The organism is Vibrio sp. Vb0667 (assembly GCF_033391095.1).
Genome location: NZ_JAWPOL010000004.1, coordinates 1 through 57,671 on the forward strand (window position 1 = coordinate 1; position 57,671 = coordinate 57,671).

50 protein-coding genes and 2 pseudogenes (2 of these 52 only partly in view) are annotated in these 57,671 nt (G+C 45.8%); 20 read left to right on the top strand and 32 right to left on the bottom strand.

Features of this window, described 5'->3' with window-relative positions; all coding sequences use genetic code 11:
* Window positions 1-64: 64 nt before the first annotated feature.
* The 7 genes from R8269_RS06750 to R8269_RS06780 form a co-directional block, all read right to left on the bottom strand.
* Window positions 65-670, bottom strand: a complete 606-nt coding sequence (locus R8269_RS06750) for a mechanosensitive ion channel family protein (RefSeq protein WP_318222489.1) — start codon at window positions 668-670, stop codon at window positions 65-67.
* A gap of 493 nt (window positions 671-1,163) precedes the next feature.
* The gene (locus R8269_RS06755) at window positions 1,164-3,278 is read right to left on the bottom strand and encodes a type I secretion system permease/ATPase (protein WP_005374556.1); all 2,115 of its coding nucleotides are present in this window, start codon (window positions 3,276-3,278) and stop codon (window positions 1,164-1,166) included.
* Window positions 3,279-3,293: 15 nt separating this feature from the next.
* Window positions 3,294-5,207, bottom strand: coding sequence for an EAL domain-containing protein (locus tag R8269_RS06760; protein WP_005383568.1), 1,914 nt, complete (start codon window positions 5,205-5,207; stop codon window positions 3,294-3,296).
* 5 nt (window positions 5,208-5,212) lie between these two features.
* Complete coding sequence (locus tag R8269_RS06765) at window positions 5,213-5,896, bottom strand: transglutaminase-like cysteine peptidase (RefSeq protein WP_005374561.1); 684 nt, start codon at window positions 5,894-5,896, stop codon at window positions 5,213-5,215.
* 114 nt (window positions 5,897-6,010) lie between these two features.
* Window positions 6,011-7,402, bottom strand: a complete 1,392-nt coding sequence (locus R8269_RS06770) for an HlyD family type I secretion periplasmic adaptor subunit (protein WP_005374562.1) — start codon at window positions 7,400-7,402, stop codon at window positions 6,011-6,013.
* A gap of 173 nt (window positions 7,403-7,575) precedes the next feature.
* Window positions 7,576-8,799, bottom strand: a complete 1,224-nt coding sequence (locus tag R8269_RS06775; protein ID WP_053308003.1) for a sigma-54-dependent transcriptional regulator — start codon at window positions 8,797-8,799, stop codon at window positions 7,576-7,578.
* The gene (locus R8269_RS06780) at window positions 8,792-10,666 is read right to left on the bottom strand and encodes a sensor histidine kinase (RefSeq protein ID WP_053308002.1); all 1,875 of its coding nucleotides are present in this window, start codon (window positions 10,664-10,666) and stop codon (window positions 8,792-8,794) included. The genes R8269_RS06775 and R8269_RS06780 overlap by 8 nt, the downstream gene beginning before the upstream one ends.
* A 115-nt stretch (window positions 10,667-10,781) precedes the next feature.
* Between R8269_RS06780 and pdxH the strand changes: the two genes are divergently transcribed.
* Window positions 10,782-11,417: a pyridoxamine 5'-phosphate oxidase gene (gene pdxH / locus R8269_RS06785; RefSeq protein WP_005374570.1), complete on the top strand. Its 636-nt coding sequence runs from the start codon at window positions 10,782-10,784 to the stop codon at window positions 11,415-11,417.
* A 73-nt stretch (window positions 11,418-11,490) separates the two neighbouring features.
* On the opposite strand, the gene R8269_RS06790 is transcribed toward pdxH, so the two are convergent.
* Window positions 11,491-12,210, bottom strand: coding sequence for a PAS domain-containing protein (locus R8269_RS06790; RefSeq protein WP_017820063.1), 720 nt, complete (start codon window positions 12,208-12,210; stop codon window positions 11,491-11,493).
* Between the two features lie 972 nt (window positions 12,211-13,182).
* On the opposite strand from R8269_RS06790, the gene R8269_RS06795 reads away from it, so the two are divergent.
* The 4 genes from R8269_RS06795 (at window position 13,183) to putP (ending at window position 19,882) form a co-directional block, all read left to right on the top strand.
* Window positions 13,183-13,995, top strand: coding sequence for an AraC family transcriptional regulator (locus R8269_RS06795; RefSeq protein ID WP_025768702.1), 813 nt, complete (start codon window positions 13,183-13,185; stop codon window positions 13,993-13,995).
* A gap of 406 nt (window positions 13,996-14,401) precedes the next feature.
* Complete coding sequence (putA, locus tag R8269_RS06800) at window positions 14,402-17,533, top strand: bifunctional proline dehydrogenase/L-glutamate gamma-semialdehyde dehydrogenase PutA (protein WP_170897392.1); 3,132 nt, start codon at window positions 14,402-14,404, stop codon at window positions 17,531-17,533.
* An 11-nt stretch (window positions 17,534-17,544) separates the two neighbouring features.
* Complete coding sequence (locus R8269_RS06805; protein ID WP_005383557.1) at window positions 17,545-18,252, top strand: 1-pyrroline-5-carboxylate dehydrogenase; 708 nt, start codon at window positions 17,545-17,547, stop codon at window positions 18,250-18,252.
* 136 nt (window positions 18,253-18,388) lie between these two features.
* Window positions 18,389-19,882 (top strand): sodium/proline symporter PutP, encoded by a 1,494-nt coding sequence (putP, locus tag R8269_RS06810; protein WP_005374582.1) that lies wholly within the window; start codon window positions 18,389-18,391, stop codon window positions 19,880-19,882.
* Between the two features lie 124 nt (window positions 19,883-20,006).
* Here putP and R8269_RS06815 read toward each other — a convergent pair whose 3' ends face one another.
* Complete coding sequence (locus tag R8269_RS06815) at window positions 20,007-20,540, bottom strand: GNAT family N-acetyltransferase (protein WP_042522265.1); 534 nt, start codon at window positions 20,538-20,540, stop codon at window positions 20,007-20,009.
* Window positions 20,541-20,688: 148 nt separating this feature from the next.
* Here R8269_RS06815 and R8269_RS06820 point away from each other — a divergent pair, with 148 nt between their 5' ends.
* A complete protein-coding gene (locus R8269_RS06820; RefSeq protein WP_005374587.1) occupies window positions 20,689-20,928 on the top strand; it encodes an RNA recognition motif domain-containing protein in 240 nt (79 codons plus the stop codon).
* A gap of 91 nt (window positions 20,929-21,019) precedes the next feature.
* Here R8269_RS06820 and R8269_RS06825 read toward each other — a convergent pair whose 3' ends face one another.
* Both R8269_RS06825 and R8269_RS06830 read right to left on the bottom strand, forming a co-directional pair.
* Complete coding sequence (locus R8269_RS06825; RefSeq protein WP_215810126.1) at window positions 21,020-21,454, bottom strand: hypothetical protein; 435 nt, start codon at window positions 21,452-21,454, stop codon at window positions 21,020-21,022.
* A gap of 5 nt (window positions 21,455-21,459) precedes the next feature.
* Window positions 21,460-21,735 (bottom strand): annotated as a pseudogene (locus tag R8269_RS06830) (GNAT family N-acetyltransferase); the annotation flags it as partial.
* Between the two features lie 358 nt (window positions 21,736-22,093).
* Here R8269_RS06830 and R8269_RS06835 point away from each other — a divergent pair.
* The gene (locus R8269_RS06835) at window positions 22,094-22,342 is read left to right on the top strand and encodes a hypothetical protein (RefSeq protein WP_130545664.1); all 249 of its coding nucleotides are present in this window, start codon (window positions 22,094-22,096) and stop codon (window positions 22,340-22,342) included.
* Between the two features lie 292 nt (window positions 22,343-22,634).
* On the top strand, window positions 22,635-23,111 hold the full coding sequence (locus R8269_RS06840; RefSeq protein ID WP_005374595.1) for an Lrp/AsnC family transcriptional regulator: 477 nt from the start codon (window positions 22,635-22,637) through the stop codon (window positions 23,109-23,111).
* A gap of 103 nt (window positions 23,112-23,214) precedes the next feature.
* Here R8269_RS06840 and R8269_RS06845 read toward each other — a convergent pair whose 3' ends face one another.
* Both R8269_RS06845 and R8269_RS06850 read right to left on the bottom strand, forming a co-directional pair.
* Window positions 23,215-23,922 (bottom strand): DUF445 domain-containing protein, encoded by a 708-nt coding sequence (locus tag R8269_RS06845; protein ID WP_005383549.1) that lies wholly within the window; start codon window positions 23,920-23,922, stop codon window positions 23,215-23,217.
* Window positions 23,923-24,514: 592 nt separating this feature from the next.
* Window positions 24,515-26,365 (bottom strand): ABC transporter ATP-binding protein, encoded by a 1,851-nt coding sequence (locus R8269_RS06850; protein WP_005374597.1) that lies wholly within the window; start codon window positions 26,363-26,365, stop codon window positions 24,515-24,517.
* A 404-nt stretch (window positions 26,366-26,769) separates the two neighbouring features.
* Between R8269_RS06850 and R8269_RS06855 the strand changes: the two genes are divergently transcribed.
* Complete coding sequence (locus R8269_RS06855; RefSeq protein WP_005374598.1) at window positions 26,770-27,771, top strand: arginine deiminase-related protein; 1,002 nt, start codon at window positions 26,770-26,772, stop codon at window positions 27,769-27,771.
* Between the two features lie 265 nt (window positions 27,772-28,036).
* Window positions 28,037-29,275 carry a DEAD/DEAH box helicase gene (locus R8269_RS06860; RefSeq protein ID WP_213965799.1) on the top strand — a complete coding sequence of 413 codons (1,239 nt, stop codon included), beginning with the start codon at window positions 28,037-28,039 and terminating at the stop codon, window positions 29,273-29,275.
* Window positions 29,276-29,341: 66 nt separating this feature from the next.
* On the opposite strand, the gene R8269_RS06865 is transcribed toward R8269_RS06860, so the two are convergent.
* Window positions 29,342-30,034 carry an MOSC domain-containing protein gene (locus R8269_RS06865; RefSeq protein ID WP_213965798.1) on the bottom strand — a complete coding sequence of 231 codons (693 nt, stop codon included), beginning with the start codon at window positions 30,032-30,034 and terminating at the stop codon, window positions 29,342-29,344.
* A 111-nt stretch (window positions 30,035-30,145) separates the two neighbouring features.
* On the opposite strand from R8269_RS06865, the gene R8269_RS06870 reads away from it, so the two are divergent.
* Both R8269_RS06870 and R8269_RS06875 read left to right on the top strand, forming a co-directional pair.
* A complete protein-coding gene (locus R8269_RS06870; protein WP_213965803.1) occupies window positions 30,146-30,961 on the top strand; it encodes an AraC family transcriptional regulator in 816 nt (271 codons plus the stop codon).
* Between the two features lie 88 nt (window positions 30,962-31,049).
* Window positions 31,050-32,042: a zinc-dependent alcohol dehydrogenase family protein gene (locus R8269_RS06875; RefSeq protein WP_213964021.1), complete on the top strand. Its 993-nt coding sequence runs from the start codon at window positions 31,050-31,052 to the stop codon at window positions 32,040-32,042.
* A gap of 73 nt (window positions 32,043-32,115) precedes the next feature.
* On the opposite strand, the gene R8269_RS06880 is transcribed toward R8269_RS06875, so the two are convergent.
* The 3 genes from R8269_RS06880 to R8269_RS06890 all read right to left on the bottom strand — a co-directional run bounded on the left by R8269_RS06880 (window position 32,116) and on the right by R8269_RS06890 (window position 34,315).
* Window positions 32,116-32,811, bottom strand: a complete 696-nt coding sequence (locus R8269_RS06880) for a VC0807 family protein (RefSeq protein ID WP_005383527.1) — start codon at window positions 32,809-32,811, stop codon at window positions 32,116-32,118.
* 166 nt (window positions 32,812-32,977) lie between these two features.
* Window positions 32,978-33,508 carry a sigma-70 family RNA polymerase sigma factor gene (locus R8269_RS06885; protein WP_255209459.1) on the bottom strand — a complete coding sequence of 177 codons (531 nt, stop codon included), beginning with the start codon at window positions 33,506-33,508 and terminating at the stop codon, window positions 32,978-32,980.
* A gap of 120 nt (window positions 33,509-33,628) precedes the next feature.
* Window positions 33,629-34,315, bottom strand: a complete 687-nt coding sequence (locus R8269_RS06890; protein WP_053350144.1) for a DJ-1/PfpI family protein — start codon at window positions 34,313-34,315, stop codon at window positions 33,629-33,631.
* Between the two features lie 126 nt (window positions 34,316-34,441).
* On the opposite strand from R8269_RS06890, the gene R8269_RS06895 reads away from it, so the two are divergent.
* Together R8269_RS06895 and R8269_RS06900 are read left to right on the top strand one after the other, a co-directional pair.
* Complete coding sequence (locus R8269_RS06895; protein WP_005374613.1) at window positions 34,442-35,398, top strand: LysR family transcriptional regulator; 957 nt, start codon at window positions 34,442-34,444, stop codon at window positions 35,396-35,398.
* Window positions 35,399-35,525: 127 nt separating this feature from the next.
* A complete protein-coding gene (locus R8269_RS06900) occupies window positions 35,526-36,065 on the top strand; it encodes a CAP domain-containing protein (protein WP_005398264.1) in 540 nt (179 codons plus the stop codon).
* A 79-nt stretch (window positions 36,066-36,144) separates the two neighbouring features.
* Here the strand turns inward: R8269_RS06900 and R8269_RS06905 are convergent, their stop codons facing one another.
* The 4 genes from R8269_RS06905 to R8269_RS06920 all read right to left on the bottom strand — a co-directional run bounded on the left by R8269_RS06905 (window position 36,145) and on the right by R8269_RS06920 (window position 41,028).
* Window positions 36,145-36,564 (bottom strand): VOC family protein, encoded by a 420-nt coding sequence (locus R8269_RS06905; protein ID WP_186585576.1) that lies wholly within the window; start codon window positions 36,562-36,564, stop codon window positions 36,145-36,147.
* A 1,239-nt stretch (window positions 36,565-37,803) separates the two neighbouring features.
* On the bottom strand, window positions 37,804-39,372 hold the full coding sequence (ahpF, locus tag R8269_RS06910) for an alkyl hydroperoxide reductase subunit F (protein ID WP_158173293.1): 1,569 nt from the start codon (window positions 39,370-39,372) through the stop codon (window positions 37,804-37,806).
* 334 nt (window positions 39,373-39,706) lie between these two features.
* Window positions 39,707-40,264 carry an alkyl hydroperoxide reductase subunit C gene (ahpC, locus tag R8269_RS06915; protein WP_005374632.1) on the bottom strand — a complete coding sequence of 186 codons (558 nt, stop codon included), beginning with the start codon at window positions 40,262-40,264 and terminating at the stop codon, window positions 39,707-39,709.
* A 305-nt stretch (window positions 40,265-40,569) separates the two neighbouring features.
* Window positions 40,570-41,028, bottom strand: coding sequence for a MarR family winged helix-turn-helix transcriptional regulator (locus R8269_RS06920; RefSeq protein ID WP_158173292.1), 459 nt, complete (start codon window positions 41,026-41,028; stop codon window positions 40,570-40,572).
* Between the two features lie 137 nt (window positions 41,029-41,165).
* On the opposite strand from R8269_RS06920, the gene R8269_RS06925 reads away from it, so the two are divergent.
* The 3 genes from R8269_RS06925 to R8269_RS06935 all read left to right on the top strand — a co-directional run bounded on the left by R8269_RS06925 (window position 41,166) and on the right by R8269_RS06935 (window position 42,444).
* Window positions 41,166-41,588: an organic hydroperoxide resistance protein gene (locus tag R8269_RS06925; RefSeq protein WP_005374640.1), complete on the top strand. Its 423-nt coding sequence runs from the start codon at window positions 41,166-41,168 to the stop codon at window positions 41,586-41,588.
* Between the two features lie 264 nt (window positions 41,589-41,852).
* Window positions 41,853-42,095, top strand: a complete 243-nt coding sequence (locus R8269_RS06930) for a type II toxin-antitoxin system Phd/YefM family antitoxin (protein ID WP_136976783.1) — start codon at window positions 41,853-41,855, stop codon at window positions 42,093-42,095.
* Between the two features lie 13 nt (window positions 42,096-42,108).
* Window positions 42,109-42,444 carry a type II toxin-antitoxin system RelE/ParE family toxin gene (locus R8269_RS06935; protein WP_020195558.1) on the top strand — a complete coding sequence of 112 codons (336 nt, stop codon included), beginning with the start codon at window positions 42,109-42,111 and terminating at the stop codon, window positions 42,442-42,444.
* A gap of 53 nt (window positions 42,445-42,497) precedes the next feature.
* Here the strand turns inward: R8269_RS06935 and R8269_RS06940 are convergent, their stop codons facing one another.
* On the bottom strand, window positions 42,498-43,595 hold the full coding sequence (locus R8269_RS06940; RefSeq protein WP_258476622.1) for a YdcF family protein: 1,098 nt from the start codon (window positions 43,593-43,595) through the stop codon (window positions 42,498-42,500).
* A gap of 298 nt (window positions 43,596-43,893) precedes the next feature.
* Window positions 43,894-44,793 carry an AraC family transcriptional regulator gene (locus R8269_RS06945; RefSeq protein ID WP_020195560.1) on the bottom strand — a complete coding sequence of 300 codons (900 nt, stop codon included), beginning with the start codon at window positions 44,791-44,793 and terminating at the stop codon, window positions 43,894-43,896.
* A gap of 184 nt (window positions 44,794-44,977) precedes the next feature.
* On the opposite strand from R8269_RS06945, the pseudogene R8269_RS06950 reads away from it, so the two are divergent.
* Together R8269_RS06950 and R8269_RS06955 are read left to right on the top strand one after the other, a co-directional pair.
* Window positions 44,978-45,840 (top strand): annotated as a pseudogene (locus R8269_RS06950) (helix-turn-helix domain-containing protein).
* 91 nt (window positions 45,841-45,931) lie between these two features.
* Complete coding sequence (locus R8269_RS06955; RefSeq protein WP_258458134.1) at window positions 45,932-46,519, top strand: GNAT family N-acetyltransferase; 588 nt, start codon at window positions 45,932-45,934, stop codon at window positions 46,517-46,519.
* Between the two features lie 110 nt (window positions 46,520-46,629).
* Here R8269_RS06955 and R8269_RS06960 read toward each other — a convergent pair whose 3' ends face one another.
* The 6 genes from R8269_RS06960 to R8269_RS06985 all read right to left on the bottom strand — a co-directional run bounded on the left by R8269_RS06960 (window position 46,630) and on the right by R8269_RS06985 (window position 53,900).
* On the bottom strand, window positions 46,630-46,896 hold the full coding sequence (locus tag R8269_RS06960; RefSeq protein WP_004746427.1) for a DUF2999 family protein: 267 nt from the start codon (window positions 46,894-46,896) through the stop codon (window positions 46,630-46,632).
* 103 nt (window positions 46,897-46,999) lie between these two features.
* Complete coding sequence (locus tag R8269_RS06965; protein WP_170889923.1) at window positions 47,000-48,109, bottom strand: lipocalin-like domain-containing protein; 1,110 nt, start codon at window positions 48,107-48,109, stop codon at window positions 47,000-47,002.
* Window positions 48,109-50,634 (bottom strand): ABC transporter permease, encoded by a 2,526-nt coding sequence (locus tag R8269_RS06970; protein WP_258476621.1) that lies wholly within the window; start codon window positions 50,632-50,634, stop codon window positions 48,109-48,111. Before R8269_RS06970 ends, R8269_RS06965 begins: the two co-directional genes overlap by 1 nt.
* The gene (locus R8269_RS06975) at window positions 50,621-51,331 is read right to left on the bottom strand and encodes an ABC transporter ATP-binding protein (protein ID WP_258476620.1); all 711 of its coding nucleotides are present in this window, start codon (window positions 51,329-51,331) and stop codon (window positions 50,621-50,623) included. Before R8269_RS06975 ends, R8269_RS06970 begins: the two co-directional genes overlap by 14 nt.
* A 226-nt stretch (window positions 51,332-51,557) precedes the next feature.
* On the bottom strand, window positions 51,558-51,803 hold the full coding sequence (locus R8269_RS06980) for a DUF3297 family protein (RefSeq protein WP_005374689.1): 246 nt from the start codon (window positions 51,801-51,803) through the stop codon (window positions 51,558-51,560).
* Between the two features lie 105 nt (window positions 51,804-51,908).
* A complete protein-coding gene (locus tag R8269_RS06985) occupies window positions 51,909-53,900 on the bottom strand; it encodes a U32 family peptidase (protein ID WP_005374691.1) in 1,992 nt (663 codons plus the stop codon).
* Window positions 53,901-54,127: 227 nt separating this feature from the next.
* On the opposite strand from R8269_RS06985, the gene R8269_RS06990 reads away from it, so the two are divergent.
* Window positions 54,128-54,574, top strand: coding sequence for a DUF302 domain-containing protein (locus tag R8269_RS06990; protein ID WP_017634511.1), 447 nt, complete (start codon window positions 54,128-54,130; stop codon window positions 54,572-54,574).
* Window positions 54,575-54,656: 82 nt separating this feature from the next.
* Here the strand turns inward: R8269_RS06990 and R8269_RS06995 are convergent, their stop codons facing one another.
* A complete protein-coding gene (locus R8269_RS06995; protein ID WP_258476619.1) occupies window positions 54,657-55,859 on the bottom strand; it encodes a type III PLP-dependent enzyme in 1,203 nt (400 codons plus the stop codon).
* Window positions 55,852-57,671 carry the 3' portion of an IucA/IucC family protein gene (locus tag R8269_RS07000; RefSeq protein ID WP_213880225.1) on the bottom strand. Its footprint extends 10 nt past the window's final position, so only the last 1,820 of its 1,830 coding nucleotides appear in the window; its start codon lies off the right edge, out of view — the gene reads right to left on this strand; the stop codon is at window positions 55,852-55,854. Before R8269_RS07000 ends, R8269_RS06995 begins: the two co-directional genes overlap by 8 nt.
* Window positions 57,653-57,671 carry the 3' end of an MFS transporter gene (locus R8269_RS07005; RefSeq protein WP_005374702.1) on the bottom strand. The gene runs 1,187 nt beyond the window's last position, so the window shows 19 of its 1,206 coding nt (coding positions 1,188-1,206); its start codon lies beyond the right edge, outside the window — the gene reads right to left on this strand; its stop codon occupies window positions 57,653-57,655. Before R8269_RS07005 ends, R8269_RS07000 begins: the two co-directional genes overlap by 29 nt.

Here is a 57,671-nt window from a genome sequence, read left to right on the forward strand (position 1 = left end):
CTTTAAAATACAAAACGCCCGATGAAGTACATCGAGCGTTTTAGTTAAAAAGTGTCAACCCATATCAGGACGGGTCATATTTCTTTCTGCGAGTATAAATTCGAGATTTGGCTTTACTTGGCTCTGGCTTGTTTTTCGCCAGCTTTAGTACCGCTTTTTGCAAAATCTGGTTGTTTGGGTAAGTGATCAAGTTTCCGTTGTCGTGCTTAATTAACACGTGAAACATGCTGATTTCTTGAATCTCACCGCAGATGTCTTCATCTTTGTCTACGACTTTAATTCGGTCACCCACTCGGTACGGGAAGACAAAAAAGATCAAAAAGCTGGCAGTGATGTTGCTCAGAATTGACCACTGCGCAATAAACGCCACACCTAATACGGCAAAAATGGACGATAGGAACAAAGACACATCGCCATAGCCAATACCTGTGATAATGGCAAAAATAGAGGCGGTCAAAAATAGCAGCGCGACATTGAAACAGCGCTGAATAAAACTCAAACGAGCCTTTTTTACACCTTTCGTTGTTGCCAAATTTAGGATGGCTCTATTTACAATCCTCTTCAGGATGCGATACGCGATCAGGACAAAAATGCCCATCAATAGTTTGTAACCGAGGGAGCCCGTAGTGAAATACTGGCTCACTTGCTCTAATTGGATCCAATCATTCATTTCTTCATCTCGACGATATCTAGAAAGCGGCTTTTATAGCTGATTTTTTGCTGTAAGTAATCACAATTTTTCTTTACACCATTTGTCTCTGTGTTGAGGTTCCACAGAGTACTGTATAAGTTAATCAAAGACTTAGTGAGCATTACGAACTCTTTGGCTTCATTACTTATATTCAATCAAAGCTGACGTGATTTTGAAGAGAGCAATCTTTGAGCTGTATCCCATATCCGACATTCTATGATGCTAGTTCCTCATAAACGAGCTGAATATGACTTTTGTCCTGATAACCTAAGGTGTATTAATTGAAATAGCTTTTAGGGCGTTGAAAAATGGAAGAAGATGAAAAGGCGATTATGATTTTATTCGTGATTGTTGGCCTTGTACTCGTTTGGGTCGCGCTTGAAGAACTTAATTATCTCGGGCTCCCAATAAAATAAGCCCCGTTAAACACAAGTTAAACGGGGCCTTTGTCTTTTATCAATGTGAATTCAGGCTAGCTAACCGCACGCACTTTGCCTTGTTTCAAATCGTTCAGCACTTGCGCTTTAGGGCCATCTGCAATGATGCTGCCTTTCTCCATCACAATTACGCGATCAACGATGTCGAGCATAGACGTTTTGTGCGTAATCAGAATCAGCGTTTCACTAGGTTTCAACTGTGCTAATTGATGTTTAATGTGCATCTCTGAGCGATTATCCATCGCACTGGTTGGCTCATCCATGAGTAGAACAGGAGGACGACCCAAAAATGCACGAGCGATCGTGACTGCTTGACGTTGACCACCCGAAAGCATTGCACCACCTTCACCAACTTGGCGTTCTAAGCCCGCTGGGTCAGATTGCGTAAACGCAGTAACACCGGCACGATTCGCTGCGTCTAGTACGTCACGGTCATCGGTTAATGGGCGACCTAGCGTAATGTTGTCGCGGATAGACCCAAAGAACAGATTGGAATCTTGCGGCACACAACCAATATTACGGCGAATGTCGACATGATGCAGCTGTGCGATGTCGGTATCATCAATGCGAACATGACCTTCCGTCGGCTGATACAAGCCCATGATTAGACGCTCTAACGTGGTTTTACCCGAACCGATACGGCCTATGATCGCTACTTTTTCGCCTGGGTTAATAGTCAAGCTCAAATCTCGAATCGACGCCACCGGTGAATCTGGGTAGTGGAAGGTCACGCGTTCAAGTTCAATTTTGCCTTGTACTATTGGGCGGTGAATGTAACGTTTACCTTCTTCTTGTTCATCCGGCATTTCCATGACTTGATTGATAATTGTCATAGAAGACTTCGCTTGGTTGTAGCGCGTAGAGAGTAAGGATAACTGAACCAAAGGACCAATCGCGCGGCCGCTAAGCATGGTTGCGGCAATCAAACCGCCCATGGTTAAGTCGCCTTCTGCAATTAAGTAAACGCCTAGGATGATCATCCCTACGTTACTACTTTGCTGCACAAAACCTGCCGCGTTTTGAATGCTATCCGTAATTCGGCGGCTTTTTATATTCCAGTTCGCCATGTGCGCAACTGCCTCTTCCCAGCGGTATTGGAATTGGCTTTGCGCACTGAGCATTTTTACGGTTTCTAACCCAGCCAAGCTCTCTATCAAATTGGCATATTTTTGCGATGCTAGGCGTGAACCCTCCTCAATGGAGCGGCGCAGCGGCCCTTGTATCAGTAGCGAGTGAATAATCAAAATGACCACGCCCACCATCGGTACATACACAAGATCGCCAGCCATTAGCCATATAATCACTAAGAATAAAATGGCAAAAGGCAAATCAATGAGAGCACTGACGGTCGCTGAAGTAAAAAACTCTCGAATAGATTCGAATTCTTGTAAATGGCGAGCGAAGGCACCGACCGAAGGCGGCTTCGATTCCATTCTAATCCCCATCACTTTGCTGAACAGTTTGGATGAAATCAGAATGTCAGACTTCTTGCCCGCCACATCAATGAAGTAATTTCTCAGCGACTTGAGAATGAAGTCGAACAGGAACACGACAAAGATGCCACTTGCTAGTACCCATAGGGTTTCAAACGCAAGATTCGGAACCACTTTGTCGTACACCAAGCGAGTGAATAGCGGAGCGGCAACCGCAAAGAGGTTGATGAGAAGTGATGCGATTAAAACATCGCGGTAGATGCGTTTTGACTGCCACAAGGTTGACCAGAACCAGTGGCCTTCGTTGGTTTTGAGCACTTCGGGAGAGCGCTCATCGAAACGGAATTGCTTTTTAACTAAAAAGTACCGACCAGTGTATTGCTCAAGTAGGTCTTCTAATGGAATAGAGATCGGCACCATTCCACTTTCTAGGGTGGTGACTTCGGCCTCGCGTTTCTCCATATTGATGCTGTTGAGAACGCAAGAGTCACCGCCTTTAAGAACTAAGATTGCCGGCAGAATTAGGCTGGAGATGCTCTCCAGCTCTGCGCGGTTTTCCTTGGCAACCAATCCGGCCCTTTCCGCTGCTCTTGGTAGCAAAAATGGGGTCAGTTTACCGTCAGATAGCGGTAGTCCGTTGACTAGCGCTTCTGGCGAGTTAGCTAACCCATAGTAACGGCTAACGTAGATGAGCGAATTCAGTAAAGGGTCTTTCATCGTTGATAAACCTTTTTATTCCTTGTCGACGATGAATCCTTGGAATACCTCAACAAAATGTTCAGTGAGGAAATCCAACTGGATTTGAGTTTCGATACGCGATGCGATAGTCGTAATACCAAGGTTGTGGGCAGTACGAGAGATCGACGTTAGCGTGAATTTCTGTTTTTCGTCGTGCAAGTTGTGTGTGAATAGGTAATCGAGCTTCACATAGTTCGGACGGAACTCTTGGATGTATTCCAAAGATTGGAAGTTACGTCCGTAGTTATCTACGCCGAACTCAGCACCTGATTGGCGAATGGCATTACATAACAGTGCTGTGTGGTGAGGCTGATCGATAAAGCATTCCTCTGGAATTTCAAAGTGTAGCTTAGAGGCCACTTTGGCATGTTTTTCCAGCATGCTAGTTGTCCAGCGAATAAACGATGGTTGAGACAAGCTGCTTTGCGCGATGTTAATCGCGACTGGGTCATTAAGTTCACCACTTTCTAGCATCTTAATCATTGATTCAATGACATACTGGTCAAAGATGTTGGTGGCGTCTAACTGTTCTAGTGCGAATAGGTATTGATTCGCACGATACGTTTCACCATCTTTTTCGATGCTTGAAAATACTTCGTTGTGGAATACTTTACCCCATGTGTTTTTCGCAGCTTGGAAACGGAATTTAACCCAATCACTATGAATGGCTTCTTCAACCAACGCTTTCCATTGCTGTTTACCCATCAAACTAGAAGGTGTATCACTGCCAATGAAGCCGTATGGCTTGTCTGGTTGCGCTTTGGCTTTCGATAGTGCGTTGTCCACCATCGAGAGGATTTCAGAACGCGTTTTCTGATCTTTGCTGTGTGCAACCCCTAGTGACGCTTTAGGTTTTGCTAAGCCTGTTGGGTCAGTATTTAGGCCGTTCACACAATTGACGATGCTGTCCGATAAAATGCGTAACTCGCTCTCATCCATATGAGGGAAAAGCAAGCCGAACTCATCACTAGACAAGCGAGCAATAGTGGCACCCGGTACATCAATGGTGTTTTTCAAACGTTGAGACAGTTCTTTAACGTGGGCATCTGCGCGTTGGTAATCTTTGGTCTCGTAAATGTCGCCAATGTATTCAGCATGGAGTAGCGCGATACCCCCTTGCGTTTGCTCTGCAAGCCATTGGTCGATTTGGTTGATGTAGAATGAGCGGTTACCCAATTTAGATATAGGATCGAGGTAAGCCTGAGCACGCAGACGTTGAGCCTCTTTGGCTTGCTCTTTGAATGATAGCTCGATTTGAGCAGACATCATATTAATGCCATCTACCACCGCGATAAGATCTTTGGTTCTTGGACGAGCAAGCGGTTCACCAAATTGGTTATTCGCGATTTCATGCATTTTATTCACGATGGCCGTTAACGGCTTTAGCGAGCGACGTAGGATGTATGAAATTGCCACTAAACCAGCCAGAAAAATGACACTGAATACAGACAGCAACCCAATAAAACCTTGCCAGAGCTGCTCGTAAGCTGCGCCTGGGTGGCTAATGATTTCTACTTCGGCGAGCTGCATCCAACCACTGGTCACAACACGCTTATCGTGAATCGCTTTAAATAGATTCATGTCGATAAACCATTGTGGCACCGTACTTGGTTTAACTGGGTAGGTACGCACGATCTGGTAGTCAGAATCTAATGCTGTAAGACGAACAACGGAGTAGGTGCTGCCGTCAAACAGAGCATTAATCACGGACTCAACCGCTACTTTATCTTTGTCCTTTAGGTAAGGAGCCAGTGCCAAACCTACGGTGTTAATAGTGTTGTTGACCTCTGAACGTTGCTGTTGCTCCAAGCTGTCTCGAGTCGTGTTGAATTGGATTACGAATACTGATGCCAACAAGAGTATAAAGACCGTAACCATCCCCACCACAAGCTTCTTATATAGGGTCATGTTTCTCACTCGTCATAGTTAATTTTAGGTTTATTTAACTGCAACTTACGTTCGCGCGAGCGTAAGTCATTCCAAAGGCTCAACCGTGATGCTTTCCCTGCCAGCTCTCCAGTGCTAGCAGATGACTTCATCAACCACAGGTTTGTACCATTAAAACTGTATATCGGTAGCAAGTCGCTACGCTTAGAGGCTCGGACAATGTCAGGATTGATATTATCGAGAATGAGCGGCTCAGAACTTGGGGTAGGGTAGTAAGCTAATACCATGTGAAACTGATTCAGTTCGATGGCTTTTACGTATATTAACCGCATCTTTGAATCTGGTATTCCTAGCTCGAGTAAAGAGAAGTACTTAGCAATAGTGAAATCTTCACAGTCTCCTGCGTTACTCCCTAAAAATTCGAGTGGCGTAGCCCAATAATCTGTCTTTCCCCACAGTTTTATGTCGTCAACGAAATACAGCTGATTAAAAAAGTCGTTAACGCCAGCGAGCTGTTCATGAGTCTCTAATTGTTTAAATAAGTCGAGGTTCTTTCGCCATGTATTTACGCGCAATCCCGCACGTTCGCCGTACACCGCTGTGACCGTATTGACCCATCGTTGTTCTTTACTGTTCAGCGCACCAAGTTGGAACGACAAACAACTTAAGCTGATTAATAATGTAACTTTACGCTGCAAATTGGATCGCATATTCGACTCGTATCACAAGTATACTCTTCTAGAGAGTTCGTCAGTGAGAAATAAGTGCTTTTTATTTAATTACTTATCGCTCAATACTCCCTATCGCGAGTATCTTAATGTGGTTTACTCCTTCAAGGCGTTCGTTTTGGCACTTAAAATCGGTTTAAGTAGATATTCCAAAACGGTTCGCTTCCCTGTGATGATATCGACCGATGCTGTCATTCCTGGAATGATTGGTAAATCTGCATCTTGACCAAAGTTTGTTTTTTCGGTGCGTACACGAACAATGTAGAAGCTGTTGCCTTCTTCATCTTGAGTGGTATCCGCGCTGATATGTTCCAACTCTCCCTCTAAACCGCCGTACTTTGTGAAGTCGTAAGCTGTAAATTTCACGATAGCATGAAGATCTGGGCGTAAAAATGCGATGTCTTTTGGCGCAATTTTCGCCTCTACCAATAGTGTGTCTTCTGTTGGTACGATCTCGACGATATCCATACCAGGTTGGATAACACCACCGACAGTATTGATGTTCAGTGTTTTGATTTTGCCTGTTACTGGCGAATTCACAACCGTTCGGTTTACTCTATCTTCCAAGCCCACCGCTGATTCAACCAAGGCAGATAACTGGTCTTGGGCGCTGTTGAGTTTCTCTTGCTGTTCAGAGCGGAATTTGAGTGCAACATCAATACGGTTGAGCATGGATTCTCGAATCGCTGATTGCAATACGGGAATCTTGAGCTCACTGGACGTCATTTCACGACGGGTATCGTTGACTTGGCGCTGTAATTTGAGCAGTTCAATACGAGGAACAACGCCCTCGTCTGCCAAAGGTTTGGTGATATCGAGTTCTTTTTTCGCGTATTGGTAGCTTTGACGCAAGTTCCTTACTCGTGCTTGGATCTCTACCAAGTCCTGCTGCTTTTGCTGCACTTGTTGGTCAATAACAGAAAGTTGGTTGCGTAAATTATCTAGATCTTCGCGATATTCTGCTTTTTGACGCTGTGTGAGTTGAGGTCGAGTCTCTTCCAAGGTTGGTGGGAAGGTCAGTTTACCGTAATCAAGTAGTACACTTTGACGCCAGTTTTCCGTTTCAAAATCACGATTAACGGCAACACTGTTAATAGAAGCGGATAGTTGCAGCACAGATGCGGTAAGGTTGGCAACTTGTTGCTCACGTTCACGAAAATCCGAGCGAAAGCGGGTGTCGTCGATAAGCAGTAACTGTTGGCCTTTTTCAACCAACTGACCTTCTTTGACCAAGATTTCTTTGACTAAGCCACCTTCTAAGTTTTGGACTACTTGTATCTGTGAGGAGGGAATCACTTTGCCTTGACCAACCGTGACTTTGTCGATTTCAGCCCAAGATGCCCAACCTATTGCTGCAATGAAAAATAGCACCATAACCCAGAGCATAAAACGCGCGCTGTTGGGGGTATTGAGGAGCAATGCTGCAGTTTTGTCATCAACAAAATCCAACTCTTCATCGTTGAGTTTGTTGTAGTTATCTCGGCTCATCACAGTCCCTGCTTATATAATTACGGATTATCTTTATGATCTTATTATTATTAACCGATCATGTCAGCATGCTCGGCTAACAAAATATGAGAAGAGGGTTATTCTCTCTTCAAATGAGCTTTCTTACACTTTCTAAATCAAACAAAAGCATAATTAGCGCCGGAGTATAGCTATTACGCCTTGAACTTGGCTTTATCCAACTGATGTTTTTTTAGTTTGTCGTACAAGGTTTTGCGTGATACCTGTAATTCTAGTTGAACCTCTTTGAGTCTGCCGCGATGTCTTTGCAATGCATCGAATAACAAGCAATATTCAAAGTATTCTGTGCGCTGAGTCATACTCTGAATTTCAAGACTTTTCTCACTGTTCCAATCTTCCATTCTAAAAGTATCTGGCTTGAGGGCACGAAGTTCAGCAAATTGGCGTAGCTGCTTAACGTTTTCTGGCCATTCGAGACTGGTGAGGTGTTTGACCTCTTCTAGGCTGATATGTGGCGGCTGTAACTGATATCGGCTCGCGGTGTGGCGCACAAAGTGCTTGTATAAAGGCCCTATATCTTCCTTTCTCTCATCGAGCGTCGGTAAGTGAATTAGAGTCGCCAGGGATTTTAGAGGCGGCTCGGCTTGGGTGGTCGCGCCAAAAACACGTTCAAGTTTTGGGTGCTTGAATAAGTATTCCCATTGCTCAAATGATACATGCTCTGCGCTATGTAAGTACAAACTGCAGTGGCGTTTTCCTTCACTTAAGCGGTGTATGGCTTTGTCGAGCGCTTCTAATGAAAGCTCATAGAGGTCTTCACCAGAAGCGGCGATTAGCTCACTATCCGGTGTTGCATGTATGTCGTGGGCAAATTGTGCAGCGAGTCGCCGACCCGTACCATCTTGACCTACAAAAATGAGCGGCTGGCTTGTGGGCGCACTGATCAAGGCGCGACGAATACTAACCATGGCCTTACTGTGACCAATCATTTTCGGACCAACATGAGTTTGCATGTCGAGCTCTTTCTTAAGCCAGATGTTTTCTTGCAACAAGTTCAGTTTATCGCTGGCATTGTTGAGCGATTTCATGAGCTGTTCCGTTGAAAACGGTTTTTCTAGAAAGTCGTACGCGCCGCTTTTCATCGCATCTACCGCGGTTTTCACATCTCCATGTCCAGTAAGTACGATGAATTGAAAGTGATCGTTTTTGCTTCGCAAAGTTCGCATAAACTCCAAGCCATCCATCACGGGCATATGGATATCGGTAATGATAATCGCAGGCATATTTGAGTCGATTACGCGTAAGGCTTCTACTGCGTTTGGTAAGCAGGTGACGTCTATCCCTTCAATCAGCAGGGCTTGAGACACGGCATCACGAATGTGTGGTTCGTCATCAACAAAGAAAACTGGGTTATTCATGGTCGTTTTCCACTTCTGGGGTACGTTTATTCTGATTGACTATTGGTAGCGTCACGATAAAGGTCATCCCTCCTGCTTGTTGTTCTGTGCTCTGATGTTTATAGGCACAGAGGGAGCCGTGATAGCTCTCTAAAATGCGTTTGGAGATGGTCAAACCTAATCCTAAGCCCTCTGGCTTAGTCGTAAAAAATGGATCAAAGATTTTTGCTAGGGCTTCGTCCGACATGCCAGGCCCGTTATCGGAAACAAGAATGTCGCAACTGTCATCATGACACTGAACAGCAATGGATATTTGCGGATCGATACAGTGGTTTTCCATCGCTTGTGCCGCGTTGTGGAAGAGGTTTATCAGCACTTGTTCTAATTCAACGCTGTGAATGGCCAGCTTCACATCATAGTCGATGGCCGGAACTTTTAGTGTTACTCCTTGCTTAATAAGCTTGTTGCTCAAAATGCTGGTGGCAGTATGTACCGCGTCGTGCAGTACTGAGATTTCATTGTGTGAATCGTGCGTGGCTTTCCGAGTAAAGACTTTTAAGCGGGCAATGACTTCCGAAATGGTGTCATTAAGTGTCAGCATTTTGCCCAAATTGTCGGCGACCATTGGGTATTTTTCCATTGCCAACAAACGCTGCGAGTTTTCGGTATAGGTTCTTAGTGCGGAAAGTGGCTGATTTATCTCATGATTAATACTGGCAGACAGCTCGCCCAACAGTGCCAATTTCGCGGCTTGCGTCAGCTCTTGTTGTGTTTGTTTAAGCTCTTGTTGGCTTTGTTCATATTGGCGGATGGTCTGTTGTAGCTTTTGGTTGGCTTCACTCAGAACTAGTGTCCGTTGCACTACTTTTTCTTCTAGGCTCACATTGAGATGGGCAAGGCGTGCTTTGTTAACTAGGGTTTGGAACCACGCTAACGCAATTAGAGCAATGAGCGCATATAAGATCAGGAAGACGATATCGGCCTGTAAAACGGCGGCAAGAACGCTGTTGTGGTTAATTAAGGCAACGACGCGAAACCCTTTATCCAATAAGTGTGTTGCGTATGCGAGGTAATTCGGTGATAGAAGCAATTGATTGTCATCAAACTCCGTGACACCACTGTGTGCCGTTAACTCACCAAAATATTCGGGTAAGGTATCGCCATATTGACGCGTTTCGGTAAGTTCATTTATTGCACTCGATGACAGTGGGAAAAGTGCACGATAGCGCCAGTCTGGTAAATTGCTCATAAACACGACATTGTGTTTATCTGTAATGAGTACGTCAGTCGTGGTTTGCGAAAGGCGCTGTTCTAATTGCTCCAAATTCACTTTTACTGTGATCACGCCAACGACTTCCTCATTTACCCACAGCGGAGATGAGAAGAAGTACCCACGTTTATTCGAGCGTACGCCTAATCCAACGTATTGAGCGGGCTCACCGCGTCGCGCATTTTTAAAATAGGGGCGATAGCTAAAGCTAGAGCCAACAAACGTATCTTCTTGCTGAAAGTTACTTGAGGCTATGACTAACCCGGTACGGTCATGAACGTAAATCGTATCGGCCAAACTTTGCTTCAACCAATCTGATAACAGTAGGTTGAGCTCTTGAGAGGGCGTTCCGCGCTCGACTGCTTTGAGTAGTCTTGGGTCGTGACTTAATAGGTTTGGTATCTGTTCAAACTTTGCCAGTTCGTAGTCCACTTCTTGTGACACTTGCGCGGCTTGTCTCTCTAGCTTTTGTTGCCATTGATCATGTTGGTATTGAGTTGCGTAATGATGAGTAAGCGCAAGCCCTGAAATGCCGACGGCACACAGTAGCAGTAAAAAATGACGTAGGGCTTTGGGGTTGAGTAAGTTCACGATCGGCTCACTGGTTTTTTGTGTCATGGTATCAAATGACGCACTGTGATGCTGTGAGCGGCAACGATAACAAGCACAATGATGTCCTTGTATTTCCTCAGTATCGGGAGCACAATCGACAAAAACGAGTGAAGGAGTAAAGATGGAACTTGCTGATATTCGTCGTGAGTACACCAAAGGTGGGCTGCGTCGTAAAGATTTGAAAGCTGATCCTATTGATCAATTTAATCTGTGGCTAGAGCAAGCAGTTGAAGCGGGTTTAACGGACCCGACTGCGATGACAGTTGCAACGGTTGATGAAAATGGCATGCCGTTTCAACGCATTGTTCTATTGAAAAACGTCGACAAAGATGGTTTTGTGTTTTACACCAACCTAGGCAGTCGCAAGGCCCAGCAGCTAGAGCATAACAGCAATATTAGTTTGCACTTCCCTTGGCACCCGTTAGAGCGCCAAGTTCATATTACTGGTGTGGCTGAAAAGCTTACCGCCGTAGAGAATATGAAATACTTTACTTCTCGTCCTAAAGAGAGCCAGTTGGCCGCAATCGCGAGCAAACAAAGTAGCCGTATTTCTGCCAGAGGTGTGTTGGAAGGTAAGTTTTTAGAGCTAAAACAGAAGTTTGCTAAGGGTGAAATACCAGTACCAACCTTTTGGGGTGGCTTTCGCGTAAAACCAAAGAGCATCGAATTTTGGCAAGGTGGCGAACATCGCCTTCACGATCGTTTTCTTTTCTCCCAGCATGATGGAAGTTGGGACATTGATCGTCTAGCGCCATAGGCTTATGGTCCCTCATGAATAAACAAACACCGCCGAATTGGGGCGGTGTTTTTGTAGGTAGAAGCGATGCGAATTATCGCTCTCCATTCAACACAACCGATAATTGATGCTTAAGCAGCGTTTTGGGTACAACAGAGCCGTAGCCTGCTTCCATTGCTTTATCTATTAGCTCGTTCTTGCTGTTCGCTGCAAACTTATTACGTAAGCGTGCGACGTGACCTTCAACGGTTTTTGTTGATATGCCCATGACCTGAGAGATAAATTGAGGCTTTTTGCCATAGAGCAAGAGGAAAAGCGTTTCTTGCTCGCGGCATGTGAGCTTCTCTGGTTTTGGTTGTAAGTCAGAAAAACGAAAGATGGATTGTTGATTTGGGTTGGTACTGATTGCACGACAAACCCAATACCCGACTTCAATCACGGCGGTGTCGGTGAGTTCCCTTCCGTAGAAAATGGTGCCTACGATGTCGCCTTTGTCATCTCGCCACGGTGTTTTAGTAAATATATGTGCTCGCCAGCGGCCATCTGGATAAGGGTGGATATCCAGAATTTTTAGTGACTCGCCAGTTTCGAGAACGTGTTTATCTTGGCGTTGAAATTCTTGCGCGCATTCAGTGGTTGGGCTGGCCATATCAAAATCAGTTTTACCCAAGCACTCCTCGGGCGACGTGTGCCCTAACAGTTCTGCGTATTCCTGGTTTACGTATAGGAATACCGAATCTTTATCTTTGCATCCCCAACAACCTGGTAGCTGTTTAAGGAGGGATTGTTCTATGGTATCGACTGAAATATTCACAAAAGGACTCACTACATACTGCTTTTACCAATACAGAGACGTCCGTGTTACATGGCTCGTATTGATGTTGCCAAGTAGGCAGTTACGTTGCTAGAACACGTTCGTTGATTGGCGCTCAATCCAATTAAATTCGTGGTGTTCGATGTTTTCGTCAGGTAGTCATAGACAACGACGAAATGGAACGAAGAGTTTAATTGGGAAAATGGTCTGTTTCATTACAGATATGTGCGCTCACGGATGTCCGCCAATGTTCGGCTTACAACTCGTATCGTCCTTGATCATGCTTCCTACAACTCAGTTGTAATGTGGTTGACGTTCATATCACTTGTGAGCGAAAGAGCAGCACCTAAGCATATGAGAGGGACAGTGAGACAAACGCTATGATATCAGCTTATGCCATTGTTTTCATTGTTGAGAAGCGAAAAAAAAAGCCAGCCTGAAGACGGGCTGGCAACACAAGATATAATCTTGTCGACGTGTAGAAGAGGTTCTAAATTACCTAGCGAGGGTCTGCTAAGTAAGTTAGAGGTATCAATGAGATACCGAGAGCTTTAGATCGTATGCATCTTAAAGCTCGATAACTAATGTATTGAATCAGAAGCATATTAGTAAGGGGGGAAATCCCTCTATGTTGAGTTTAAGAGTGGGTTTCGATCCGTTTCAGGGACGAGTTATCTAATATGGAGCACGGTGTTTTACAAAATAACAGATTGTTCGGTAATAAGGATCTTTACATTGATTGATTATGTATACGTAAGGTGTTGCCTATCTATCCGTTTTTGTTAATAAAATTGGTTGCTCACTGACCGTAAATTAACCTCGCATGATCATCGTTCCGGAACTATGATCATGTAAATGAACTTGAGCATGCTGATTTGATCTTGTCGATTGAGTTGGGTAAAAGTTGCAACCCAACAAAGAAGGTATATGATGCGAAGACGTAAGCTGACCGTGTAAAGACGACTGTTTAAAATGAGTGATTCAGATAACCAAAAAATCCTTTCATATCAAGAGATTATGCTGCCAAAGCCGGCGGAGCTGATCACACTTCCGTCTTATATGGATTGCCACGATCATTCTTATACACAGATCGTGATTGGTTTAAAAGGGCAAGCCGAATTTGAAGTGCGCGGGCGAGGTAATCTTGTCGGCCCTGGTCAAGGTTGTGTGGTTACCGCATGCTCTGATCATGCTTTCGGTGGCGTCATCAATCAATCGGATATTTTGGTGCTGAATATGCCCAAACCGACAAATGATGATCCCGAAATGCTTCAAAAAATCAATAACCTGGAGAGAGACCATGTCTACTTCCAGTTAGATAGTCAAATTCAGAAGCTGATACAGATGTTGGTTCAGGAAATGCGAAACCATCCGGATGACCTGCTGTTAAGTCGTGCGTGTAACGACACTGTGATTGCGTTAATGCAGCGCCATATCTCGGCATTTGAGACCAGTCGAAAAGAGTCGCGCTTTGATTTGGAGGCGATTGATCGTTACATTGAGCAGCACCTGAGTCATAAGATTAGTGTGGCTCAATTGGCCGGGCGAGTGTTTCTTGGGGAAAGTCAGTTCCATTGCTTGTTTAAAGAGCAGATGGGGATTACACCTCATCAATATGTTCTCGGAAAGCGAATCGACATGGCTCGTGAATTAATCGAGCAAGGGCACCTTTCTTTAGGGCAAATTGCCGAGTTTACTGGCTTCTCAAGCCAGAGTACTTTTACTCATACTTTTACTCGCTTACAGGGAATATCACCTTCCCGTTATAAAAAACAAGTTGGATAACAACGCGTTTTTTTAGGTCAAATAATCATCAATCAGAATGAAGCCATGCACTATGCATGGTTTTTTTATGTTTTATTCACGTGACCTATCTCTCGTTTTTTTAAATTCTCTGTTCTTTGCAGTGGTTGATATGCCACTTGATCCTACATTTTCTCTTAGAACGAGCTCTTCACAAAAATCTTATTGATATTCTTGATATTTTGTTGTGAATGCAATGAAAAAATTAAAATTTACAACACAAAATATTACCTATTTGAATGTGACTATGTGGATGTTTTGTTATAAAAGCGAGTTTTTGGCAAAAATGTCGTAGTTTTTGACAAGTATTCTTATCGGCCTCAAAATACACTGCCAGCCATTGATAATCCTCGAAGCGGTTTTCGAGGAGTGAGATTGAGGAACACACATGTTTACAGCTACGAACGTGTTGACACCGGAATTTATCGGGCAGCCGCTTGATAAGTTGTGGTCACTGATCTCGCCATTATATATGGTGGACGAGTCTCAATGGCTAGAGCAACTATTGCCACTAGCGACGCCGACAGAGGATGAAAAATCGGCGATCACTACCCAAACGACCCACCTTATCGAAGCCATTCGTGCCGATAAGAAGTCAATCCAGATGATTGATGCTTTATTGCTGGAATACAGCTTAGATACTCAAGAAGGTATCTTGCTGATGTGTCTTGCAGAAGCATTAATGCGCATCCCAGATGCCGCGACAGCAGATTCTTTGATTAAAGATAAGTTGAGTGTCGCAGACTGGAAATCTCACCTGAAAAACTCTGACTCTGTGTTTGTTAACGCATCAACATGGGGCCTTATGCTAACAGGTAAAGTGGTTGGTCTTGGTGAGCAAGGCACCCAGAGCCCAGGTCAGGCTGTAAACCGTCTGGTAAATAAATTCTCTGAGCCCGTGATTCGTAAAGCCATGTATCAGGCAATGAAGATCATGGGTCACCAGTTTGTTCGTGGTCGTACGATCGAAGAAGCGCAGAAGAACGGTCGCCCAATGCGCGACAAAGGTTTCACCTACTCGTTTGATATGTTGGGTGAGGCGGCGTTAACTACAGCGGACGCGAACAAGTACTTCAAAGATTACCTAATGGCGATCGAAGCGGTGGGTCGCGAGACTTACGGTAGCGACACTAGTCCAGCGCCTTCGATTTCCATCAAGCTTTCTGCATTACACCCGCGCTACGAAGTCGCAAATGAAGAACGTGTAATGACAGAGTTGTATGACTCACTAATGCAGCTATTGAAACGTGCAATTGAAGTCGACGTTGCAATCACAATCGATGCAGAAGAAGCGGATCGCCTTGAGCTTTCCCTGAAGCTATTTGAGAAAGTGTACCGTAGCGATCTTGTGAAAGGTTGGGGCAAGTTTGGTTTGGTTATTCAAGCCTACTCAAAACGTGCGCTACCAGTCTTGGTGTGGCTAAATGCACTCGCAAAAGAGCAAGGTGACGTTATTCCTCTGCGTTTGGTTAAAGGCGCGTACTGGGACAGCGAAATCAAGTGGTCTCAACAAGCGGGTTATGCAAACTACCCAGTATACACTCGCAAAGAAGCGACGGACGTTGCATACCTAGCTTGTGCTCGTTTCCTACTTAGCGAAGGTGTTCGCGGTAATATCTACCCACAATTTGCAAGCCACAATGCTCACACAGTTACGGCAATTGCTGTCATGGCGGAGCACAAAGAATACGAGTTCCAGCGCCTGCATGGTATGGGTGATTCACTGTATAACCATGTTATGAAAATGTACGGTCAGCCAGTACGTATTTATGCTCCTGTCGGTAGCCATGCTGATCTTCTTCCGTACTTGGTTCGTCGTCTGCTTGAAAATGGTGCGAACAGCTCGTTTGTACACCGTCTAGTTGATGCGCGTTGTCCGATTTATGAGTTGACCCATCACCCTGTGGATGTGTTGACGGGTTTTGACACGCTACACAACGACAAAATTCCATTGCCTGCCGATATTTTCCCTGAGCGTAAGAACTCATATGGCGTCAACATTGACATCGACAGTGAAGCGAAGCCATTTGAAGCGCAGGTAGAAAGCTTCATGGACAATCAGTGGGTTGCAGGCCCGATGATCAATGGTGAGTGTTTTGCCGAAAGCATGATCAAGGAAAATGCGGCTGAGATCATCACCGCACCGTACGATCGCCGAATTGAAGTCGGCAAAGTGGCATTTGCAACACTTGATCATGTTTCCGCTGCAATTGATGCGGCGCAAACTGCTTTCTCTGATTGGAAAGGTGTTCCTGTTGAGCAAAAAGCGGCTTGTTTAGAAAAGCTTGCTGACTTAATGGAAGAAAATCTGGCTGAGCTGGTGGCGATTTGTCACAAAGAAGCGGGCAAGACGATTCACGATAGTATTGATGAAGTTCGTGAAGCAGTGGATTTCTGTCGTTATTACGCGAAACAAGCGCAAAACCTACAGCCATTTGAGCTAGAAGGTTTTGACGGTGTGAAACGCATTTCTAGCCGTGAAGGTCTTGGTGTGTTTGTGTGTATCAGCCCTTGGAACTTCCCGTTGGCTATCTTCCTTGGTCAGGTAACGGCAGCACTGATTGCAGGTAACACTGTGGTTGCAAAACCTGCTGAGCAAACAAGCTTAATTGCCGCTCGCGCTATTGAACTAATGCTTGATGCTGGCTTCCCTGCAGGTGTGATTCAGTTACTTACTGGTCGCGGCGCTGAGATTGGTCATGCACTGACTTCTCATGATGCTATTGCTGGTGTGGCATTCACTGGCTCAACGGCAACGGCGCAACGCATTAACGTCACGCTCGCGGAGCGCAGCGCGAAACCGGTTCCGTTTATTGCGGAAACAGGTGGTCAAAACGCAATGATTGTGGACAGTACTGCATTGCCAGAGCAGGTGGTGCGTGATGTGATTCGTTCGGCGTTTGCATCTGCTGGTCAGCGTTGTTCTGCCCTTCGTGTTCTATTTGTACAAGAAGATGTAGCAGACCGTATGATCAACCTGATTCAAGGTGCGATGAATGAACTGCATGTTGGTTTACCTTACCTACACAAAACAGATGTTGGTCCGGTTATCGACAGCAATGCAAAACAAAAACTCCTCGCTCACCTTGAGCAAATGAGCAAAACACAGACTAAAGTCGCTCAGCTACAGCTGGATGAGTCGTGCCAGCATGGTGACTTTGTCTCACCAAGTGCGTTTGAAATCTCGGGCATCGATGTGCTGAAAGAAGAACAATTTGGTCCAATCTTGCACATTGTTCGCTTTAAAGCGTCTGAATTACCGAACGTGGTTGCGCAGATCAACAAAACGGGTTTTGGATTGACGATGGGTATCCATAGCCGTAACGAAACCACGTACCGTTGGATTGAGAAACATGCACGAGTAGGTAACTGCTACATCAACCGAGACCAAGTTGGCGCTGTGGTTGGTGTACAGCCGTTTGGTGGTCAAGGCTTGTCGGGTACTGGCCCGAAAGCTGGTGGTCCACACTACCTATTCCGCTTTACTCAACATCTTCTTGCTCAAGCAGAAAACGCATAAGGAGTCGCATTATGGTTCATCAGATCACCTATTTTAAAGATGCATTCTCTGCGTGGGAGCAGTGGAATCTGACTGATTTTGATTACAAATGCGAGCATGTTCTGGCATTTAAATCTGCACTAGAAGGGCAGCAGTCTACCGTTGCCAAAGTGGTTTCTTACCACTTGCAACAAGCATCAGCTCTTCTTGCAGAAACTCACCAGTTAGTTGGCCCTACAGGGGAAACTAACGAACTGTATGCCGCAGGACGCGGTGTGGCTTTGGTGATTTGTGAAAACAACATCGAGCCTGCTGATAATGCGTTATACAGTGCTTTTGCGATGATCACCTGTGCCTTAATTGCAGGCAACAGTGTGGTCGTTTGCAGTGACAATGCAGAGCTAAACCAATTGGTTAAGCAAGCTGTAGCGTTGGCAAACTTCCCATCTAACTTAGTCCAGGTTGTTGCGTACGATGCGTCTGCCCCGTTGCTTGAGAGCGATGTACGTAGTGTGGGTTATGTTGGGCGTTCACAGGTTGAGCATGCGCTCAATCTTCAACTAGCTAAGCGTGACGGTGCAATCGTCGGCTTAGTTTCTGAAACGGATTTAGAGTCACCGAAATTGGCTCATGATCCTCATCTCTCGTTGCGCTTCATTACTGAGCGCACTCGAACGATAAATATTACCGCGGTGGGTGGTAACGCAACTCTACTCGAGTTGGGGAACGAAACTCACTAACCTGACTTGTAATGCCAATCTGGAGTAACTGGACTGAGAGCCGGTCCAGATTGGTTTTTTATACTCTGATGTATTGCTGAGACGGTAAAATATCAGGGCAGGCAAGGAAGGAAATAATTATAACGAGGACTATCTAATGATAGAAAATAGCTTTGCTATCACGTCCACTTTTGTGGCGTATTTACTGATTATGGTTGCTATTGGCGTTTACGCGTATAAGAGGACTTCCAATTCATCTGACTACTTCCTAGGTGGCCGTAGCCTAGGTCCGTGGCCTGCTGCATTATCTGCAGGTGCTTCAGACATGAGTGGTTGGTTGCTGCTAGGCTTGCCTGGCTATGCGTACGCTGCGGGTATCGAGGCCTTCTGGTTAGCCGGCGGTCTACTTCTTGGTACATGGGCAAACTGGCTCATCAGTGCAAAACGCCTCCGTACCTACAGTATCCAAACTGACGCGCTAACGTTGCCAGAGTTCCTGTCACGTCGCTTCAACGATAAGTCGAAACTGATTCAGACAATCTCTGCGTTTTTCATTCTTCTATTTTTCCTTTTCTACACCAGCTCAGGTTTGGTCGCAGGGGGCAAACTGTTTGAGACGGTATTCGGTCTAGATTATACCTACGCTGTTATCATCGGTACGGTGTGTGTCGTTTCTTACACACTATTCGGTGGTTTCCTAGCGGTATCTTGGACTGACTTAGTGCAAGGTCTGCTAATGGCGGCTGCGCTAATGATTGTTCCTATAGCGGTAATGGACGGTGGTTTAGGTCAGCTAAGTTCTGATCTACATGACATCAACCCAGAACTTGCAACGCTATGGAATGACGCGAAAGGCGAACCATTGTCTGCGATTGCCATTATCTCTCTAGCGGCGTGGGGCCTTGGTTACTTTGGTCAGCCACACATCCTAGCGCGTTTTAAAGCGTCTCGTTCAAACAAAGATCTAACGACTGCACGTCGTATCGCAGTGATTTGGACGGCACTATCTATGGTTGGTGCAATGCTTGTTGGTCTTGTTGGTCTGGTTTGGGTTACGGGTCATCCGGGTACTCAACTAGAGGACGGTGAGAAGATCTTCATGCTATTGGTTAACGCAGTATTCCACCCTGTCGTTGCGGGTATGTTGTTAGCAGCAATCCTAGCGGCGGTAATGAGTACCGCTGACTCACAGCTCCTTGTTTCATCTTCAGCGCTTGCAGAAGATTTCTACAAGCAAGTATTCAAGCCAGAAGCGTCTTCTGAAGAAATCGTAATGATTGGTCGTATCGGTGTTATCGTTATTTCGCTTGTTGCGCTATTCCTAGCGATGACGCCTGATAGCTCAGTACTCGGTCTTGTATCTTACGCTTGGGCTGGTTTTGGTGCGGCATTTGGTCCTGCGGTTGTACTTAGCCTTTACTGGAGCGGTATGAACCGTAACGGCGCGTTAGCAGGTATTCTTGTTGGTGGTATCACTATCGTAGTTTGGAAGCAGCTAACTGGCGGTTGGTTTGATGTGTACGAAATCGTACCGGGCATCATCTTCTCTACGCTTGCCATCATTGTGGTAAGTAAAGCAACGGGTGGTGCTGCGCAAGACGTGTTAGACCAACACCAGTCGTTCGAGAAAAAACTGGTTGAACTAGACTAGTAACTTCCCGTATATGAACACAAAGCCCGCTATTTTAGCGGGCTTTGTTTTATCTGAAACTTAATTAACGTTAATGGTGGTAGCTTGAGATCAGAGCTTAGCATTGCTCGGTTAGATTGGAGTGTTAGTCGCGACGAATTTTGGCGTAAATAACGGTGTTACTCAGCTCTCCCGATGTGGTAAGACGTTCGTTTCTGAGCTCTCCTTCGAACTCATAACCACAGCGCTCGGCTACAGCCCGGCTCTTTTGGTTGGTGCTATCAGCATGAATTGCGATTCTCTTGGCGCCCAAGTCATCAAACGCATAGCGCTCAACTTCGAGCACAGCCTCGGCAACATAACCATTGCCAACGGCAGCATTATCTAACCAATAACCTATCTCAAAGGATGGTACGTCGGGATCTCGAATCATCAAGCCGACCGCACCCAGTAAGCGATCGCTTTCCTTTTCAATCATGTAGTAACGCAGCTCTTCTTCGAAGTTTTCAAAGTTTGCGATGGCTTTCTCTGTCCCTTCTATCATCGCTTCTAATGTCAGCACATGAGGCACCCACGGCAGATAGACTTCGAGAGTCTTTTGGCTGCGAACGACAGCTTGATGCGCCTCTTCGGCTCGTTCTAAACAAGCAGGGATGAGTTTGAGACGTTTCGTTTCCATGCCGACTCTCCTATGGGTGAAAAATGAACGGAAAATCATTTAAACAGATGTACTTAGAATGATCTAGTCAACGCCGTCATATTATTCACTTGGTTTGCCAGAGAGAAACTGAGAGAATCGAACCGTTATCAAACCAACTAGGTTCATTATGAAACTTTTAGTAAGAAACTTGGCTCGTCACATGACCGAGCAAGATATCCGCAAATTATTCTCAGCGTACGGCAAAGTAGAACTGTGTTCGCTAGTGCTTGATCAAGACACGGGTTTGTCGAAAGGCTTCGGTTTTGTCATCATGCCGGACGAAGCAGAAGCCATTTCTGCTCTTGAAGCACTGAATTTGACGAACGTAGAAAAAAGCAAAATTCGCGTGAAAGTCGCACAAGACTAACACAGAGAAAAGCCAGCGTTATTGCTGGCTTTTTTGTCTTTCTATTTAGAGACCAAATTGGCAACATTCTAGAATGTCTTCTCTTTTCGTTTTAGCGAGATTGATCATCAATTCTCTCTTCAAGTTGTTTCATTAAATCCTTTAACTGTAGAGAATCGAAATTGTCTGAATTCGGCACTTGGTAAGCGTCGTTGACTGTGTAGAGCATCAAACTTTTGCTAGAGAAGAACTCTTTCTGTATTTGGACTTTGACAATGTCATCAAGAGGTAGACGGAAGTAAACCGTTGAGCCCTGGCGGTACTTCAAGGTGTTGGTGCTTGCATCGATATCTAGCGTTTTAGGATTGAACGCGCGGCGCGTGAAGTACGTTGAGAGCAGTTTCAATCCTATTATTGTGAGTGCTACGAGTCCAAACTCGACGATCTTGTCTGCTAGGCAGGAAAAATAGAACAGCGACAACAATACAGTTCCTAGCAAGAAAGGGTTGTTCTTGGGCAGATTTTGTGAAGTTTCATGGATGATCATCCGACATATCCCTCTTCTATACGCGGTAAACTCACCGCACCAAGTAACTCCTCAGTGTTTCGCAAGGTAATAGCGTACGCCACGCCTTGATGCTGCTGATACATCGGATCGTGCCTATCTATCCATGCTTGCGCCATCGGTCGCTCATAAGGATGAGGGATGTTTGCTGTCATGTCGGCAATTCGCTTATCTCCAGCGAGTAAAGCCACTTGTTGGCAGTCATCGATATTGAATGGCCGGAGGATGAGTCTTTCGGTAGTGAGAATCGGTTGTATCGTCATGCATTTCTTCCTTGATGAGACGGCTATAGCTGCTAGCAACTGGTTTGCGGGGTAAATCGAGATAACAAGGCGTCTCGAAAGCTCGATCTAGCCAGGCGTGTAGTTGTCATGCGCCTTACTAAATAATAAGCCCGAACAATTGCTTATGTGTAATGTGTCGTATTATTACACACATAAGCACGTTTGCTCATATTGATGGTACAAAAGTTGAGGTCTGACCAATGTCTCAGTTTTTTGATACTTTCGTTCAATTTTTTGAAGATAGGGCACAAAAAATTAAAGGAGCTTTTTAATTGTGGAATTATTTTGAACAAAATATGTCAATTGTCAGTAGGACGAAAAAGTAGGGAGAAGAGAAATGCCGGATATATATTGCGCAGCTTGTAGAAAATCAACGCAACATAAAGTGATTATGAAGCGTTGCGAGCCTCAGTCTGTTGAGTCGTTAACAGGCAAAATGGTGAGTTTTACACAGCTGATGGCGAAATTTGTATCAGGTGAACATTATTACGAGATGGAGCCTCAATACTACTGCCGTTGTTGTAATCATCGTGCAATTGGAGAGGTTGTTCCACATCCTACACGGCATACATCGGCCGCACTCTAATTCTGAGTGATAGCCATGATTAATGGCTAATTAGGGGGGCGTTGCCCGAACGACAGATCTATACAGGCGTATCATGCGCTTTCAAATTTGCGACTCCGCGGGAGCCGCTAGGTTGCTTTTTCTCTTCATATCACGGTTACTAAGTGAGCGGCAATAATCATAGCTCTTTCCCTCCTTCGTTGTTTTCTGGTTATTCTCTGCTGAATTTCACATGCTGTGCATTTGATGGTTTGCAATTGTTTGAGCAACGATTAATGTGATGCTTTCTAAGTGGTTACAAGGAAGTGGGTTAATGAGTTATCAATTGGACCGGATTGATTTACATATTTTGAGAGTGCTTCATTCGAGAGGCAGAATTCCAGTTGTAGAACTAGCAAAGCTGATTAACTTAACGACTTCTCCATGTTCTGACCGTGTAAAGCGGCTAGAAAAAGAAGGGTATATCAATGGTTACCATGCAGAGTTGAATGCGGAAAAGTTGGGGCTGGATGTGCAAGTATTCATCCATATTCGTTTAGACCAAACCAGTTTTTCTATTTTTGAAAAGTTTGCGAAAGCGGTGGAATTGATGCCTGAAATTGAAGAGTGCTACTCGCTCTCTGGAGATTTCGATACCATGATAAAAGTTCGTGTTAAGAGCATGAAAGCGTATCAGGAGTTTATGTCGAGTAAGTTAGGCACGCTTCCGGGCGTGATTCAAACTCGTAGTGAAGTGGTCATAGAAGAACATAAAACGGGATTTGGTGTTAATCCCGAGCTCCTTGGTTAGGCGAGGCATGTGTTGAGCCTCCTTATTTAGCGTGGCTTGGTATATTACTTTTTCACGATTAAAAAAGGAGCCGAAGCTCCTTTTTTAATAAATCGGTGAGCGATTATGCCCCGATAAAGGTGCTGATAACGCCAATTAAACCACCAAAAACACCGCCCCAAACGACTAGCCAGCCAAGGTGTTGTTTGATCATCTTTTGCACCATTTCTTTAACTAATGCCGGTGTTAATTCGCTTAAACGTTGATCGATGATACCTTCAATGTTCTGCTTTATCTCATCCATCATTGCAGGAGATTCGAATTGCTCTTTCAGTGCTTCTTTGATGTTATCGCTCTTGCTCAACTCAATGATGGATTCTTGCATCTTTTCGACGAAAGGTTGGCGCATGGGTTGTAGCGCTTCCGAGCCGCCAAACATCGCTAGCATGCCACCAAACTGAGAGCCTTCAATTACTTCCACTAGGGAATCAAATGCTGGATTTAAATCTACTTTCTCAATTACTGGTTGAAGATCGATGTTCACACCGCCCGCCATTTCTTTATTCAAGAATCGGTCAATGTTCGCTTCAGTAAAAAACTGTTCCATCATTAAGTTTTTGATAGCCAGTTTAAACTCTTCAAATCGCGCGGGGATCACGCCAGAACCGTATAATCCAGGCACTTTCTCAAACAGCATATGGATGGCAAGCCAGTTGGTGATGGCGCCTGAGAACGCAAACAGCCCTGCATACCAAAGATAGTCGTTTTGTAATTGATGACCTCCAGCCATCAAAGCGATAGCGAGGACATTCGTTAGCAAACTTTTGTTCATAGTGACCAGTTATATATGAATATCGGAAAGAATAAGTGGGCCTGATTCTATACCTAAGTCACATTAAGATGCTAGGTTTTGCCGTGATGAGTAGTCTTGTAGAGAAGGGACAAAAAATGAATGTTCAGAAAAACAAAACCCGACAATCATTGTCGGGCCACTGCTTTTTCTTAGAAAAACTAAGATTCTATTTTTAATTTTAGATGCGGTAGATCTTACAACAAAGTTGGCATTTCCATCTTTCTGAGTAGCCAAATAGCTTGTCAGCCCAACTTGGTTTGAGTTGTACGATCTGCATTGAACCACATTTACACATAAGCTAATTACCTTATTGTTAATATAATAACTAAGCCATCTATTGAGTATAGCTGTTTCTCAAAAAGTGAAATGACAAATGAAGACGGCTCAATACTCTGTATTGTGTTCATTGCAATGGATACGCAACGAGGCGGTATATTAGCAGAAAAAGTGTGAGCTTTATCATGGAGAGTGTTTCATATATGAGAAACCACAATGGCTATATGAGCGTCTAGCCATGGATTAAAATAAAAAACGGCGCTTAAAGCGCCGTTTTTATTGAGCTTATCACTAGTTAAGAAGCGTGTTGATTGTCTAGTTCTTCAGCGATAAATCCGCCAGTTTGATGCGCCCAAAGCTGGGCGTAAATGCCGTTATTCGCAATGAGTTCTTGATGAGAACCTTGTTCAACGATGCTGCCTTTATCTAGCACGATGAGGCGATCCATTTGTGCGATGGTCGATAATCGGTGAGCGATAGCAATAACCGTTTTCCCTTGCATTAATTCATTCAAGCTTTCCTGAATCGCTGCTTCGACTTCTGAATCCAGAGCCGATGTTGCTTCATCCAATACCAGCAATGGTGCATCTTTGAGTAGCACACGAGATATTGCGATACGCTGACGTTGGCCGCCAGACAGTTTCACACCACGTTCACCAACTTGCGCATCGTATCCGACATTACCAAATGGGTCGGTCAGAGTTTCGATAAACTCATGGGCATGCGCTTGCTTAGTGGCTTTCAGCAAATCTTCTTCTGTCGCATCTGGATTGCCATACAAAATATTGTCTCGAATTGAACGGTGTAACAGAGAAGTATCTTGGGTCACCATACCGATCTTTGAACGCAAAGAGTCTTGTGTGACTTCTGAGATGTTCTGTCCATCGATCTTAATGCTGCCGTCTTCGACATCGTGGAAGCGAAGTAACAAGTTCACCAAAGTCGATTTTCCGGCGCCGGAGCGCCCGACCAAGCCTACTTTCTCTCCTGGTTTGATGTTGAGGTCGAGATGGCTAATCACGCCTTTGTTCTCACCGTAATGGAAGCTGACGTTATCAAAGTGAATGCCTCCTTCAGTGACAACCAAGTCTTTTGCACCTGGTTTATCTTTAATATCAATAGGCTTAGAGAGCGTTTTCATTCCATCGACAACGGTTCCCATGTTTTCAAAGAGGGCGCCAACTTCCCACATTATCCACATAGACATACCGTTTACGCGCAATGCAAGACTAACAGCAATCGCAATCGCGCCAACGCTAATGGCACTATCCAACCACAGGTAAATCGATAAAGCAGCAACGGAAAATACCAAAATATAGTTTGAGATCTCTACAGCGACGTCGAAGCCGGTCACTAGGCGCATTTGACGATAGACCGTATTCAAAAATCCTTTCATGCCTTGCTCGGCATATTGGGTTTCGCGCTGGCTATGAGAAAACAGTTTGACGGTTTGAATATTGGTATAACTGTCTACGATGCGCCCTGTCATTGTCGAACGTGCATCGGCCTGCGCTGAAGCGACGTCTTTGAGCTTAGGGACAAAATAGATTTGGATAGCGATGTAAGCGAGCAGCCAGACGATCATTGGGATCATCAAACGCCAGTCTGCCGTCGCTAACATAATGATCATGCTGGTGAAGTAAACCGTAACGTAAACAAACACATCCATAGCTTTCATTACGGTTTCGCGCACAGCTAATGAGGTTTGCATGACTTTCGTTGCGACTCGGCCTGCAAAATCATCTTGATAGAAGTTCAAGCTTTGATTGAGCAAATACCGGTGTGCAAGCCAGCGGATAGACATTGGGTAGTTGCCCAATAACGTTTGATGAACGAGCAACGAGTACAAGATCACCAATATAGGCATGACAACCAGCAATAAGGCTCCGTAGAAAATCAAATCCGATTTGTTGTCTTGTAAGAACGTTTCTGGATTGCTGGTAGACAACCAATCAACCAATTGTCCCATGGCGCCAAACAACATTACCTCAACAACAGCCACAATTGTGGCCATCAAAGACATGATGATCAAAGGCTTTTCATAACCACGAGTGTAATAACGCAGAAAAGCGAACATCCCTGAAGGAGGCTGATCCGGCGTAGATTTGGGGAACGGCTCTGTAAAGCCTTCAAATCGTTTAAACATAACTCATCCTAAAGTTAAAACAGTGCCATTTGGGGTGGCTAAATCCATCGATTCACGCTGCTTTGGACGAAACCGCGTGTATGAGAGTTTCTTGCCTGCTCCTCGATAAAGCAGACCGATTGACGAGAGGGGCGAAAAAATAGTCTAACCGATTGTGTCTTAAATGTAACTAGTTGGTTATGAGTGTGATTGTCTATGGTTCTGATTCTTATGATGAATTCTTATCATGTTCATCACGGTGCAATAAAAGCTTAAACCTGCAAGGTGACAATAAAATTTAGGGAAAAATGAACTTAATGCAGCAAAAATTACTTTTGGGCAATTAAATTAATTGTCAAAACAGCAAAACTGAAGTTAACAATAAATTTACAATCTCCTCATTCTAGTGATAAGGAATGTATTGGATGCTATTACACGAATCAGTGACCCAATTTGCTAATGGGAAAGAAGAAAGCACGCAAAGTGCTCAGCGCCAAACCGCAAACTGCGTAGTGATGGTGCCACCGAAAGAGTTTCGTTTTAATGAAGAAACCGCACAAGATAATGAGTTCCAACATAAAGTGTCACTCAGCCAAGAAGAAGTCTCACGTCGAGTAATGGCCGAGTTCGCGAGTATGGTTGCAACGCTGCGTCAAGAGGGCGTTCAAGTTGTTGAGTTTGATTATCCAACTTCAGATGTTGCAACGCCAGACGCGGTATTTCCAAACAATTGGTTTAGCACTACGCCAGATGGCACGTTGTACACCTTTCCAATGGCCTGTGAAAACCGTCAAAAAGAAGTACGTCCCGATGCGCTTGTGGCAGCACTAGCGCAAGCAGGGCGAGAAGTTCATCGACGCAGCAGTCTAACTGAATATCTTGATGAGCAAGCGTATTTAGAAAGCACGGGTGTGATGGTGTTTGACCACCTAAATAAAACGGTCTACGCCGCACTCTCACAACGTTGTGATCGTCTGGTTTTAGAAGATTACGCCGATCGTATTGGCTATGAACGAGTGATTTCTTTCCAAACTCGTTTGCCGTCTGGTGCGCCGATTTATCACACCAATGTGATGATGGCGGTTGGCGAACAGTTTTGCGTGATTTGTGACGAAGTGATCCCAGAATTTGAGCGTCGTTTTGTAATGAAGTCACTCGCCAAAGACAAGCAAGTCATCTCAATTTCGCTTGATCAGATGAACCAGTTCTGCGGTAACATTCTGCAACTGGAAACGATCAACGGCGACAAGGTGATTGCGATGTCGCAATCGGCGTACGATGCATTCTCACCAGCACAAAGAAACCAATTGGCAACGCACGGTAAATTGCTGCCATTCGACGTTTCTACCATAGAATCTATTGGTGGTGGTTCGGTTCGTTGCATGTTGGGTGAAGTGTTCTTACCGAATCGTAAAGCTGTGCTTTAATAAACTGCACATTTCTTTTCAGCCGCAGTGAAAGGCTGACGAAGCGTTCTCTTCAAGGGTTTTTAGCCGTTAGCTCTGTGGCAGTACAGACTAACGGCTTTTTTGCGCTTTTTAGTTTTCTGACGATTTGCGTAGGTGACGCTTGGTTTAAGCGCCTAAAGTAGGATGGTTCACCTAGCAGATTGTGGTAAAGTCCGCGCCTGCGTTTTACCGCATCTTCATTATTTTTATTGCTTCTTCAACCCAAAGTACAAGGTTTTCGTTAATGCCATTTTCTACTCTCTCATTGAGTTCTGAGCTGATTCACGCACTGCCAAAAGACTTCAAGAAACCGACCGATATTCAAGCGTTGGCCATTCCTGAGCTGTTGGCTGGTCAAGATCTATTGGCTTTGGCAAATACAGGCAGCGGCAAAACCCTGGCTTATGGTTTGCCTTTGTTGGAAAAGCTGGGTGTCAATCCAGAGCAAAAAGCGCTGATTCTTGTGCCAACTCGTGAGCTGGCAATGCAAGTGAGTGAAGCAATTAACCAAGTTGGTCAAGTTCTTGAACTCAACGCAGTGTGTTTGTGTGGCGGCGTTGATAAAGAGCAACAGCAGCAGGCGCTAGCGACAAATCCTCATATCCTTGTCGCGACGACAGGTCGTTTGGTTGATCTGGCAAACAACGGTTTAGACTTAAGCAATATCCATTACCTAGTGTTGGATGAGGCGGATCGTCTGTTGGATATGGGCTTTTGGCCTGACGTGCAAAATATTGCGGGGCAGATTTCAAACCAGCGTCAAACCGCAATGTTCTCGGCAACGTTTTCAGATGAGTTGAAGGGTAAAGCGAAGCTGCTTATGCAGGCACCAAAGCAAGTTGCAGCGCATCAAGAAAACAGCACCAACCAAGATATTGCTGAAACGCTGTACCTCGTCAACAAAGGCAGTAAAACCAAGGCATTGATTGAACTGATTCAAAAAAACGCGTGGACTAAGGCATTAGTCTTTATTGGTGCGAAAGAGAACGCCGATGGCTTAGCGAAGAAGCTGAATAAAGCGGGCATCTCAACCAATGCGCTGCATGGCAATAAGAGTCAAGATGAGCGAGAAGAAGCACTGGCGCAGTTTAAATCTGGGCAAATTCAGGTGTTGATTGCCACCGATCTACTAGCGCGTGGCATTCACATTGAGCAATTACCTGTAGTGATCAACTTTGAACTGCCAATGCATGCAGAAACTTACGTTCACCGAGTAGGACGTACCGCTCGCGCAGGCGAACAAGGCGTGGCGGTGTCATTGGTTTGTCATGGTGAAATGGACGCACTAAACGCGATTCGTCACCTGACTCAACGTGCATTGCTAGTGCAAGATCTGGTTGGTTTTCCAGTAACGGATAAGCCATCAACTGGCGAGAGCAAACGCGCGCCACGCGATAAAAAAGCCAACCGCCGAACTCATGCTAAGAAGAGCATTAAGCAGTTTCAAGGTAAGTCGAAACGCCCAGCCCCGAGTGCGAAGTAAACCAAAAAAACACGCTCTGGCGGCATAGTTGGTTCAGAGCGTGGCTTAAAATTTTACTTTGGGGTGTTAACTCACAGTTGGGCCAACCAAGCGCATTTCCCAATCTTCAACTTCGCCAGTTTCTAGGCGGCGCTCGACCAACTTGCCCCAAGACTCGACTAACGGCAGCTCAGACAGCTGAGTGAGTTCTTTTCTATCTAAACAGCCAGTGAAAACCGCGCCCATGATGCGAGCCAGTGGCCATTCTGGATAAGGTCTTTCGCACAGAATAATCTCGTCGCCTGCACCGATATCGCCTTCTTCCAACACTCGGAAATACCAGCCTGTTCGAAGCGTATCTTGCAGTCTTCTCGCCATATCGTGTTGGTCAAAGCGTACGTTAAGTTTCCAACAAGGCATGCGACCTTGCGACACTTCCAGTAGTGTTGAGCCGATGCGAATTTTATCTTTCAAGCAAATCGTGGATTCGGTTACGCCTTCGGAGCTGATGTTTTCGCCAAAGCCGCCGGCGGATTGGAAAATGGTTCTTTCGCCTAATTCTTGTTGCCAGATTGGGTAGTGCTCGCTTGGGTAAATATGAAGCGCTTTTTGAATGCCACCATGAAAGCGTGGATCACCTTGCTCATCACTGATAAAACCGAGCTCTGTTGCATGCTGGCGCTCAGGCAGCACTTGTTTGTTGATTGCGCTTTGCGCACCATGAGCATAAGGGACGGTTTTCCCTGCTAGCACAGCTTTTACGACGCCGATTTTCTTCATGTAACCTCCTTATTATTTGAATGAGAGATAAAGTGTTTACCTTCATTCGCGATGCGGAGCATGATAGCCTAGTAAACTTGTGTCGGTGTAGGGGTGAAAAGACAACTAACAATGCTAACTCGCCAAATTGATTCGAAGTCAGGCGTCGTCACCTCCAATGAGATGATGGCCGCGAATTCCCATTCTCCTGTTTTAGTGAAAACCATCGACATGCCAAAAGGTTACATTGATGCGCTGCATCAACACACTTGGCATCAAATCATCTTTCCTATCAAAGGGTTATTGCAAACACAAACGGAGCATTATCAGCATTTGGTTCCGCACACTTCTGCGTTATTTGTTCCTGCGGGTGTTCAACACGAGTCGATTGCTCTAAGCAATACGATATTTGTTGGTATTTACCTCAACCCTGAGTTTGGCGCAACGTACGAGCCACAAGTGAGAACCATTGCTTTAACGCCGTTTTTAAATGAGCTTTTACAAGAGATCCGCAGACAGTGTGAAGGTGAGACAAGCCACGAAGAAGTGCTGCATTTGCTGGCGGTGTTGCATGATCAAATTTTGAAAAGCAACGTGCAGACATTTCAGTTATTGCTGCCACAAGACAGACGACTAAAACTGATTTTCGAGCAATTGACTGACGAGCCCGCGTTAAGCTGTTCGCTAAAAGAGTGGGGGGAGAAAATTGGGGCGTCTGAGCGTACTTTATCACGGCTGTTCGCCAAGGAATTCAACACTTCATTTCTACTTTGGCGGCAACAAATTCGGCTAATTTACTCGCTTTCTTTGTTAGATGAATCGTTGCCAATCCAAGCCATTGCAGACCTAGTGGGTTATCAAAACGACTCATCCTACATCAAAGCATTTAAAGCCTATTTTGATATGACGCCACAACAGTTTAGAGTGAACGGCGCATCGCGCAGGTAGAAATACAGAGTTTCGACTTCACTTAATGCTTTTGAGTAGAAGTTACGAAACTTCCTTTTTGAATTTCAATTACATGGTATGAATAACAATGGCACCAACGATAAATACTCGAGTGAATCAATTCTGTTTTGGTCAACCCAAAACGTCGCTGTCGTTGGAAAAAGAGCCCCTCAAACCGCTTGCTCAGGGCAAGGTTCGGGTGCGACTGGAAGCCACCAATATTAACCCAAGTGACTTGCTTTCCATTCATGGTGTTGGGCAATACCGCCGCGTTCACGTACCACCTCGCGTGCCGGGATTTGAAGCGGTTGGGCGTGTGGTGGAAGTCAGTGCAGTTGATCAAACTGACCTTCAAGTTGGGCAAAAGGTGTTGGTGGCGATGAGTGGGACTTGGCAATACTACATAGATGCCTCGCCTGAGAATCTTTTTCCGCTACCTGAGAGTTTGGAGAACGGCTATGCCTGTCAGTTGTACATCAACGCGTTAACCGCGTGGGTGATCACCACTAAAGTAGCTAAGTTGAACAAAGACGATGTGGTGATCATCAATGCAGCAGGGTCAGCGATCGGTAAGATATTTGCCCAGCTCGCCCATTCACTGGGTTTTGCACTGATTGCTGTGACCTCAAAGCGAGACGAGTATCCGTACGATACCATTCCAGTGTTGGACGCGAAGAAAAACTTACAAGCGCAGCTGCAAACGCGCCAACTGCCACAACCAACGGTCGCTTTGGATGCGATAGGCGGTGAGGCTGGCACGGATCTCATTCGTACCTTGAAAGAAAACGGCCAATACATCAACTACGGAACATTGTCGTTAACGCCTTATACGCCTGAGTTTTTTGAATCGATGAAGGCCAACAACATCGACTTTAGTACATTCTTTTTGCGGTATTGGGAAGAATCGGTAGGTAAAGGCGGGAGAAAGACGGTGTTCGCTGAAATGTTAGAACATTTTATTAGCAGCGACATAAAGTTAAACGTTGCATATGATCTGTCGTTAGAGGACTTTCAAACAGCGATTGAAATGGTTGAGCGACGCTCGTCAGCAGTGTCAGGTAAAATCATTTTGACGCTATGATTTACAGTGAGTCTGTTGAGAAAAGGGAGGATAAAATCCTCCCTTTTTTATGGGTTTATTTGTAATGATAGGGCTATTTTAGATGGAAGATTTGCTCTGTTTCGAGCGATGTCATCGCACGTACTTGACGCCAAATGTAATAAAAAATACCAAACATCATCAACATACTTGGGATGGCAATCATTGGGTAACTGTACAGCGTCATTTTTCCTAACTCTTCGTTAAAGGCAGCAGTACCAGAAGGGCTAGTCACAATCCAAGTCGCAAGGAAGTAGTTCATTGCAGATGAGAACGCAAAAGTACTTGCAAACAGGTAGTTAGAAGACATAAGGCAACGTTCGAACGCATCGGTTTTACCATTTTCTTTTAAACGTTGGTTAATCAACGCGAGATTCAACACTGTGTCATTCAGTACTAACTTCTGCATCAGTGGGTAGCGGGTAAACGTTGACCCCAAAACCGCTAAACCGATCAGGCCAGGAATCAGGGCTTCTTTTAGTGCTAACCAGCGTGTATCAAGCTCTAACAAGCCGATGCCACCAGTTAGTAGAACACTGATAAAGCCCAGAGCAGAAATAAAGTTAAATTTCTTGTTACGGACAAGGTCCATACCGCCATAAATGATAGGAAATAGCAAAGCGACAACCAGCGCCATTGCTGTCCCTAGATGCTCATCGCCACTAAACTTCATCAAAATGAAGGAAGGGATAAATACGTTGAAAAGGATTTCAAATAAGGGATTCGGCTTTTTCGCCGTCGTGTTACTCATAATGTTTTACTGACTCTACTCTATGTCGGCTGTTATTGTACTTTGACAAGAAGTGTTCATCTAGTCGCGCTTGATGTAAAGCGTTAAAGCGTCGAGTTGTGTAACGACTTATGAAATAGACCGGAGCATAGCCAGTTAGTTTACATGGTTGACTACTTTTTGTGTCTTAATGACTCTCCTTCTGTGCGATGATCTGATTACGCGCTCTGAATAATCGAGTCGCCACTGTGTTGTGGTTGAGCCTCAAGGCTTGGGCAATTTCATCATGATTCAACCCAGCCACTAAGCTCAAGAGCAACGGTTCTCGGTATTTGGGTTCGAGAATCATCATTTGTTTTTGAAGCCAATCTTGGGCCATGTCGTAGTCACTGCCAGGGTAGGTTTTTGTCTGTATTGCACACTCATCAATGTCGACAAAATCGTACTGTTTTCTATCAAAGCGCCGAGCATTCTCACGACGCAAAATAGTAATGAGCCAAGACTTCGCGGCGTTGGGGTCATTTAATTTATCAAAGAATCGCCACGCTTTCAGAAAGGTTTCTTGCGCTAAATCTTGAGCAAGGTGGTGATCTTTGCATAACCAATACGCGAGACGGTAGATCTCTTGGTATCGATCTTTCGTCAGTGCTTCGTAACGTTTATGTTTTTCCATAGCATTAAGATAAAAAGTTTGGAGAGCACGTTGTGTCTGCCAGATGAACGACAACCCTTTTTATCGCTTTTACAGTGATAAAAAGGGTTGTTCGATTAGGAAGACAAATTCGAAGAGTTAACCTTCCAAATATCGAAGGGTGACTCTGATTTCTTTCTTACACGCTTAAAATGGTTGGTTGGAAAAGCGTGAGTACTGGATGGCATCTGCGACTTCCTGAGCTTTAGACTCTGAAGTCATAAGGTGAAGTAGCTTAAGAGCAGCTTGATAGCTAACTAGGCTACCGTTCGAAGTGATAACGCCATCATCAATGACAAAATTCTGGTCGACTTGTACTTTGACTGCTGGGTAATCTCTTTGAAAGCCGTTTTCACCTCCGGCCCAAGTTGTTGCTTTTTTACCGTTTAAAAGGCCAGCTTCGGCTAACAAATACGCGCCAGAGCAATTACTTGCCATCCAATCTGCCGCCTTTGAGGTAGTTCTAATAAAGTGAATGAGATCTTTATTTTCGATTAGTGCATCCATGTCATAGCTGGATGTTAAAACCAATACGTCGAGTTCCGGCAGATCACCAATCCAAGCATCCACACCAATTTTTAATCCTTCTTCAGTGGTGATGGTTTTCTGATCTGAGACGGAAATGGTGAGCACGTCATAATCACTAAACCAAGTGAGACGACTTGCGACGCCAAAGACCTCTAAAGGCGCAGTAACATCAGAGGTCAGTACGCCATCGTAAACCAGAATACCAATTCGTTTATCTGCGGCATGTGCTGTTTGAAGCACCCCAAAGAATAGGACTAGTGTCGCTATCAATAGTTGTAGTGCATTCTTCAATCCGTTTTTACCCATGGTTTTTTCCTCGCTAACAGAGCATCAAGTTATTGAGGTTCATTATATTTAGGCTAATTAGTGATTGAAGAGCCACTTGGTCTTTACTAAAGTGAATAAAATTCATGAATAGAGTTCATTGGTTATATGGATAAGATACGGTCCCTACGATTTTTTATTGCCACTTTAGATGGCGGTAGTTTTGCTGCGGCTGCCAAAGTGTATGGCACTGACCCTTCGACCGTGAGTAAAGCCATACATCGTCTTGAAAGCGATTTGGGTATACAGCTTTTTCAACGTTCTACGCGACAGAGCCGCCTGACAGAAGCTGGTCGTAGGTACGCAAATACTGCTAGGTTTGTACTGGAGGAGCTGGCGGCATGTGAGGATTCATTAAAAAGTCACAATGATGCGCTTTCAGGGCAGCTTAAGATTAATGTGCCAGTCTCGTACGGTCGCCTCTATATTCGTCCTTTATTAAAAGAGTTTTGTCGCCGCTACCCTAACATCACTATCGATATTCATTACGATGACGCCTACGTTGATATTATTGAGCAAGGTATTGATGTGTCGATTCGCTCTGGTGTCGTTCACGATAGTCAATTGATTGTGCGTCAGCTCAGCCCTATCGATTTTATCATTTGTGCCAGTCAGGATTACTTAGCGCGCCATGGTGTTCCGAGTGGCTCGGATGTATTCAATGACCATTCTTGGGTTCGTTTTCGTTTTAAACAAACGGGGAAACTGTTGCCGATTCGGATGCCAGAACCAGACGGTGCGAGTGAATATGACCCCGAAAGAAACTACATTGTAAATGACGGTGAATCTATGGCAGAGCTTTGCGCAGAAGGCTTAGGATTGACTCAGATCCCTCATTTTATCGCGAGAGACTGGCTTAAAGCGGGGCGTTTAGTGCCGATATTTCCGAGCATGCGCCAAGCAGGAAATGGCGTGTATCTTCTCTATGCCAACCGGGAATATGTGCCTGCCCGAGTGAGGGTGTTCATCGATTTTATCACTCAAGCAATACAGGATATGGATGAAACGCCATTCCATACTTGGGCTGAAACGTTGCCGATTTATCGACCGAACCAAGGCGATTGAAAACTTCATGTGAGTCTTTGGTTAAAACCCCCTAAGCTATATGGCGCTTTTATTGGTTTTTGTTAGTTTATTGGGCGTTATTATCGAAAAGCGCAGTTTGCTCTTCGTCACTCATAAAGGAAAGACAATGCCAACTAAGATCTTAGTGCCTGCTTTGGCCCTACTTCTCAGCGCATGTGGCGGCGATGGGGAGTCGTCAGCCCCAGCAGAAAGCGGCTCACAAAACACAGGTTCCACATCGTCACAAGGCACATTTGCCGAGCAGATGCTTGCAGCGGTCAACAGCGCCCGCTCTACTACACAACAGTGTGGCGCAACCACCATGCCACCTGTTGGGGCCCTGACTTGGAGCTACGATTTGGAAAGCGCCGCTTATCGACATTCAAGCGATATGGCGAACAGCGATTTCATGAGCCACACAGGCTCTGATGGCAGCAAAATGTCAGATCGAGTTAACGCAACGGGTTATGCTTGGAGCGCCATTGGTGAGAATGTCGCCGTAGGGCAAAGCACCATTAACGCCGTCGTTAACGCGTGGTTATCGAGTGAAGGTCACTGCCTTAATATCATGAGTGCGGATTTTGATCAGATGGGCGCGTCGCTTGTCGAAAATCACTCTGCACGTTACGGGTATTACTGGACTCAGGTTTTTGCCAAACAGCGCTAATGCGATAAAGAAGCCCGATAGATAAAAAATAAAACGCCAGCAGTCACTATCTGCTGGCGTTTTATTATTTACATCTCTTTTAGCTTGTCAGGTTACGAAGTTTTGGGTCATCCACCAGGTATTCAACAAATTCAATCTCAAAACCTGCAGGGTCAATAAAATACACATTTTTGCGGTATGGTTCATCAGCGCCAGGTTGGGCAATCGGATAACCTGCATCGGTTAGTCTTTTGATGATTGCATCGACGTTGTTGGTCACATAAGCAAAATGCGCTAGCCCAACTTGGTGCCCGCTCAACTCGCGGTTTTCTCCTTCGCCGTGGTCACTCATGGCTATGTATTGATACTCGTCGCCAAAATGTAGCCAGTTTCTTGGTTTGCCACTCCATTCGCCTTTACCTTCATCACGCACGTACCAATGTGGAAATGCAGTTTGGTAAAACTTCAGCATTTCAGGGATATCTTTCACGACTAAGTTAATATGTTCTAGTTGGATCATGATGTGCTCCTTTTTGTCATTTTCTAGCCAACGATGAATATGCTAAAACCTCAAGTTAAGTTGAGGTAAAGGGCTTTTTTAAAATTTTTTAGGGTTGATATCTTTGGATCTGGATACATTGAGAGATTCGGTGGGTTTGGTGCTTTGAATCTGAGAGCTGGGTTAGGGGCTTGCAACCTTGTTTCACCTTTTGTTTGTTCGTGTTCTTGCTAATCATTTTCGATCGAGTTTGTGGTGAGTAGATTCCCAGCCTCACCTAGGTTCGCGGCAATGACGGAAAGAGAGTGCTAAACGAAGAGCGTCATTCTGAAAGAGCCTAAGCGAGTATTCAGAATCTACTTTCAGTGTGTTGTTATGTTGCGTTGTGAATTGAACTATCCGCGAGCACAGAACCAGTTCCTCCCTTTTGAGCTCTGCGTGTTGAGAGCTTCGGAGTTTGATACAAGGGGAGGTTAGGTGGGGTTGCTGGTTGAATGTTGGGTAAGGTGCTTGCAACCTTGTTTCACCTTTTGTTTGTTCGTGCTACTCATTTTCGATCGAGTTTACGGTGAGTAGATTCCCAGCCTCACCTAGGTTCGCGGCAATGACGGAAAGAGAGCTAAACGAGCAGCGTCATTCTGAAGGAGCCTAAGCGAGTATTCAGAATCTACTTTCAGTGTGTTGTTATGTTGCGTTGTGAATTGAATTATCCGCGAGCACAGAACCAGTTCCTCCCTTTTGAGCTCTGCGTGTTGAGAGCTTCGGAGTTTGATACAAGGGGAGGTTAGGTGGGGTTGCTGGTTTGAGGTTGAATGTTGGGTAAGGTGCTTGCAACCTTGTTTCAACTTTTGTTTGTTCGTGCTACTCATTTTCGACCGAGTTTACGGTGAGTAGATTCCGAGTCTCACCTAGGTTCGCGGGAATGACGGGGAGAGAACGCTAAACGAACAGCGTCATTCTGCAAGAGCCTAAGCGAGTATTCAGAATCTATTCGCAGCGCGTTGTGATGCTGGTGGAGTGAACTGAATTATCCGTGATTGTAGAGCCATTCCCTCCAGTTTGAACTCGGAGCGCTGAGAGATTTGCTTACACCTCTCCCCAAACCAAAAAAGCCAGCAGTTAGTACCTGCTGGCAAAGTCTTTGGGCTTCTAGGTTTTTTGATTTTATTTCTTGTTACTCATCGCTGTCACGGTGCCCCGATTGGTTTTCCGGGGAAGAAAACACAGCACCGTGCGCTTTGTGTCCAAGAAATTTGGAGATTAGCCTTGCTTACGGATTAGGTAGTCAAATGCGCCTAAGCTTGCTTTTGCACCTTCACCCATCGCAATGATGATCTGCTTGTAAGGAACGGTTGTTGCGTCACCCGCTGCGAACACACCTTCTAAGCTAGTATCGCCACGGCTACCGACTTCAATCTCGCCGCGCTCAGATAGGGCTACTTCTGAATCTTTTAGCCATTCTGTGTTTGGTACTAGACCGATTTGAACAAAGATACCTGACAATTCAATCTCTTTGATTTCATCTGTGTTGCGGTCTTTGTACTTCAAGCTTGTTACGCGAGTACCGTCACCCACTACTTCTGTTGTTTGCGCCATCGTGATGATGTCTACGTTTGGTAGTGAGTTCGCTTTGTCGATAAGCACTTGGTCTGCGCGAAGTACGTCTGCGAATTCAAGAACCGTTACGTGTTCTACGATACCAGCAAGGTCGATAGCTGCTTCGATACCTGAGTTACCACCACCGATAACTGCAGTTTTCTTACCTTTGAACAGTGGACCGTCACAGTGTGGACAGTACGCGACACCTTTGTTGCGGTACTCTTGCTCACCCGGAACGTTCATTTCACGCCAGCGTGCACCTGGGCTTAAGATGACACTCTTACTCTTCAGCGTTGCGCCGCTTTCAAGTTGGATGTGAATCAAACCATCTTCTGTATGTGCTGCGCCCATTAGCTTCTCAGCTTGTTGCTCAGTCACGACGTCTACATCGTATTCTTTTAGGTGTTCTGCTAGGTCAGTTGCCAGTTTTGGACCTTCAGTGCGTTTTACCGAAATGAAGTTCTCAATTGCCATGGTGTCCATAACTTGACCACCAAAGCGTTTAGCAACAACGCCAGTGCGAATACCTTTACGAGCAGCGTATAGAGCAGCTGCGCTACCACCAGGACCACCGCCGACAACAAGTACATCGTATGGGTCTTTTTCGCTCAGTGCTTTCGCGGCTTTCTCGCTCGCGCCGTCATCCACTTTGTTTAGGATTTCAGTCAGAGACATACGGCCTTGACCGAATAGCTCACCGTTCACGAATACACTTGGTACAGCCATGATGTCGCGTTGTTTCACTTCATCTTGGAACAAACCACCGTCTATCATGGTTGCTTTTACTTTCGGGTTGATCGCCGCCATCATGTTGAACGCTTGAACCACGTCCGGACAGTTTTGACACGACAGTGAAATGAAGATTTCTACGTCTAGATCTTTGTCTAGTGCTTCGATTTGCTCAATCACTTCTGGTTCTAGTTTGATTGGGTGACCGCCAGAGTGAAGCAGTGCCAATACTAGAGAGGTAAATTCGTGACCCATTGGCAAGCCTGCAAAGCGTAGTGCTGTGCCTTTTGCTGGGTTAGTTACCGCCATCACTGGTTTACGTGCGCTTGCGTTGTCGTCACGTTCAACAGTGATTAGGTCGCTCATCTCTGCGATTTGGTTCGCTAGAGACAAAATGTCATTCGATGCTTTGCTTTCATCTAGACTAACCACTAAACGAACTTCTTCTTTTACATTAGCCAGATATTGTTTGAGTTGTTGTTGGATCGCTTGGTCTAACATAGTTGTTACTACCTTAATTAAATAGTTACCAATCAAAACAAGTATTTGTTCATTCTTGCTAGCTAAAATCGTTGATAACTGCGTTATAGATTTTGTAGTTAGAGTAACTAGCTATCGAAAATCTATGCCTGGTTCTAAACGATTTTTTCTACGCAATTACTGCACACCTACTTATTCAGATAGGTAATAAAAAGTGGTTACTGTAGATAAAACCTGAGGGGGAGAGAGCAAATCAGGCAGAAGGTCGTCAAGGTATCTAACCTGAAGTGCTCTCTAATTCAGTTCTAATCAGAAAAAGGAAATCGGAACTGATTAGAACTTAAATTTCAGTGGCTTAGATTTTGCCAACTAGGTCTAGTGATGGAGCTAGTGTCTCTTCACCTTCTTTCCATTTAGCTGGGCAAACTTCGCCTGGGTGTGCTGCTACGTATTGAGCTGCTTTCACTTTGCGTAGTAGGTCTTCTGCGTCACGACCGATACCTTCAGCAGTGATTTCCATTGCTTGGATAGTACCTTCTGGGTCGATTAGGAACGTTGCACGGTCTGCAAGACCTTGGCCTTCACGCATCACACCGAAGTTGTTTGTGATGTTGCCTGTTTGGTCGCCAAGCATGTAGTACTGAATCTTACCGATTGTGTCTGAGCTGTCGTGCCATGCTTTATGAGTGAAGTGTGTGTCAGTTGATACTGAGTAAACTTCTACGCCACGTTTTTGTAGCTCTTCGTAGTGGTCTGCTAGGTCGCCCAGTTCTGTTGGACATACAAACGTAAAGTCTGCTGGGTAGAAGAAGAATACTGCCCATTTACCTAGAACGTCTTGTTCTGTTACTTCAACGAATTCACCGTTTTTGTACGCTGTAGCTGCAAATGGTTTGATTTGAGTATTAATCATAATTTACTTTCCTTTGAATGTTTTAAGCTGAGCTGTTGTTGCTTTCGGAAAGTATATTCTCATCGGAGTGTGTTTAAGGAAAATCGCTTGTAACTATCCTATTGATAGCCATTTCCTATTTCACTTGATAGGCATATCCGATGTAGATGAGTTTGCTTTGATAGGTTTTATTGAAGATGAAGGCAGATTAGCAATAGAGAATACCGATGATTACTTTGAGTAGATCGTCTAACTAAGATCGAAGGAGCCTGCATCTCGGCAGGCTCTTTCTAATAGGAAGTGGTGAAGCGGATGCTTCTATCTTGTTAGCTCAGATTGTCGAGCACTTTGCCGCACAGCTTCTTCAGCATGATCATTTCATCCAGCTCTAATGTGATTTTACACATCATGGCATTTGGCACCGACTTAGCTTGTTCTTTAAGGTCACGACCTTGCCCGGTGAGGTTGAGTACGCGAACGCGCTCATCGGTTTCACTTCGGCCGCGCTCCACATAGCCTTTTGCTTCTAAGCGTTTAAGCAGCGGTGTGAGTGTGCCTGAGTCCAAATGAAGTTGAGATCCCAATTCTTTCACGCTGGCACCGTCTTTCTCCCACAGCACCATCATCACTAAGTACTGCGAATAAGTCAGATCAAGCTCGTCCAACAACGGTCGGTAAGCTCGGATCACTGCATTTGCTGCGCTGTAGAGCGGGAAGCAAACTTGGTTTTCGAGTAAGAGTTTATCGTCGTCGGTCATGGTGTTGTCGGTGTAACACTGGCTCATTGGCGTTGCCTACCTGATCACAGAGAAAGAGAGTTATAAAATAAATTGTGCACAATATAGTTGCAAACGATCTTTACTTCGATATAAGATTGCAAGCAATTTAATTGCGTACAACTTAAATTAAGAAGGACACTCGCATGACTACTCTATACAAAACTCAAGCTACCGCTTTGGCTGGTCGTAATGGTCAAGTAAAAACTGATGACGGTCTTCTCGATCTAGAGCTGTCATACCCGAAGGAAATGGGCGGAACAGGCGCAGCAACTAACCCAGAACAGCTTTTTGCCGCGGGCTATTCAGCGTGTTTTTCTAACGCGATTTTGCACGTAGCGCGTGAAGGTAAAGTAAACCTGAAAAGCGCACCCGTGACAGCGGAAGTGGGTATCGGTCCTAACGATAACGGTGGCTTTGCACTAACAGTGAGCCTAGCGGTAGAGCTAGACATGCCACAAGAACAAGCGCTAGAGCTAACGCGCATTGCACACCAAGTTTGCCCATATTCAAACGCAGTTCGTGGCAACATTGATGTGGCAGTAACGGTAAACGGCGAAGCAATTTAAGCGGTTTCAACCACTGCACAAAGACAAGAAAGCCTGCAAGTACGCAGGCTTTTTCTATATTTGAAGTAGGAGTCTAAATTTAAACTTAATTTGGTTTGTTCGAAATGCACAGGTATAGTTGGCAAGATTAGGTCAAAGTCTAAACGAAAAATAGAATGTGATTAGCACTTTCTATTGATTCAAATATTTCGGTCAAACCTGCAGTATAGCTCGGCTGGATTCGCTTGTTGTTACACCAGCGAGGTTGCCGATAGGAGTCATGTGATGAGCACTGAAACGGTAAGTTATCTAAAAAAGAATGCTGCGAAGCTTGAACTGGATGAGCCAATGACGATTACGCAAAATGGTAAGCCTATTTATGTCGTTGAGTCTTATGAAGAACGTCAGAAGCGTGATGAAGCCATTGCTTTAATGAAGTTTGTTAGCTTTGCTCAAAATGATGTTGCGAATGAACGTGTAAAGTCATCAGAAGATATGAAGAGCACGTTAGCAGCACTCAAAGGTTAAGTTTGATACGAGCATGGAAGCAAAAGTTCTCTATACACAAACCTTTGAAAATACGGCTATTCAGAGTATTAACTATTTATCGAACTGGAGCGCTCGCAACGATGTGATTGATAGATTAATTGCGGTTCAGCAGAGGTTTGAACACAACGTTTTGAATAACCCGTCTATCTATCCCCCTTGTTATGAACTGACAACAATCGGTGTTTACGACATCCGGCAATTTAGCTTTGATGGTTTCAAGCTGCTTTACCGAATTGGTGACAAAAATACTATCTATGCTCTAGTGATTCTGAGTGACAAACAAAACCTACAAAACGCATTGATTGACCACTGCATCATGTTCAAATGATTCTATGAGAGACCGCATTAACGCGGTCTCTTTTGCTTTCTGGCTCTAGTGTATTAACGCGACTCTAGCGGGTAAGAACGGTAGCTCCACATGCCGTAAGTACGCAGTGCATCGCGGTAGATACCAAGCAGTTCGCTATCGCTGGCTTTGGCTAAGTCTTTAAGTGGCTTGTCTGGGTAGCTCACAGTGTCGAAAGTGATGCCTTGTGGGCCAGTTTGCCAGCTTGCGATTTCAAACAAGGTTTGACCACGGCGCACATGGCTCGCGGAACTGATGATGGTCGCGTGTTTGATGTTATGACGCGCCAACGCGTAGCTGCTGAATAGGGCGTTACCTACCGTGCTGGTGGCGTAGTTTTCTTCAATGATGCGATCTTTGCTGATGCCTTTTTCAATCAGCCAATCCGCCATTAACTTGCCTTCGGTTTTGTGGTTCTTCGGTACACCACCCGTCAATACGATCAATGCGTCTGGATTTGCTTTCGCCATTGCTAACGTAGTTTCCAAACGCTCAACCAAGATTTGATGCATTGAACCATCCGGATTCAGTGCGTATCCCAGTGTGACGATCGCCCCTTTGTCATCCAACTTGCCTCTGTCGGCTTTCTCTTTTAGTGGCGTGGCAAGCACGCGGTCTACAGTGTCGAAGATGCGTTGGATGTCTGCCGCTTTGCCTGCATTGAGTTTCATGAGCGTCGCCATGTGTTTCGCTGATTCTACTTGGTTGCCCTCAAAGCGTTGCCATACCGCTAAGTAAGCGTGCAAATCCACATCGTCTGGTGCGACAGAAAGAGCTTGTTCAAATAGTTCAATCGCGCGGTCTGCATTCTTGTTGTAGATCTGTGCGTTTGCCGCAGAAATCAGTAGGTCAGTGCGGTACGGCTCGAGTTTGTATGCTTCTAGTAAGCGGTCGGTAACAATCTCCATGTTGCTCGGCATTTTGGCGGTAAAACCCGCATGCGAAATACGCGCAGGGGATTTGAATGCTTGTACCGCGTCGTTGAGAAGTTGGTCGACAACCTGACGTTTGGTGACGATCTGTGAATAGTCCGCTGAAGATTGGATAGCAGCATCGTTAGCCGCGATAGAGTATGGGGCAGCAGTCAGCGCAATTACGCTACCAAGAGCAATGGCAAGTAAGTTCTTCTTCATGGAATGTCCTAGAGGTGCTGTAGTACCTAGTTTTTATTGTGACTAGCGTTGTAGGTCGAACGGGGTCGATAGAATTTTTTCAGTCTAGGTTCGCTTCATGAATAATCTGTGAAATGAATCCCAACTCAGCCGAGCGAATGAATGCGCGTGGTCAAAACGCGAAGTAGGATCACGAAAATATTGAGGTATTCGTTCGTGTTCTAAGTAATTGGATTAAAAGATAAACGGCGTTTGGAAGAACGGATTTAAGCAACCAGAGTAAGAAATGACAAAGCCTGCAACGATGCAGGCTTTTGGTTTATTTGATGGCAGTGCAGAAGCTAACGTCTGCATGGTGCGTTTGTGGGTCGAAGCTGTGGTAAAGCTCAAAGCAAGGGCGGTCGTCGTTCTCAATACCGGATTCAATTACCTTGCTCATGACATCATCCCACGCTTTTGAGTATTGGCTCGGGTCAGTAATGTGCTGGCGCATCACCGCATATTGACCGCCGGGGAAGTCTTGCAGCTCAATGCCTTTCGGAACTTCCGTGTCTTCTGGCACCATCAAGCAGATATCAGTACGGCACTTCTCGTCTGGCGTGATTTCAGGATTGTCATGGTAGATGAAGATGCAGGTATTGCCTGCCAAACCTTTCATTCCTGCCCATTGATACAGGCGACCTGATGGCTCTTCATAGCCTTGGCCGTAAGGGCCGTTTACGCGAATGTAAGCCAGTTTTGCTTTTTCAAAGTTTTGCGTTTCCATTGTCGTGCTCCATTTGGTGAGTTCAGAGCCAGTATATGAATCGCTTGGTGTTACTTCGTTTCCATTCTTGCGCAACGTGTGTCCAATCTTGCTGTTTCGTGCTAATTCAGAAAACTGCTGATAGTTTTCGCAGTCACGAAAGGCTGTAGGTGTGACGCCATAATGTTGTTTGAAGGCTTTGGCTAAGCTTTGTGAGCTAGAAAATCCGTACTCTAGGGCAATGTTTAATACTGGTTGCTTGGATTTGAATAAGTCATCGGCGGCGGCTTCTAGACGTAAACGTCGAATGAAGTCGGCCAGTGTTTCGCCTTGCACGGCTTTGAAGGTGCGATGAAAGTGATAAGGGGAAAGGTTCGCCAGCGCAGCCACTTCTGGTAGGTTGAGTGGTTCATTAAAGTGTTGTTCTAAATAACGAATCACAGGAACCAGTCGTTGGTGGTAGTCGACGCGCATCGGGGTATTTCCTTGTTCTGTTCAGCTTGTTTTCTCTGCTCAAAGCCTACCGCAATCCAACAAGCTTGCAAGGGAGCAGGGTGAGAAATGCGTGGCGAGATGCGCGTCAATCAGTCACACTCAACGAGCTGGTGTTTAAGCAAAAACGTTGCGCTTATTATCTTTACTAACCGCTAGGACAATCATGATAGCTTGGAAACAGTCTCTGCCAGAGTACGAATGGCTCATTCATCAAGTTTGGTACTTGGAAGTGCCAGAGGGTGAAGTCATTGACCCCAAGCCGCACCTTATCCCAAACCCGCGTGCTCATTTACTCTTTACGCCACCAGAGCAAGGCTACAGCTACGACACGGGAGACACAAAGCTTGCTGGCAAAGGCTGCCACTTATTAACGGCTAACGAACACTTGCTGTTGTTGGAAGATACGGCACCCATCAAGCGTATTGGTATCACCTTTCGCCCAGAGGGTTTGTATGCCATGAGTCACGGTTTACTGAGGCATCCCAAGTTGCAGCAATTAACCAATGCGAATGGTTTGATTGGCTCAACACGGCCTTTGATGAGCGCTTTCAACAAGGGTTATGGCAGCTAGAGTTGCAAGATTCACCGCAATGTTTGCTGAACTACATCAAACAACATCTAGATGCGTTAGATATCGAAGCTTGCCGTACCAAACCGTTTTTGGCATCACAAAAAGCGGTGTCCGTGATGGATGCTCAAGCGCTACGTTCACCTGAGTTAGCGATGGATATTGACGAGATAGCCAAACAGTGCGCCTGTTCTCGCAGAACGCTTGAGCGCAGTTTCAAGCAGGTGGTGGGGTTGAGCGTTAAGCAATATCAACAAATGGCACGTCTGGAGCAGATGATTTTGACCCTCTACAAGCAACAAGAGGCGATTGATTGGGCAAGCTTCTCACAGCAATTTGGTTTCAGTGACCAATCGCATTTGATTCGTACCCTCAAACAGCAGCTAAGAAAAACGCCAAGCAAATACTTGAAAAAGCGCGACTTAACCATCGATATCTATGGTGATTTTGAGTCGTAATACAATGCTAATCAGCCTGAAAGTTGTCGCAAAAATCCAATTTTTCTCTTATCCGCTGGGCTACTATTTTCAGCAGATAACGAGGTAACACATGTCATATCAAAAACTAAAACAAGGCGAAGCCATCCCATTTAACGAATCGTTGACTATCCAACTGATTCAAGGCTCTGATCTACAAGATATTATCGAGATGTTGAACGACGATAAGGTCAATCAGTATCTATTCTTCGCACCTGCTGACAACAGCTTATATGAGGGTTTCTTGGGCCCTATTATCGAAAATACGGCACAAGCGATCAAAGAAGGTGTTTGGCCAGACAGCCCAACGTTCGTGATTCGTGACCAGCAAGGTCAGTACATGGGAATGTGTGCGGTGACCGCAGTGATGTTCTTAACTGGCAACTACGAAGTAGGTTATCAATTACCAACTTGTGCATGGGGTAAAGGCGTTGCGACTCGCGCTTGCCAAATGATGACCGAGATTGGATTTACTGAGCTAAACGCCCATAAAGTCAGTGCGGATTGCTACGCTTCTAATGTTGGATCTTACAAGACTTTAGAGAAAAATGGTTTTACTCAAGAAGGCCGTCAGAAAGACTACTACAAACTAGAGCAAGGCTTTGACGATAAACTTTACTACGGCATGACAGCAGAGCAATTCGCGTCTTTAAATCACTAATAATTAGCTGATAAAAAAGTAGCTAACAACAAAGTAGTGAACAAAAAGGCCGTTAACCCAGATGTTTGGGTTAACGGCCTTTTCTATATTCAGCGCTAGATGGCTAAGACTTAGTTGCCTTGGTTTTGGCTTTGAAGCTTCTCTTTTGCTTCTTCAACCTTTGAGAAATCCAATCCCAACTCGTCTACGGCTTCTTTAATTAGCGCAGGGTTTTGCATCACTTGCGCCATCAGCATTTGTAGCTTGTCTTGTGGCAAACCTAGTTGGCTGATTGTTGCCATTGCCGCTAGAGGGTTTTGCGTCAGAGTCTGAAAAATCTCGTTGATTTGCTCATCGCTGATGTTGTTCTCTTTTAGCAGCGCAATAATCGGGTTCATCGCATTTCCTTTTAATCATTCATTGGATGACACTGAGGTGCAGTGTATCACTCGGTTACCTGTGTTTGTACTAGCTGAATAATTGGGGTAATCACTCAACTTTTCAATACCCCGTTAGTTCCATATAACCTGTCCCAGAATGAGAGCCCTTAATGCGCACAGGGCCTTCCCAATAAGGCACTGAAAGGGGCATTTTCGCGTTCGGGTTGAGTGCAGAAACGGTTAGCTCGATTTGCTGCTTAGGAATCGACACTTGCCACTGGGTTGGATACTTTCGCCCTTGGATTTCTGTTTGCTTAGTCGCCTCTAGCTGAATGTCTTTCTGTGGGATAGCAATGCCAGAACCATCTTGCTGCATCAGCCTTGCGCTGGAGTAACTGGCTGCTCCGGTTTTGGAATCCCGCAATTGGAACACCACCAAGCTAGTGTCGTCACTCAACCTTAGGGCAAACCAGTCCCAGCCTTGTTGTGAGTCGAGTAAGAATTGCGAGCTCCACTCTCGGTCTATCCAACCTTTGCCGGATACTTGATGGGTTTCGCCGTCGATCGTGACTTCACCGGACACATCAATAAACGGTTGGCTGTAGTAATACGAAGCCACCTGACCATCGCCACTTTTGGTACTGTAACCTTGCTCGCCTTGCTTTTGATAAGGCGCAGTGCTGGTAAGCGTCAGCGAATAGCCAAACTGTTCGGAGTTCGCCTTCAATGTGGCAGGGAAGAGATCTGTGGTTGAAGAAGACCACTGCCAATCATCGAGGTAAACCCTAATTGGTGAAGAATCAACGCCTGCGAGAGAGGCTTGATCGCGCGACCATTTTTCATCGGCGTAGTGTTTGTCCGCGGTCGTGACTGCGCTGTGCGCCATGTAGATTTGTTGCGTTTGCCACTCGGTTTTCTTCACGTCATCTTCGCCAGTTGGCGGCGCAGCAGCAAAGCGAAATTGTGTCCACTGGACGCCAAGTGGGTTGCCATCTTCATCAATTAAGTTAGCGGTTAAGTACCACCATTCATGACGAAAATTCGGGTGCGCTTGATGGTCTGCCGGGAAGGTGAGTTCATTCCCTTTTTCTACGGGGGTGAATAGGTTGCTCTCGCTTTGCGTATATCCACTGCCCAGCAACGTGCCCATATTTTGTTGTTGGGGATCTTCACAACCGAACAGGAATAAGCTGCTTATGAGTAGAGTAAGTTTGCTTGCCAATCGAACCATCACAACACCTCGCTTTGCAAACTGGATACGACAGGCTTACTGACCAATCGCCACAGCGGAATCAAGGTTGCGATCACTGCCACTAAGATGGTGATCGCCGCAATGCTGAGGGCGTCACTCCAATTCCACAGATAATTTAAGCTCCAACCAAAAGCGCGTGAGGTGACGATGTCTGTCAGCACGTAACCCACCATGGCTCCGAGGGGCAGGGCGATAACCAGAGTAAAACTGACCAAAGCGACGATCTGTCCGACCACCATGGTCATTAATTTACGACGACTAACGCCAAGTGCATACAGCCTTGCAATGGCGGCTTTGCGCGCGTCGAGCAACATAAAACAAGCACTGAACAGACCAATTACCGCGACCATCAAAGTTACGCCGTTGAGTGCGCGCGTAATGGCGAAGGTCTGCGAGAAAATATCCAACGCGATGGATTTGATTTGCGCCTGATCGTAGAGCTGACTTGGGTGCAGATTCAATTGCTCGCGCAGTTGCTCGTATACGATTTGTGGGTCACCTGAGACTTTAATGCCGAGGCTTGTTGGCAGGTCGGTAAAGCCGCTCTCTTGCCATAATTTGGGAGCCAATAACACTTCACCATTGGGTGAGCCGTAATCATGGAATATCGCACCCACAAGCAGGTTCTTATTTGGAACGGCATCAAGCGTGAGCTCGCTACCCAGTGATAAACCCAGTTTGACCGCGGTTGGTTCACTGATCGCGACTGACTCACCTTGGTAAAAACGCTGCCAGAAGTTCTCCAAATGCGATTTGAACACCATTGTTTGCTCTAAGGTGTCTTTGTCTTTGGTGCCAAGCAAAATCGGTAAACCTTGCAGGTTATCGTCGACGTAGTATTGTTTGTAGACGGTCTCAACCTTGTCGAACTGCCCTAATGCGCGCTCTACATCAGCGATTTCTCCTTGGGCAGGGCTGACGTAAATGTCGGCGTGTAACCTTTGTTCTAACCACTGTTTTAGGGTGGATTCAAAGCTGCCCACCAAGGTGTTCATCCCCATATTGGCCGTAACGGCGAGTAGCAGCGCCATCATGGCGAGAGAAAGCGGAGAAATCAGCTCACGCAGCTCAGCAAACAGATACTGCATCAAACCGGAAGTGGTGCGCTTCTCACACCAATTGGCTAACACGCTGAGTGTTTTAGGTAGATACAAAGGAATCGACACCACAAGCACGCCGAGCCACGCCATGGTAAATCGGTGGTGCTCACTCAGCCACAAACCCGCAAGCGCAAGAATCGTTAACGCAGCACCTATCAAGAACAATTGGTTTTCGTTAGAGGCTTCAGGTGCTTGATAAAATCCGCCATGAGAAGAGAGCGGTTGGCGCACTCGTTGTTTAAAGTGCTGCCAACACGCCAACAGGGTTGCGGCTAACGTGAGCAGCAGCGCTTGAGCCCACCATTGCCATTGCCAAGTGCCAGGCAGTAGTGTCGCACCATAAAGTTGCTCTAAAGTCAGTGCCACGGTCGGATGCAACCAATGGCTAAGTTGCATCCCCAATACAAAACCCAGCGAAGCACCGATGGTAACGAGAATAGTGAGTTCAACCAACAGCGCAGAGAACACAATGCTCGGCGCAACACCTGCCTGTTGGATTTGTACTAACAGACGATTGCGTTTCAGCAAGCTGTATTTTACGCCGTTGTAGGCAATGAACAGCCCGACTAAAAAGGCAAGTAAGCTCATTGCTGTGAGATTGAGGTGAAAGCTGTCGGTCAGCGAGCCAAGGTCTGTGCTTTGATTGTTGGAAATCCATTGCCCTTGATCGCCAATCAGCTTCTGCCAATTTGCTTGCGTGTCTTTATTCCCTTTATCACCCGAATGGAAAACCGCAATGTAACTGAGCTGTCCTTGTTTATTGAGCAGTTGCTGGGCAAAACCAATGTCCATCAACATTCGGCTACCTAACTGCCATTCGTCGGGTAGCACCACCACTTGGGTTGGAATGTCGTCCAGAGTTAGGGTTTCTACCTCTCCTAAGTTTTGATGTTGAGATTGACTCATCATCACGATTGGCTTGCCGGCTAAAAGCTCAGGCAAAGGTAAAGCACTGTCGAACAAAGAGACGTTCTGTTGGTTTTCTGATGACTTTCCGTTTGCAGAATACCGAGAACGTGAAGAGATAGCGGCAATCAACTCGCTGCCTTGTACTGACCAGCGACGCCCTTGTTCATCTCTCACTCGCCCTTCGATTACAGGTAGCGCTGCACTGAGTCCGTTTTGTCTAAGGGTGAAGTAGAGCGATTCAGGCAGGTAGTTTTGCCCTGCTGGTGGAATAATTAAGTTCTGAGCTTGTGCGCTAAGCTGCTCGGTAGATTCCGCATAACTGCGCTTGGCATTGAGGTTGATGGCTTGCACCGCAACAAACAAGGTCACGGCCAGCACGATACCGATCAGAATTGCGGCGGCCTGCAGTGGCGCCTGCCGATAGTGCGCTACAAACAGGTTCAGAGCGAGTCGAGTATGAGTGAATCTGGTGTTTGAGGGCTTAGCTTGCTTCATGGCGAAGCTCATGTTTGTTTACTTGATGACAGTTCTGTAGCTGACTATTATCCAATCGCAGCCGTGTTTTCATAAATTCAGCACATTCGGGGCTGTGGGTCACCAAGAGCACGGCGGTATTGCCTTGGGTGGTGATTTCACTGAGTAGCTTCATCACTTCTAACCCTGCTTTTTGGTCGAGGTTTCCTGTGGGTTCATCAGCAAGTAGCAGTTTAGGTTTGTGTGCCAATGCGCGCGCAATAGCGACCCGTTGTTGTTGACCGCCAGAAAGGGCAGAAACATGTCTGTCGAGAAGTTGGCTGATGCCTAGAGTCTCGACCAAATAATCGCACCAGTCATTCCATTTCTGTTGATTCAAATGCAGAGGGAAGGCGATGTTTTGCTGCACGTTGAGCGGCGTTAATAGATTGAATTGCTGGAAGATAACACCGAGTTTTTGGTGTCGAAATCGGCTCCATTGTGGGTCTTTCCAAGCCGCCGTGTTATCACCATCTAACCACAATTCACCATCGGAAAGTGGCTCAAAGCCAGCGATGATGTTGAGTAAGGTACTTTTGCCACTACCACTGGCGCCCGTCAGAGCAACACTCGCTCCTGTGTTCAACGTGAAGTCGACCCCTTCCAACACGCGATGTGTCTCTTTGCCATCAACAAAGCTTTTGCTGGCGTGTTTGAGTGTGACAAGTGGGCTTTCCATTTCCTCTCCCTGTATTCAAAAGGTGTCGTTTCTTTTGGCAATCGCTATTGCAGTTAGTTCTCTAGAAACTTTAGACAACAATCAGATAAAAACAGCGATTTACATCGATTTCTTAATAACTTGTACTGAAAAGAAGAGGGAAGAGATTAAATGAGGAAGGGGTATGACAGGCATTAAAAAAGCCCGAGTCAAACTCGAGCTTTCGAATACATTCAGCGTGGTCAGCTTACACGTAGTACGCTTCAACTTCGCCTTTAAGCTTGATTAGCATTGGGTTACCGAAACGGTCTTTTGCTTTAGGAGAAGCAATTTTTACCCAACCTTCGCTGATGCAGTATTCTTCTACGTCAGTACGCTCTTGGCCGTTGATACGAATACCGATTTGGTGCTCGAAGCATTCTTTGATGAAGAATGGGCTACGTGGGTTACCCGCTAGGCGATCTGGTAGAGCTGGTTTAGCTGTGTCTGTCATTTTGTGTGACCTAAATTCCGTAAAAAGTGCGCTATTGTAGTCAGTGCACTGTGTGTGTTCAAGATATGTTGAGAGTCGATGCGTTGTTTAACTTTCAAGTAACTCCTACAACCCCTTTAAATACTGCGCGTTGGCTGTTGGTTGAATCATGGCATTCAGCGTTTGGACGGTTTGTTCGCTGTGTTCTTCAAGTAGAGCTAAGAACGCGTCAATCAACTCAGGTTTGCTTGCTGAGACTTTCGTTTCGGTCTGGATATCACGCAGATCGATCAACACATCGGTAAACAATTGCGGCAGATCGTGCAGCACTTGCAGGTTTAAGATGTTGTGCTCGCTGTAGATTGAATTGTGGCTGCCTTTTTGTTTTTGCACCAAGTAAGGATTGTCTTTTAAGTTGATGATAGACGTGCGTTTGTCACAGCGTTTCAAACAACTTTTGTTGACCTTCACCTTACGGCATCCTTCGGTTTGTTGAAACAAACATTGGCGGCTCGTGAGTAGAGTGTTCGGGTGATAAATGCTGTAGAAGCTGCGCATGTTTTTCGGACGCTTTATGTGACGCACCTGCTTCATATTCAGCTCGTTAGAAACAAACGCGCCACTTGCCGCGAACTCGTCTTGAAGGCATTTAAACGCGTATGAGTTCACCGTGTTCAGTTGTGGGCCTGCCACCCAGCCTAAGCCGAGCTCTTTTGCGATCATGCCGACACCTGAGTTGTTGGTGATCAACAACTCAGGTTGGATGGTTTCCAAAAATACGCGCGCGGCGTGGTAGTCTTCGCCAATCAAAATGGCTGGGAACCAAGGTTTGAGCATTGGGTTGGCTTGGAACAATTCAATCATCGCGCTCAGTTCACCAGACAATCCCATTGGCAATTGATAGTAAACATCAACGTCGTGGTATTCGCACAGCATGGCTTCTTGTGCTGACGAGATCAGAACCGATAATTTTGGCGCACCTTGGCGAGGTTCTGGTTGAGGTAACGTTGGCAGAGTTGGCACATCAATCGACCCTTTCAAGCTGCTGCCGGATACTTGTGTTGAAGTGACATCGAACGACTTAGTTTGCTCTGCCACTTTCTCAATGATCGCGGTTTTGTCATCGTAGAGTTTCTTTTTCACCGCTTGTACATCATCAGCAGACTGGCATTGGTAAACCTTCGAAAAATGCTTTACAGCATGGTCGCGCGGGTTGTCGATGTACATCGCCTTGCCGAAATCACCTTGCAAAAATGCGTTGGAGAAATCACGGTTGAACACCGTGTATAACTCTGTGGTGTCTTCAGAGAGTTCCAAACCCTCGCACAAGCGATCGATTTGCTGGCGCCAATTGTCGACCACGGTATAGACGTAGTGCGATTTCTTGATTCGCCCTTCCACTTTTAATGAATACACGCCAGCATCGGCAAGCGCTTCCAAGTCCCCAAAGGCGGAGTTGTCTTTCATATTGAGTGGGTAGTTGTTGCCTGTTTTGGTCGTTTCGTACTGTTCGCGACAAGGTTGGCTACAGCGTCCACGGTTACCTGATGCGCCATTGCGAGCGGAACTGATGTAGCAAATTCCGGAGAATCCGATGCAGTATGAGCCGTGGACAAACACTTCCATCATTACGTTGTGCTCGCGACCAAATTGCGCCAGATGTTTTATCTCACTGATGTTAAGTTCGCGAGATAAGTTTACTCGGCTTGCGGTGAGCTGGTTGAGAAAGAGGATTTGGCCTTCGTTATGCGTGTTCAGTTGCGTTGAAGCGTGCACATCCAAATCGGGAAAGTGATGTTTGAGAATGTAGGCCAGACCGAGATCTTGTACGATCACGCCATCGATTTTGGTGGTGTTCAGTTGGCTGAGCAAGCGAACAATCGCTGGAATTTCACTTTCTAAAATCAGCACATTCAACGTTAGGAAAATCTTACAGCTGTGCTGATGGGCCAACGTTAACACGCCATTTAAGTTATCTAAGGTGAGGTTGGTCGCTCGGTTACGAGCATTGAAGCGGTCGAGCCCACAGTAAATTGCATCGGCGCCAGCGGCAATGGCGGCTTTGATGGAATCTAAATCACCACCGGGTGCTAATAACTCAAATTGATCGCGTGTCACTACTTTTCTCTTTCTTACTAAAATAGGCTGCAAATGTTACGTATTTCACGCTTTTGATGCTCGGCTAGTTAATGCTTTATTAATCTGAATCAATTTATCCGTGTTACACGGTCGACTCTTGAGTGGGTAGAGTGCAATTCGCGATAGCGGAATCTGACTTCTATAGTTTTCCTACACTTGGTTTTTCTATATCTAGTTTTCGACTCAGAGAGAGGAAGGGACGACAAATGAAAAAAGTAATCATCGGGTTGGTCGTGGCGTTGACGTCATTGAGTGCGTTGGCTGGTGAGGGCGTGGTAACCGTTGCGAGCACACATTCAGCAAAAGATACGGCGGATAAATTTGTCGCTATCGCGCAAGAAAAAGGGTTGAACGTCTTTGCGCGCATTAACCATCAAGAGAATGCCACGAAAGTCGATATGACGTTGCGACCAACTGAAGTTATCGTGTTTGGAAACCCTAAAGTGGGCACACCACTGATGATCTGTGCGCAGGAGGTGGCGCTCGATTTACCCCAAAAAGTGTTGGTGTATGAAGATGCTGAAGGCAAAACGTGGTTAGCTTACAACGATCCGATGTATTTAAAGCAGCGCCATCATATTGAAGGCTGTGACGAGGTATTGAACAAAATCAGCGGCGTGCTGGGCAATTTAACCCACGCGGCGGCGAAGTAGGGTGCAGTATTAGGGCTGCTTGTTATGTTGAAGAATAAAAAAGCCCCAATGATTGGGGCTTGAATGAAGCGAAGTATGCCGTTTAAAAATAGTGGAAGATCGGCGGTTCATGCATCAAGAAGTTTTGATGGGAGATGTTCCACGCATAGGCGCCCGCTAAGGTAAACACAACGTAATCACCAATATCGACGTGGGCGACGTGTTGATTGCGTGCCAGCACATCTTTGGGCGTACAAAGCTGGCCGACAAAGGTCGCTTGTGCATGCTGAATTGGATGAGAAATCTCATGGTGTTGCTCGCTTTTCAGGATGACGAATGGATGATCATGGCTCTGCGCCGCTGGCGTGCGGAAGTGGTGAGTTCCTCCGCGCGCGATGACAAAGTTTTCGCCAAGATTTTTCTTAATATCCAGTACTTCCATCACGTAATAACCGCATGCCGCCGTGATGAAACGTCCGCATTCAAAACGCAGTGTCCAGTCTTGCACTTGCTCTTTGGCGATGAGGAATTCCAACTTGTCGCAAAACTCCATCCACGGAAAGTGTTGCTCAGGGTTTTGGTAGTTAATCCCCATGCCGCCGCCCAAGTTGATCATCAGCTCACTGAGTTCGAACTCCTGCTGCCACGTTTTCACGACTTGGAAATAGCGCTGCATTAACGCTAAGTGACGTTCAACATCGAGCTGATGCGACATCAAGTGAAAATGGAAGCCTTTGAGTGACACTTGCGGGAAATCGCGCAGCAACATCAAAGCATTACTCAGCTCGGACTCGTCCAAGCCAAATGGAGTCGGCTTGCCACCCATCGCCAACTTGCTGAGCGTGATGTCGCCAATATCGATGTTCATACGCAAAAAGATCGAAGCAGGGCGGTTGAGGCGCTCGGTTAGTGCTCCAATGCGTTGTAGCTCGGTGAGGCTTTCGACATGAATTGCATCAACATCAAGCTCAATCGCTTGTTGCAATTCACTTAGCATTTTTCCGGGGCCACCGAAGATCAATGGCTTATCGAGTTGTTGCTGGTGGAGGTGTGTCAACTCCCCGCCAGATGCCGCTTCAAAACCATCGACATACGGCGCGAGCGTTTTAAGAATCGGGCCCGATGGATTGGCTTTGGCTGCGTAAAATAGCTCGACATTTCTCGGCAAAACGTGACGCAGTTGTTTGATGTGTTCTTCTAAGGCGCTTAGGTCATACACGTATGCGCACAAGGGTTGACTTTGCTGCTGTGCGAGTGTGTGAACTTGTTGGCTAACGCGTGTCGGTAGAGAGAGGGAATTAGACATGTTGCGCTCCTTTTTCGTGTTGCTGCCAAGGCGTGGCGACTTGGGTATAGCCCGACTCCTTATCGGCTTTTTGCATCAAACGCGTGGTGAAATTATTTTTGCTCGGGAAGTGACCGCCATTCAGCAACGCTTCTAGTTCCGGCTGTTTTCCATTCACTGATTGCCAACGCACAATGGCACTTTGCACCGCATTCCATAGCGTTTGCTCTAGTGGCTCATCACCTTCTGCGATGAAGAAAATCGCTTCGCTGATGTTGTTGATAAAGGTGCAGTATCCGATGCGATTCCAGCCTTGTTCGCGACTGTAGTAAACCGATTGTCGCGCGCGTTCAGACAAATCAGTTAATGTTTCTGCTGGCCAGAACTCTGGCAGTAATTTAGTGCCTTCCAAATCACGAATCCAAACACAACACGGCATCTCTTGCTCAAAGCCAATCAAGGTGTTTTGCAAATGCGGCTCAAACGCCACCCCGTGTTTGAAGTAGTAATTAAACACGCCCGGAATTAGGCAATGCAAATAGCGCTCAAGCCACAGTGTCGCGATGTCGGAATAGCGATTTTGCGTAGTACGCGCTTTGTTTTTAAGGCGTTGAGCAATGCAACTGTTGCCGTTTTTGTCGTAAGCAAACAGAGCGCCAGCGAGGGTTGGTTTTAAGATATCGACTTCGCTCAGCGAGAAATTTTCGCGATACAAAATCCCAAACGATTCGCGCGCTTTGGTGTTGTCATCCCAATTACGCTCAGCGACACTTTCTAGATTCAATGTGGTGGCGTAAGGCTCTGTCATCACTTTAAATACGGGGTTGTGCAGCTGTTCGTTTTCTCGAATTGGTTTGAGAATCGACGTGAGCTGCACGGCGCTGTCGAGTTCGTACCACGCGTTTTTGCGCACGCAATTGGTTAATCGTACGTTGATGGAGAATTTCGCAAACCAATCCATATCTGGGTGGTAGAGGGTACGAACTGAAGAGGTCGGCTGCATCTTTTCACCACCTAAACCCAGTGGCGTGATCATGCCTTGTTCAATGGCACGCTTCACGCTTGGGTTGCTCAAAATGGTGTAGCTTTCCCAAGGATGACAAGGGTAGAGGGTCTTCCCATTGCTGGTGGCGTGTTGTGGCGCGAGCTGTTGTAGCATGTGCTGAGCAGGGTTAGCTTCTCCGTCGGAACTCAGCACATCAAGTAAGGACGTATCCACTTCAAACCAGTACAGCGGGACTTGCGCGCCGACTTCTGGAGAAAACGCCAAGAGATCATCCATGGTGACGCCCGAACGACTTTTTGGGGTCGGATGGAAAGTATGCCCCCAAATCAGAGACTGTTCCGAAGCGATAAACTCGTTGTGATGCGATTTGGGCGCGACGTTGAGAAACTGCTCGGTAACCAGCACGCTATTTTCCAGTTGTTCGATCAGCTCATGGTTAAATGGGATCGCCAATACCTGCTTGAGATAGTTAAGCAAAAGCGTAAGAGTTTGCGTGGCATCCAATTTCGCCCAACCAGATCCCGGCATTTTCGCCCACGGCAGTTCTGCCAATTTGATTTTGCCCAGTTTGCTCGCGTAGTGAATCGGCAAAACCAGCACGCCATTTTGTTGAGAAAGATGAACGGCTACCTGCTGCTTGGCGGAATAGTTGCGTTTTAACGTTTGGGGTAGCGATGTTGATTGGTAGTGCCATTCCACTTGTTGATTCGGCAGTGCAAATTCACGTAAGTAACAATTAAGAACACCCATTATCGTGTTGAGTTGGGCTTTCTCACGATTGAGCTGCACCTCATGCGCGCGCAACTCGCTAGTCTGAGAGGATTGAG

What these genes read in the sequence shown, in the direction of transcription:
- R8269_RS06750 (WP_318222489.1), bottom strand. Translation starts at nt 670, where the DNA reads ATGAATGATTGGATCCAATTAGAGCAAGTGAGCCAGTATTTCACTACG.
- R8269_RS06755 (WP_005374556.1), bottom strand. Translation starts at nt 3,278, where the DNA reads ATGAAAGACCCTTTACTGAATTCGCTCATCTACGTTAGCCGTTACTAT.
- R8269_RS06760 (WP_005383568.1), bottom strand. Translation starts at nt 5,207, where the DNA reads ATGACCCTATATAAGAAGCTTGTGGTGGGGATGGTTACGGTCTTTATA.
- R8269_RS06765 (WP_005374561.1), bottom strand. Translation starts at nt 5,896, where the DNA reads ATGCGATCCAATTTGCAGCGTAAAGTTACATTATTAATCAGCTTAAGT.
- R8269_RS06770 (WP_005374562.1), bottom strand. Translation starts at nt 7,402, where the DNA reads ATGAGCCGAGATAACTACAACAAACTCAACGATGAAGAGTTGGATTTT.
- R8269_RS06775 (WP_053308003.1), bottom strand. Translation starts at nt 8,799, where the DNA reads ATGAATAACCCAGTTTTCTTTGTTGATGACGAACCACACATTCGTGAT.
- R8269_RS06780 (WP_053308002.1), bottom strand. Translation starts at nt 10,666, where the DNA reads ATGACACAAAAAACCAGTGAGCCGATCGTGAACTTACTCAACCCCAAA.
- pdxH (WP_005374570.1), top strand. Translation starts at nt 10,782, where the DNA reads ATGGAACTTGCTGATATTCGTCGTGAGTACACCAAAGGTGGGCTGCGT.
- R8269_RS06795 (WP_025768702.1), top strand. Translation starts at nt 13,183, where the DNA reads ATGAGTGATTCAGATAACCAAAAAATCCTTTCATATCAAGAGATTATG.
- putA (WP_170897392.1), top strand. Translation starts at nt 14,402, where the DNA reads ATGTTTACAGCTACGAACGTGTTGACACCGGAATTTATCGGGCAGCCG.
- R8269_RS06805 (WP_005383557.1), top strand. Translation starts at nt 17,545, where the DNA reads ATGGTTCATCAGATCACCTATTTTAAAGATGCATTCTCTGCGTGGGAG.
- putP (WP_005374582.1), top strand. Translation starts at nt 18,389, where the DNA reads ATGATAGAAAATAGCTTTGCTATCACGTCCACTTTTGTGGCGTATTTA.
- R8269_RS06815 (WP_042522265.1), bottom strand. Translation starts at nt 20,540, where the DNA reads ATGGAAACGAAACGTCTCAAACTCATCCCTGCTTGTTTAGAACGAGCC.
- R8269_RS06820 (WP_005374587.1), top strand. Translation starts at nt 20,689, where the DNA reads ATGAAACTTTTAGTAAGAAACTTGGCTCGTCACATGACCGAGCAAGAT.
- R8269_RS06825 (WP_215810126.1), bottom strand. Translation starts at nt 21,454, where the DNA reads ATGATCATCCATGAAACTTCACAAAATCTGCCCAAGAACAACCCTTTC.
- R8269_RS06835 (WP_130545664.1), top strand. Translation starts at nt 22,094, where the DNA reads ATGCCGGATATATATTGCGCAGCTTGTAGAAAATCAACGCAACATAAA.
- R8269_RS06840 (WP_005374595.1), top strand. Translation starts at nt 22,635, where the DNA reads ATGAGTTATCAATTGGACCGGATTGATTTACATATTTTGAGAGTGCTT.
- R8269_RS06845 (WP_005383549.1), bottom strand. Translation starts at nt 23,922, where the DNA reads ATGAACAAAAGTTTGCTAACGAATGTCCTCGCTATCGCTTTGATGGCT.
- R8269_RS06850 (WP_005374597.1), bottom strand. Translation starts at nt 26,365, where the DNA reads ATGTTTAAACGATTTGAAGGCTTTACAGAGCCGTTCCCCAAATCTACG.
- R8269_RS06855 (WP_005374598.1), top strand. Translation starts at nt 26,770, where the DNA reads ATGCTATTACACGAATCAGTGACCCAATTTGCTAATGGGAAAGAAGAA.
- R8269_RS06860 (WP_213965799.1), top strand. Translation starts at nt 28,037, where the DNA reads ATGCCATTTTCTACTCTCTCATTGAGTTCTGAGCTGATTCACGCACTG.
- R8269_RS06865 (WP_213965798.1), bottom strand. Translation starts at nt 30,034, where the DNA reads ATGAAGAAAATCGGCGTCGTAAAAGCTGTGCTAGCAGGGAAAACCGTC.
- R8269_RS06870 (WP_213965803.1), top strand. Translation starts at nt 30,146, where the DNA reads ATGCTAACTCGCCAAATTGATTCGAAGTCAGGCGTCGTCACCTCCAAT.
- R8269_RS06875 (WP_213964021.1), top strand. Translation starts at nt 31,050, where the DNA reads ATGGCACCAACGATAAATACTCGAGTGAATCAATTCTGTTTTGGTCAA.
- R8269_RS06880 (WP_005383527.1), bottom strand. Translation starts at nt 32,811, where the DNA reads ATGAGTAACACGACGGCGAAAAAGCCGAATCCCTTATTTGAAATCCTT.
- R8269_RS06890 (WP_053350144.1), bottom strand. Translation starts at nt 34,315, where the DNA reads ATGGGTAAAAACGGATTGAAGAATGCACTACAACTATTGATAGCGACA.
- R8269_RS06895 (WP_005374613.1), top strand. Translation starts at nt 34,442, where the DNA reads ATGGATAAGATACGGTCCCTACGATTTTTTATTGCCACTTTAGATGGC.
- R8269_RS06900 (WP_005398264.1), top strand. Translation starts at nt 35,526, where the DNA reads ATGCCAACTAAGATCTTAGTGCCTGCTTTGGCCCTACTTCTCAGCGCA.
- R8269_RS06905 (WP_186585576.1), bottom strand. Translation starts at nt 36,564, where the DNA reads ATGATCCAACTAGAACATATTAACTTAGTCGTGAAAGATATCCCTGAA.
- ahpF (WP_158173293.1), bottom strand. Translation starts at nt 39,372, where the DNA reads ATGTTAGACCAAGCGATCCAACAACAACTCAAACAATATCTGGCTAAT.
- ahpC (WP_005374632.1), bottom strand. Translation starts at nt 40,264, where the DNA reads ATGATTAATACTCAAATCAAACCATTTGCAGCTACAGCGTACAAAAAC.
- R8269_RS06920 (WP_158173292.1), bottom strand. Translation starts at nt 41,028, where the DNA reads ATGAGCCAGTGTTACACCGACAACACCATGACCGACGACGATAAACTC.
- R8269_RS06925 (WP_005374640.1), top strand. Translation starts at nt 41,166, where the DNA reads ATGACTACTCTATACAAAACTCAAGCTACCGCTTTGGCTGGTCGTAAT.
- R8269_RS06930 (WP_136976783.1), top strand. Translation starts at nt 41,853, where the DNA reads ATGAGCACTGAAACGGTAAGTTATCTAAAAAAGAATGCTGCGAAGCTT.
- R8269_RS06935 (WP_020195558.1), top strand. Translation starts at nt 42,109, where the DNA reads ATGGAAGCAAAAGTTCTCTATACACAAACCTTTGAAAATACGGCTATT.
- R8269_RS06940 (WP_258476622.1), bottom strand. Translation starts at nt 43,595, where the DNA reads ATGAAGAAGAACTTACTTGCCATTGCTCTTGGTAGCGTAATTGCGCTG.
- R8269_RS06945 (WP_020195560.1), bottom strand. Translation starts at nt 44,793, where the DNA reads ATGCGCGTCGACTACCACCAACGACTGGTTCCTGTGATTCGTTATTTA.
- R8269_RS06955 (WP_258458134.1), top strand. Translation starts at nt 45,932, where the DNA reads ATGTCATATCAAAAACTAAAACAAGGCGAAGCCATCCCATTTAACGAA.
- R8269_RS06960 (WP_004746427.1), bottom strand. Translation starts at nt 46,896, where the DNA reads ATGAACCCGATTATTGCGCTGCTAAAAGAGAACAACATCAGCGATGAG.
- R8269_RS06965 (WP_170889923.1), bottom strand. Translation starts at nt 48,109, where the DNA reads ATGGTTCGATTGGCAAGCAAACTTACTCTACTCATAAGCAGCTTATTC.
- R8269_RS06970 (WP_258476621.1), bottom strand. Translation starts at nt 50,634, where the DNA reads ATGAAGCAAGCTAAGCCCTCAAACACCAGATTCACTCATACTCGACTC.
- R8269_RS06975 (WP_258476620.1), bottom strand. Translation starts at nt 51,331, where the DNA reads ATGGAAAGCCCACTTGTCACACTCAAACACGCCAGCAAAAGCTTTGTT.
- R8269_RS06980 (WP_005374689.1), bottom strand. Translation starts at nt 51,803, where the DNA reads ATGACAGACACAGCTAAACCAGCTCTACCAGATCGCCTAGCGGGTAAC.
- R8269_RS06990 (WP_017634511.1), top strand. Translation starts at nt 54,128, where the DNA reads ATGAAAAAAGTAATCATCGGGTTGGTCGTGGCGTTGACGTCATTGAGT.
- R8269_RS06995 (WP_258476619.1), bottom strand. Translation starts at nt 55,859, where the DNA reads ATGTCTAATTCCCTCTCTCTACCGACACGCGTTAGCCAACAAGTTCAC.